The sequence below is a fragment of the Merdimonas faecis genome (genome assembly GCF_001754075.1).
Lineage (GTDB): Bacteria > Bacillota > Clostridia > Lachnospirales > Lachnospiraceae > Merdimonas > Merdimonas faecis.
Window position 1 is genome coordinate 1 of sequence record NZ_MIEH01000003.1, and the last position, 55,969, is coordinate 55,969.

General features: G+C 51.7%; 59 protein-coding genes and 3 pseudogenes. 34 read left to right on the top strand and 28 right to left on the bottom strand.

The annotated features are described in order from the left end of the window. Positions 1-191 precede the first annotated feature (191 nt). The 19 genes and pseudogenes from rplM to BKD12_RS01270 form a co-directional block, all read left to right on the top strand. Positions 192-620: a 50S ribosomal protein L13 gene (rplM, locus tag BKD12_RS01180; protein ID WP_070087567.1), complete on the top strand. Its 429-nt coding sequence runs from the start codon at positions 192-194 to the stop codon at positions 618-620. Positions 621-648: 28 nt separating this feature from the next. Beyond that, on the top strand, positions 649-1,041 hold the full coding sequence (rpsI, locus tag BKD12_RS01185) for a 30S ribosomal protein S9 (RefSeq protein WP_070087568.1): 393 nt from the start codon (positions 649-651) through the stop codon (positions 1,039-1,041). Positions 1,042-1,484: 443 nt separating this feature from the next. After that, a complete protein-coding gene (locus tag BKD12_RS01190) occupies positions 1,485-2,306 on the top strand; it encodes a ParA family protein (RefSeq protein WP_002576359.1) in 822 nt (273 codons plus the stop codon). After that, complete coding sequence (locus tag BKD12_RS01195) at positions 2,263-3,189, top strand: ParB/RepB/Spo0J family partition protein (RefSeq protein ID WP_002576358.1); 927 nt, start codon at positions 2,263-2,265, stop codon at positions 3,187-3,189. The genes BKD12_RS01190 and BKD12_RS01195 overlap by 44 nt, the downstream gene beginning before the upstream one ends. A 12-nt stretch (positions 3,190-3,201) precedes the next feature. Then, a complete protein-coding gene (locus BKD12_RS01200) occupies positions 3,202-3,477 on the top strand; it encodes a DUF5720 family protein (RefSeq protein ID WP_002576357.1) in 276 nt (91 codons plus the stop codon). 27 nt (positions 3,478-3,504) lie between these two features. Next, a complete protein-coding gene (locus tag BKD12_RS01205; protein WP_002576356.1) occupies positions 3,505-3,696 on the top strand; it encodes a hypothetical protein in 192 nt (63 codons plus the stop codon). 69 nt (positions 3,697-3,765) lie between these two features. Then, entirely contained in the window at positions 3,766-4,659 is an 894-nt protein-coding gene (locus BKD12_RS01210) for a DUF6017 domain-containing protein (protein ID WP_002576355.1), read from the top strand. Positions 4,660-4,707: 48 nt separating this feature from the next. Continuing rightward, positions 4,708-5,070, top strand: a complete 363-nt coding sequence (locus tag BKD12_RS01215) for a DUF7768 domain-containing protein (protein WP_002578791.1) — start codon at positions 4,708-4,710, stop codon at positions 5,068-5,070. Then, positions 5,063-5,374 (top strand): DUF5720 family protein, encoded by a 312-nt coding sequence (locus BKD12_RS01220; RefSeq protein ID WP_002576353.1) that lies wholly within the window; start codon positions 5,063-5,065, stop codon positions 5,372-5,374. Before BKD12_RS01215 ends, BKD12_RS01220 begins: the two co-directional genes overlap by 8 nt. Positions 5,375-5,475: 101 nt before the next feature. Further along, the gene (locus tag BKD12_RS01225; protein WP_002576352.1) at positions 5,476-5,976 is read left to right on the top strand and encodes a PcfB family protein; all 501 of its coding nucleotides are present in this window, start codon (positions 5,476-5,478) and stop codon (positions 5,974-5,976) included. A 2-nt stretch (positions 5,977-5,978) separates the two neighbouring features. Beyond that, positions 5,979-6,281: pseudogene (locus BKD12_RS01230) on the top strand (VirD4-like conjugal transfer protein, CD1115 family); the annotation flags it as partial. A 56-nt stretch (positions 6,282-6,337) separates the two neighbouring features. After that, on the top strand, positions 6,338-8,188 hold the full coding sequence (locus tag BKD12_RS01235; protein WP_330385512.1) for a DUF4368 domain-containing protein: 1,851 nt from the start codon (positions 6,338-6,340) through the stop codon (positions 8,186-8,188). A gap of 78 nt (positions 8,189-8,266) precedes the next feature. Beyond that, a complete protein-coding gene (locus tag BKD12_RS01240; RefSeq protein ID WP_022030172.1) occupies positions 8,267-8,461 on the top strand; it encodes a transposon-encoded TnpW family protein in 195 nt (64 codons plus the stop codon). Positions 8,462-8,594: 133 nt separating this feature from the next. Beyond that, on the top strand, positions 8,595-8,891 hold the full coding sequence (locus tag BKD12_RS01245) for a P-loop NTPase family protein (protein ID WP_070087571.1): 297 nt from the start codon (positions 8,595-8,597) through the stop codon (positions 8,889-8,891). A 185-nt stretch (positions 8,892-9,076) separates the two neighbouring features. Next, on the top strand, positions 9,077-9,910 hold the full coding sequence (locus BKD12_RS01250; RefSeq protein WP_002584969.1) for a methyltransferase domain-containing protein: 834 nt from the start codon (positions 9,077-9,079) through the stop codon (positions 9,908-9,910). 121 nt (positions 9,911-10,031) lie between these two features. Continuing rightward, on the top strand, positions 10,032-10,337 hold the full coding sequence (locus tag BKD12_RS01255; protein WP_002584968.1) for a DUF3847 domain-containing protein: 306 nt from the start codon (positions 10,032-10,034) through the stop codon (positions 10,335-10,337). A 116-nt stretch (positions 10,338-10,453) separates the two neighbouring features. Beyond that, a complete protein-coding gene (mobQ, locus tag BKD12_RS01260) occupies positions 10,454-12,085 on the top strand; it encodes a MobQ family relaxase (protein ID WP_070087589.1) in 1,632 nt (543 codons plus the stop codon). Positions 12,086-12,100: 15 nt separating this feature from the next. Next, positions 12,101-14,002, top strand: coding sequence for an AAA family ATPase (locus tag BKD12_RS01265; protein ID WP_070087572.1), 1,902 nt, complete (start codon positions 12,101-12,103; stop codon positions 14,000-14,002). An 85-nt stretch (positions 14,003-14,087) separates the two neighbouring features. Beyond that, positions 14,088-15,626, top strand: a pseudogene (locus BKD12_RS01270) (VirD4-like conjugal transfer protein, CD1115 family); the annotation flags it as partial. 146 nt (positions 15,627-15,772) lie between these two features. On the opposite strand, the gene BKD12_RS01275 reads toward BKD12_RS01270, so the two are convergent. Next, entirely contained in the window at positions 15,773-16,981 is a 1,209-nt protein-coding gene (locus BKD12_RS01275; protein ID WP_002382856.1) for an IS110-like element ISEnfa110 family transposase, read from the bottom strand. Between the two features lie 471 nt (positions 16,982-17,452). Between BKD12_RS01275 and BKD12_RS16285 the strand changes: the two genes are divergently transcribed. The 11 genes from BKD12_RS16285 (at position 17,453) to BKD12_RS01325 (ending at position 26,554) form a co-directional block, all read left to right on the top strand. Next, positions 17,453-17,593 (top strand): Maff2 family mobile element protein, encoded by a 141-nt coding sequence (locus BKD12_RS16285; RefSeq protein WP_006771834.1) that lies wholly within the window; start codon positions 17,453-17,455, stop codon positions 17,591-17,593. 640 nt (positions 17,594-18,233) lie between these two features. Beyond that, positions 18,234-20,153, top strand: coding sequence for a tetracycline resistance ribosomal protection protein Tet(W) (gene tet(W) / locus BKD12_RS01280; RefSeq protein ID WP_002586627.1), 1,920 nt, complete (start codon positions 18,234-18,236; stop codon positions 20,151-20,153). Between the two features lie 50 nt (positions 20,154-20,203). Further along, positions 20,204-20,971 carry a class I SAM-dependent methyltransferase gene (locus BKD12_RS01285; RefSeq protein WP_002586626.1) on the top strand — a complete coding sequence of 256 codons (768 nt, stop codon included), beginning with the start codon at positions 20,204-20,206 and terminating at the stop codon, positions 20,969-20,971. 171 nt (positions 20,972-21,142) lie between these two features. Continuing rightward, the gene (locus BKD12_RS01290; RefSeq protein WP_002586616.1) at positions 21,143-21,565 is read left to right on the top strand and encodes a sigma-70 RNA polymerase sigma factor region 4 domain-containing protein; all 423 of its coding nucleotides are present in this window, start codon (positions 21,143-21,145) and stop codon (positions 21,563-21,565) included. Next, positions 21,558-21,770 carry a helix-turn-helix domain-containing protein gene (locus BKD12_RS01295; protein ID WP_002586615.1) on the top strand — a complete coding sequence of 71 codons (213 nt, stop codon included), beginning with the start codon at positions 21,558-21,560 and terminating at the stop codon, positions 21,768-21,770. Before BKD12_RS01290 ends, BKD12_RS01295 begins: the two co-directional genes overlap by 8 nt. 497 nt (positions 21,771-22,267) lie before the next feature. Then, the gene (locus BKD12_RS01300; protein ID WP_002596229.1) at positions 22,268-22,666 is read left to right on the top strand and encodes a plasmid mobilization protein; all 399 of its coding nucleotides are present in this window, start codon (positions 22,268-22,270) and stop codon (positions 22,664-22,666) included. Beyond that, positions 22,638-24,263 (top strand): relaxase/mobilization nuclease domain-containing protein, encoded by a 1,626-nt coding sequence (locus tag BKD12_RS01305; protein WP_002596230.1) that lies wholly within the window; start codon positions 22,638-22,640, stop codon positions 24,261-24,263. Before BKD12_RS01300 ends, BKD12_RS01305 begins: the two co-directional genes overlap by 29 nt. Next, positions 24,253-24,639 (top strand): cysteine-rich VLP domain-containing protein, encoded by a 387-nt coding sequence (locus BKD12_RS01310; protein ID WP_002596231.1) that lies wholly within the window; start codon positions 24,253-24,255, stop codon positions 24,637-24,639. Before BKD12_RS01305 ends, BKD12_RS01310 begins: the two co-directional genes overlap by 11 nt. Positions 24,640-24,771: 132 nt before the next feature. After that, positions 24,772-25,506: a replication initiator protein A gene (locus BKD12_RS01315; protein ID WP_087325174.1), complete on the top strand. Its 735-nt coding sequence runs from the start codon at positions 24,772-24,774 to the stop codon at positions 25,504-25,506. Next, positions 25,503-26,345 carry an ATP-binding protein gene (locus BKD12_RS01320; RefSeq protein WP_002596233.1) on the top strand — a complete coding sequence of 281 codons (843 nt, stop codon included), beginning with the start codon at positions 25,503-25,505 and terminating at the stop codon, positions 26,343-26,345. The genes BKD12_RS01315 and BKD12_RS01320 overlap by 4 nt, the downstream gene beginning before the upstream one ends. 14 nt (positions 26,346-26,359) lie before the next feature. Beyond that, positions 26,360-26,554 carry a transposon-encoded TnpW family protein gene (locus tag BKD12_RS01325; RefSeq protein ID WP_002596234.1) on the top strand — a complete coding sequence of 65 codons (195 nt, stop codon included), beginning with the start codon at positions 26,360-26,362 and terminating at the stop codon, positions 26,552-26,554. A 64-nt stretch (positions 26,555-26,618) separates the two neighbouring features. Here BKD12_RS01325 and BKD12_RS01330 read toward each other — a convergent pair whose 3' ends face one another. Next, positions 26,619-26,819, bottom strand: a complete 201-nt coding sequence (locus tag BKD12_RS01330) for a hypothetical protein (RefSeq protein ID WP_002596235.1) — start codon at positions 26,817-26,819, stop codon at positions 26,619-26,621. Between the two features lie 225 nt (positions 26,820-27,044). Between BKD12_RS01330 and BKD12_RS01335 the strand changes: the two are divergent. Next, positions 27,045-27,230 (top strand): annotated as a pseudogene (locus BKD12_RS01335) (recombinase family protein); the annotation flags it as partial. A 7-nt stretch (positions 27,231-27,237) separates the two neighbouring features. Here the strand turns inward: BKD12_RS01335 and BKD12_RS01340 are convergent. The 6 genes from BKD12_RS01340 to BKD12_RS16315 all read right to left on the bottom strand — a co-directional run bounded on the left by BKD12_RS01340 (position 27,238) and on the right by BKD12_RS16315 (position 31,943). Further along, a complete protein-coding gene (locus BKD12_RS01340; RefSeq protein WP_002604471.1) occupies positions 27,238-28,911 on the bottom strand; it encodes a recombinase family protein in 1,674 nt (557 codons plus the stop codon). Positions 28,912-28,988: 77 nt separating this feature from the next. Beyond that, on the bottom strand, positions 28,989-29,162 hold the full coding sequence (locus BKD12_RS16305; RefSeq protein WP_002604472.1) for a transposon-encoded TnpW family protein: 174 nt from the start codon (positions 29,160-29,162) through the stop codon (positions 28,989-28,991). Between the two features lie 458 nt (positions 29,163-29,620). Beyond that, positions 29,621-29,863 carry a helix-turn-helix domain-containing protein gene (locus BKD12_RS01345; protein ID WP_002604473.1) on the bottom strand — a complete coding sequence of 81 codons (243 nt, stop codon included), beginning with the start codon at positions 29,861-29,863 and terminating at the stop codon, positions 29,621-29,623. After that, entirely contained in the window at positions 29,847-30,284 is a 438-nt protein-coding gene (locus BKD12_RS01350; protein ID WP_002604474.1) for a sigma-70 family RNA polymerase sigma factor, read from the bottom strand. Before BKD12_RS01350 ends, BKD12_RS01345 begins: the two co-directional genes overlap by 17 nt. Before the next feature lie 473 nt (positions 30,285-30,757). Continuing rightward, positions 30,758-31,741: a 23S rRNA (adenine(2503)-C(2))-methyltransferase RlmN gene (rlmN, locus tag BKD12_RS01355; protein ID WP_002584956.1), complete on the bottom strand. Its 984-nt coding sequence runs from the start codon at positions 31,739-31,741 to the stop codon at positions 30,758-30,760. A 16-nt stretch (positions 31,742-31,757) separates the two neighbouring features. Beyond that, positions 31,758-31,943 carry a cysteine-rich KTR domain-containing protein gene (locus BKD12_RS16315; protein ID WP_003431289.1) on the bottom strand — a complete coding sequence of 62 codons (186 nt, stop codon included), beginning with the start codon at positions 31,941-31,943 and terminating at the stop codon, positions 31,758-31,760. A 398-nt stretch (positions 31,944-32,341) separates the two neighbouring features. Between BKD12_RS16315 and BKD12_RS01360 the strand changes: the two genes are divergently transcribed. From BKD12_RS01360 to BKD12_RS01370, 3 genes are all read left to right on the top strand, one after another. After that, positions 32,342-32,698: a helix-turn-helix transcriptional regulator gene (locus BKD12_RS01360; protein ID WP_044942672.1), complete on the top strand. Its 357-nt coding sequence runs from the start codon at positions 32,342-32,344 to the stop codon at positions 32,696-32,698. A gap of 199 nt (positions 32,699-32,897) precedes the next feature. Beyond that, positions 32,898-33,227, top strand: a complete 330-nt coding sequence (locus tag BKD12_RS01365) for a plasmid mobilization protein (RefSeq protein ID WP_002584958.1) — start codon at positions 32,898-32,900, stop codon at positions 33,225-33,227. Then, positions 33,188-34,522 (top strand): relaxase/mobilization nuclease domain-containing protein, encoded by a 1,335-nt coding sequence (locus BKD12_RS01370; RefSeq protein WP_070087573.1) that lies wholly within the window; start codon positions 33,188-33,190, stop codon positions 34,520-34,522. The genes BKD12_RS01365 and BKD12_RS01370 overlap by 40 nt, the downstream gene beginning before the upstream one ends. A gap of 201 nt (positions 34,523-34,723) precedes the next feature. Here the strand turns inward: BKD12_RS01370 and BKD12_RS01375 are convergent, their stop codons facing one another. The 20 genes from BKD12_RS01375 to BKD12_RS01465 form a co-directional block, all read right to left on the bottom strand. Next, the gene (locus BKD12_RS01375) at positions 34,724-34,933 is read right to left on the bottom strand and encodes a transposon-transfer assisting family protein (protein ID WP_002584960.1); all 210 of its coding nucleotides are present in this window, start codon (positions 34,931-34,933) and stop codon (positions 34,724-34,726) included. 4 nt (positions 34,934-34,937) lie between these two features. Then, on the bottom strand, positions 34,938-38,285 hold the full coding sequence (locus BKD12_RS01380; RefSeq protein ID WP_058118381.1) for a YodL domain-containing protein: 3,348 nt from the start codon (positions 38,283-38,285) through the stop codon (positions 34,938-34,940). Positions 38,286-38,410: 125 nt separating this feature from the next. After that, entirely contained in the window at positions 38,411-38,779 is a 369-nt protein-coding gene (locus tag BKD12_RS01385) for a cysteine-rich VLP domain-containing protein (RefSeq protein ID WP_002584962.1), read from the bottom strand. Beyond that, positions 38,776-40,851 carry a type IA DNA topoisomerase gene (locus BKD12_RS01390; RefSeq protein WP_044942468.1) on the bottom strand — a complete coding sequence of 692 codons (2,076 nt, stop codon included), beginning with the start codon at positions 40,849-40,851 and terminating at the stop codon, positions 38,776-38,778. Before BKD12_RS01390 ends, BKD12_RS01385 begins: the two co-directional genes overlap by 4 nt. Next, positions 40,848-41,573, bottom strand: a complete 726-nt coding sequence (locus BKD12_RS01395) for a DUF4366 domain-containing protein (protein WP_070087574.1) — start codon at positions 41,571-41,573, stop codon at positions 40,848-40,850. Before BKD12_RS01395 ends, BKD12_RS01390 begins: the two co-directional genes overlap by 4 nt. Continuing rightward, complete coding sequence (locus BKD12_RS01400; RefSeq protein WP_003508256.1) at positions 41,563-41,829, bottom strand: DUF4315 family protein; 267 nt, start codon at positions 41,827-41,829, stop codon at positions 41,563-41,565. Before BKD12_RS01400 ends, BKD12_RS01395 begins: the two co-directional genes overlap by 11 nt. 21 nt (positions 41,830-41,850) lie before the next feature. Continuing rightward, positions 41,851-43,818: a C40 family peptidase gene (locus tag BKD12_RS01405; RefSeq protein ID WP_044942463.1), complete on the bottom strand. Its 1,968-nt coding sequence runs from the start codon at positions 43,816-43,818 to the stop codon at positions 41,851-41,853. After that, positions 43,815-44,771 (bottom strand): DNA-methyltransferase, encoded by a 957-nt coding sequence (locus tag BKD12_RS01410; protein ID WP_044942460.1) that lies wholly within the window; start codon positions 44,769-44,771, stop codon positions 43,815-43,817. Before BKD12_RS01410 ends, BKD12_RS01405 begins: the two co-directional genes overlap by 4 nt. Continuing rightward, complete coding sequence (locus BKD12_RS01415) at positions 44,768-47,164, bottom strand: VirB4-like conjugal transfer ATPase, CD1110 family (RefSeq protein ID WP_044942455.1); 2,397 nt, start codon at positions 47,162-47,164, stop codon at positions 44,768-44,770. The genes BKD12_RS01410 and BKD12_RS01415 overlap by 4 nt, the downstream gene beginning before the upstream one ends. Next, positions 47,124-47,516, bottom strand: a complete 393-nt coding sequence (locus BKD12_RS01420; RefSeq protein ID WP_044942453.1) for a PrgI family protein — start codon at positions 47,514-47,516, stop codon at positions 47,124-47,126. The genes BKD12_RS01415 and BKD12_RS01420 overlap by 41 nt, the downstream gene beginning before the upstream one ends. Position 47,517: 1 nt before the next feature. Next, positions 47,518-48,414, bottom strand: coding sequence for a radical SAM protein (locus tag BKD12_RS01425; protein ID WP_007860209.1), 897 nt, complete (start codon positions 48,412-48,414; stop codon positions 47,518-47,520). Positions 48,415-48,430: 16 nt separating this feature from the next. Continuing rightward, on the bottom strand, positions 48,431-49,282 hold the full coding sequence (locus tag BKD12_RS01430; protein ID WP_003431220.1) for a VirB6/TrbL-like conjugal transfer protein, CD1112 family: 852 nt from the start codon (positions 49,280-49,282) through the stop codon (positions 48,431-48,433). Between the two features lie 82 nt (positions 49,283-49,364). Further along, positions 49,365-49,526 (bottom strand): Maff2 family mobile element protein, encoded by a 162-nt coding sequence (locus BKD12_RS17605; RefSeq protein ID WP_083262783.1) that lies wholly within the window; start codon positions 49,524-49,526, stop codon positions 49,365-49,367. Between the two features lie 20 nt (positions 49,527-49,546). Then, positions 49,547-51,166 (bottom strand): recombinase family protein, encoded by a 1,620-nt coding sequence (locus BKD12_RS01435; protein WP_070087575.1) that lies wholly within the window; start codon positions 51,164-51,166, stop codon positions 49,547-49,549. Positions 51,167-51,277: 111 nt separating this feature from the next. After that, positions 51,278-51,466 carry a transposon-encoded TnpW family protein gene (locus BKD12_RS01440; RefSeq protein WP_070087576.1) on the bottom strand — a complete coding sequence of 63 codons (189 nt, stop codon included), beginning with the start codon at positions 51,464-51,466 and terminating at the stop codon, positions 51,278-51,280. A 14-nt stretch (positions 51,467-51,480) separates the two neighbouring features. Next, a complete protein-coding gene (locus tag BKD12_RS01445; protein WP_070087577.1) occupies positions 51,481-52,323 on the bottom strand; it encodes an ATP-binding protein in 843 nt (280 codons plus the stop codon). After that, complete coding sequence (locus BKD12_RS01450; protein WP_070087590.1) at positions 52,320-53,054, bottom strand: replication initiator protein A; 735 nt, start codon at positions 53,052-53,054, stop codon at positions 52,320-52,322. The genes BKD12_RS01445 and BKD12_RS01450 overlap by 4 nt, the downstream gene beginning before the upstream one ends. Before the next feature lie 132 nt (positions 53,055-53,186). After that, a complete protein-coding gene (locus tag BKD12_RS01455; RefSeq protein ID WP_070087578.1) occupies positions 53,187-53,573 on the bottom strand; it encodes a cysteine-rich VLP domain-containing protein in 387 nt (128 codons plus the stop codon). Next, entirely contained in the window at positions 53,563-55,173 is a 1,611-nt protein-coding gene (locus BKD12_RS01460) for a relaxase/mobilization nuclease domain-containing protein (protein ID WP_070087579.1), read from the bottom strand. The genes BKD12_RS01455 and BKD12_RS01460 overlap by 11 nt, the downstream gene beginning before the upstream one ends. Further along, positions 55,145-55,543, bottom strand: coding sequence for a plasmid mobilization protein (locus BKD12_RS01465; RefSeq protein ID WP_070087580.1), 399 nt, complete (start codon positions 55,541-55,543; stop codon positions 55,145-55,147). Before BKD12_RS01465 ends, BKD12_RS01460 begins: the two co-directional genes overlap by 29 nt. Positions 55,544-55,969: the final 426 nt, after the last annotated feature.

A 55,969-nucleotide genomic window follows, 5' to 3' on the forward strand; every position in this document is an offset into this window, starting at 1 on the left:
ATAAACTTTTCACTTCAGGTGCAATAAAAAACAGCAGGAAATTCCCTGAAAGTGGTTGACACGCCAGGATGCGTATAATATAATAATGCAGTATGACAAAAGGAGAAACAGTGAGGAACCAAAGCCCCGGAGCCTTACTGATTCTGATAAAATGAGCATGTGGAATGTTGATATTTACAGGAGGGAAACCAATGAAAACTTATATGGCAAATCCAGATAAGATTGAAAGAAAATGGTATGTAGTTGACGCTTCGGGATATACATTAGGACGCCTGGCATCAGAAGTGGCTAAGGTATTAAGAGGAAAGAACAAGCCGGAATTTACACCGCACATCGACACAGGTGATTATGTGATCGTTGTAAATGCAGAGAAGATTGCTGTTACAGGCAAGAAGTTAAATCAGAAGATTTACTACCGTCATTCTGATTATGTAGGCGGTATGAAAGAGACCACTCTGGCAGAGATGATGGACAAGAAGCCGGAAAAAGTTATCGAACTTGCTGTAAAAGGCATGCTTCCGAAGGGACCTTTAGGAAGATCTATGATCAAGAAACTTCATGTATATGCTGGTCCGGATCATGAGCAGCAGGCTCAGAAGCCAGTAGAACTGAAATTTTAAGGAAAGGTTTTGAAAGGAGGAAATTACAGTGGCTAACGCAAGATTTTATGGAACAGGAAGAAGAAAAAAATCAGTAGCAAGAGTATATTTAGTACCAGGAACTGGTAAGATTACAATAAATAAAAGAGATATCGATGAGTATCTTGGACTGGAAACCTTAAAGGTTGTTGTTCGTCAGCCTCTGGTTGCAACAGAGACCGAAGGTAAATTCGATGTAATCGTAAACGTAAAAGGCGGCGGTTACACAGGACAGGCAGGAGCAATCCGTCACGGTATCGCAAGAGCACTTCTGGAAGCAGACAATGATTACAGACCGGTGCTTAAGAAAGCAGGATTCCTGACACGTGATCCGAGAATGAAAGAGCGTAAGAAGTACGGTCTCAAGGCAGCTCGTCGCGCTCCGCAGTTCAGCAAGCGCTAAACTTTATCAAAAGTGGTCAAAAACCCCGGAACTACGCGGTTTCCGGGGTTTTTCCTTTTCAAATGGTTTGACGCAATTTGACAGAACGAAGCCTCTTTTAACCCGTTTTCTATGGGTTAAATGGTGGACAACCACCCCAAAAAGAGGGCTTATGGGTTAAAAAATAGGACAACCGAGACGCGATTTTGGGATGCCAAGGGGATGTTTATTTATACATCTCCAAGAGACCTTTTTCGTGAAAACGGTTTGTCTGAATTTGACCTAATTTGAACAAAAGAGAATAAATCTAATCGCCAAGCGCTCAGTATTTTCTACTGGGCGCTTTTTGCGTTTCCGGGGAATTTCATTCCGGGATAAGAAAAGGCCGTCACTTTCAATTTTTGAAGTGGCGGCTTTTTCTATTTCCAGAAGCCATAGAACAATTCAGAAATGAGGTGAAGTCATTGAACACGCAAATCATCGCCATCGCCAACCAGAAAGGCGGCGTTGGCAAGACAACCACCTGCGCGAACCTGGGGATTGGGCTGGCGCAGGCCGGAAAGAAAGTGCTGCTGATCGACGGGGACCCGCAAGGCAGCCTGACCATCAGCCTGGGCCACCCCCAGCCGGACAAGCTGCCCTTTACCCTGTCCGACGCGATGGGCCGTATCCTGATGGACGAGCCGCTGCGCCCCGGCGAGGGTATCCTGCACCACCCGGAGGGCGTTGACCTGATGCCCGCAGACATCCAGCTCTCCGGCATGGAGGTCTCCCTGGTGAACGCCATGAGCCGAGAGACCATCCTGCGGCAGTATCTGGACACGCTCAAGGGACAGTATTCCCATATCCTGATTGACTGCCAGCCATCCCTGGGTATGCTCACGGTCAACGCCCTGGCCGCCGCCAACAGGGTCATAATCCCCGTTCAGGCGGAGTACCTGCCCGCCAAGGGCCTGGAACAGCTGCTCCAGACCGTAAACAAGGTGAAGCGGCAGATCAACCCCAAGCTCCAGATCGACGGCATATTGCTGACGATGGTGGACAACCGCACCAACTTCGCCAAGGAGATTGCCGCCCTGCTGCGGGAGACCTATGGCAGCAAAATCAAGGTGTTCGGCACCGAGATTCCCCATTCTGTCCGGGCAAAGGAGATCAGCGCCGAGGGCAAAAGCATTTTTGCCCATGACCCTAATGGCAAGGTGGCCGAGGGCTATAAGAATCTGACCAAGGAGGTGATAAAACTTGAAAAGCAGCGCGAAAAAAGTAGAGCTGGCTCCATACGATGATTTGTTTTCCACCGAGGAAAGCCGCCAGGATGCCAAGCTGGAGAAGATACAGGAAATTCCGCTGTCTGAGCTGCACCCATTTAAGGGGCATCCCTTCAAAGTCAAGGATGACGAGGCCATGATGGAGACCGCCGACAGCGTTCGGCAGTATGGTGTTCTGGTTCCGGCGATCGCCCGCCCGGACCCGGAGGGCGGCTATGAGCTGGTTGCCGGTCACAGGCGGCACCGGGCCAGTGAGCTGGCCGAGAAAGAAACCATGCCTGTCATTGTCCGAGACCTGGACGATGATGCTGCCACTATCATCATGGTGGACAGCAACTTACAACGTGAAAGCCTGCTCCCCAGCGAAAGGGCCTTTGCTTACAAGATGAAGCTGGAGGCTATGAAACACCAAGGCGCACGGGGGGACTTAACTTCGTCCCAACTTGGGACGAAGTTGCGTGCAGATGAATTGTTGGCGCAGCAGGCTGGTTCGAGTAGGAACCAGGTGCAGCGCTATATCCGCCTGACGGAGCTGATTCCCGAACTGCTGGATATGGTCGATGAAAAGAAAATCGCCCTCAATCCGGCTTATGAGCTGTCCTTTCTCAAAAAAGAAGAACAGCGGGATTTGCTGGACGCGATGGACAGCGAACAGGCTACCCCCTCTCTCTCCCAGGCTCAGCGACTCAAGAAATACAGCCAGGAGGGACATCTGACCCTCGATATGATGCGCGTCATCATGGGTGAGGAAAAGAAAAGTGATCTCGACAAAGTGACTTTCACCTCCGACACCCTGCGGAAGTATTTCCCCAAAAGCTATACGCCCCAGCGGATGCAGGAAACCATTATCAAACTGCTGGAGGCGTGGCAGAAGAAGCGCCAGAGAGACCAGGAACGATGAAAGGAGCCGCCTATGAGGGATATTTCAGCCCGTGAGCTGAAAGGACACAATATCTTGGCCGTAGAGCGTTTTCAGGACAGCACCCGCTGGATGATCGAGTTTTCCGTTCAGCGCCCTTGTTCCTACGGCTGCCCCGGCGATGATATGCGGCTGTTTCTTACGGAGGACGGGTATCAGGCCGCCCTCGTAAGCCAGAAGCGTCGGGAAATCAAAATCAAGCGGTATGCCCGTGTGATCGAGGGCCATGTGCTCGACTTCAAACCGGACAAGCGCCGCCGCCACCCGTAAACTCATTATCACTACGAAAGGAAAGGAATGAATATGTGTACTGTCCAGAGCATCAAAGATGCCATCCGGGAAAGTTGCCAGTCCCAGTATGATATGGAATCCACCGACATTGACCGGGTTTTGCAGACCCTCCCGTTTTCGGAGCATGAGCCGATGTTCAGTCATCCGCCGAAGTACAAGCGTCCTTACCGGCCCTGGCAGAACAACAAAAACAGCTGAAAGCCACAGTCTTTTTCACGAAGGATTGTGGCTTTTTTCATGCCCTAAAATTAGAAAGGAGTGAAGTCAATGGCCGTTTTTCGCATTGAACGGACCAAAGATTATACCGTGATGAGCAATCATCACCTGCGGAACCACGAACTATCCCTCAAGGCAAAGGGGCTTCTTTCCATGATGTTATCCCTGCCTGATGACTGGAACTATACTACCCGTGGACTTGCGAAAATCTGCAAGGAGGGCGTTGATGCCATCGGCAGTGCGCTGCGGGAGTTGGAAACCGCCGGTTACATCGTGCGGAACCAGCTGCGGGACCAACAAGGCCGGATCAGCGACACCGAGTATGTGATTTATGAGAAACCCCAGCCCAGGCAGCCAGAAACGCCAAGGCCGGATACGGCTGTACCAGATACGGCTTCACCAGATACGGAAAACCCGTATCTGGATAAACCGGATACGGAAAAGCCCGCAGAATTAAATATAGAGAAACCAAATACTCAAAAACAAAATACTCATGGAGCAAGTACCGATTCCATTCCCTTCCGGGAAACAGCGGCAGCACAGCTGCCGGAACGGAAAGGAAGGGATGCGATGTCTGTCTCAGAGATAGAAAATTATCGGGAATTGATTCTGGAGAACATCGAGTATGACTATCTGTGCAGAGAGTTTTCGACCTACCGTGAGGACCTGGACGAGATTGTGGAGCTGATGGTGGAGACCGTTTGTGCCAAACGTAAAACCACTCGGATCGCTGGCAGCGACTTTCCCCATGAAGTCGTGCGCTCCCGGTTCTTGAAGCTGGATAGCGAGCATATCCGATTTGTCATGGACGGTATGCAGAAAAACACCACGGAGGTCCGCAATATGAAACAGTATTTGCTTGCAGTGCTGTTCAACGCGCCCACCACGATCAGCAATCACTACACCGTACAAGTCAATCACGATATGAACACAGGCGGCTGGTAAACAGCCGCTTTTCTGTTGCCCGGCAATACCGGGAGAAAGGATTTTGCCATGAAACGACCTCTTGCCTACATTACGGCTCCCTGGAGCAACAACCAGTATGAGAACGCCGAGAACGCTGCCACCTACTGCCGCCAGGTGTACGACGCCGGGTATTCGCCCATCTGCCCGGTTCTGTTCTTGTCCACCTTCCTCAAGGACGAGATTCCCCAGGAACACAAGGACGGGCTGGATATGGTGCGAGACTATCTGCGCCGGTCCCATGTGCTGGTGGTCTGCGGCCACGGCATCGACGAGACCGTGAAGAATGACATCGCCACCGCTGAGCGCCTGCGGATCACCGCTACCACCCTGGACGGTATCCTGACTGTGAAAGGCCAGGGACGCGGGAAAGGAGGTGCGCGCCATGCCTGAGCGTAAGACCGTGGGCCAGCTGATGGAGGAAATGCGGCTCAAGGCCGGGGCGCAGAACTACCACGGCCATGAGTACATGGATTTGGAGCGGTTTGCCGAGGACACCCGGCACATGATTATCTTCGATGTGCTGACCCACGATTCGCCGGTGGGCTGGAAAGGCGAACGGACCCGCCTGTTTCTGACGGAGGCCGGATACCAGAAAAGCCTGGAGAACCAGGAAAAGGGCCACATCAAGATTCTCAGCCATGCCAAGGTGCGCCAGGGACATCTGTACTATGACCGCTCCGATCAGCTGCGTTGAAAGGAGCCTGCCATGATGAAATACCTGCTGCGGCGGCTGGTGGTCCCGCCTTAGTATCAAGCGCCACCCCTGCAAAATCCGTGGAAAGGAGGCGATGACCTATGCAGGAGGAAGTGGAAAACAGGACTTTGACGCTGGTAGTCAGCGGAACAAAGTTTACCGGGCGGCTGTTTAAGGCCGCCATCACCAAGTACCTTGCCCACCGCAAGGAAAAGAAGCTGCAAAAGCAGAAAAGCCGGGATACCCCCGTGATTCCCCACGGCAAACAGACGGTGAAGCAGCTGATCGGCCAGAATCAGGGCGTTTCCAACATCGAGATCACCGACCCCTCCATCAAGGAGTTTGAAAAGATCGCCCGGAAATACGGCGTTGACTATGCGGTGAAGAAGGACCGCAGCAGCTCCCCGCCCAAGTACCTGATCTTTTTCAAAGGCCGCGATGCGGATGCCCTGACCGCTGCCTTTACCGAGTACACCGGCAAGAAGGTCAGAAAGGCGCAGAAAACAGAGCGTCCGTCCGTGCTGGCAAAGCTGAGCCAGTTCAAAGAGCTGGTGAAACACGCCGTTGTGGACCGGAACAAGCGGAAGGAGCTGGAACGATGAAGATGAAAAAGCAACTTGACATCAAAAAGCTCCTTTTGCTGAATATGCCCTATATCCTGATGGGGCTGTTCGCAACCAACTTCGGTGAAGGATGGCGGATGGCCGTGGGTGCGGACGCTTCGGCAAAAATGCTTTCGTTCTTCTCCACGCTGCCGGTGGCGCTGGCCAGCTGGTGGCCCAGCCTGCACCCTTTGGACCTGCTGGTGGGGCTGTGCTGCGGCGCTGGCCTGCGATTGGCCGTGTATCTCAAAAGCAAGAACGCCAAGAAGTACCGGCACGGTATGGAGTATGGCAGCGCCCGCTGGAGTGCATAATCTTAAGTGTAAAGGAACTCTACATGGACGCACAGGAGGATATGCACATGAATGATTACAACAAAATCACAGCCCTTTACTCCCGTCTTTCCGTAGGGGACGAGGACAGGGACGGCGGCGAGAGCAACAGCATACAGAACCAGAAAATCTTTTTGGAGAACTACGCCAGAGGGCAGCGGCTGACGAATATCCGGCACTACATCGACGACGATGAAAGCGGCAGATTTTTTGACCGTTCTGCCTACTCCCGCATGATGGAGGACGTTGAAAACGGGAAAATCGGCGTTTGCATTATGAAAGACCTTACCCGCTGGGGGCGCGACTATCTCCAAGTCGGCAACGCTATGGAGATATTCAGACGGAACAACGTGCGTTTTATCGCGGTCAACAACGGCATTGACAGCGAGAAGCCCGACACATTGGAGTTTGCGCCCTTTATCAACATCATGTCGGAGTGGTACGCAAAGGACATCAGCAAGAAAGTGAAAACGGGCATTAAGACCAAAGGCATGAGCGGAAAGCCGATTGCCACCGAAGCCCCCTACGGCTATGTCAAAGACCCGGACAACAAGGATTTTTGGATAATCGACGAGGAAGCCGCCGAGGTTGTGCGCCTTATTTTCCGTTTGTTTATCGGCGGGAAGAACCGCAACCAAATCGCCGTATATCTGAAAAACGAGCAAATCCCTACCCCCACTTTCTACATGAAAGACCGGGGACGGGGAACGTGTAAAAACAAGGCGCTCAATGAGGATAACCGCTACAAGTGGAACAAAGCCACCTTGACCCATATCCTTACGCGGCAGGAGTATTGCGGCGATGTAGTCAACTTCAAGACTACAAAGCATTTCCGGGACAAGCGGAACCACTATGTAGACCGGAGCCAATGGCAGATAACCGAAAATGTGCATGAGCCGATTATTGACCGCGCCGACTTTGAAACCGCACAGCGGATTTTGGAAAACGCGCCCGTCAGACGCCCCAACGGGGACGGGGAAATCCACCCTTTGTCGGGCTTGCTTTTCTGTAAGGATTGCGGCGCAAAAATGCACATCCGCATAGATTACAGAAACGGCGGCAAGCGGCACGTTGCCTATTGCAGCGAGTACCACAAGGGGAAAGCCAAAAACCCCAAGTGCCATTCCCCACACATCATTGACGCGGATTTGCTCATGCAGACCGTCGCGGAAGTGCTGAAGAAAATCGAGGACTACTCTATCAGCAACCGGGCGGAGTTTGAAGCCTTAGTGAAAAAGAACCTTGCCATGCAGCAGACCGACAAGACCAAGAAACAGCAGAAGCGTATCCCGCAAATCACGACGCGCCTTGAACAGATTGACAAGGTGCTGAACAAGCTCTATGAGGACAACGCCCTCGGCACGATCCCGCAAGACCGCTATGAGCAAATGTCGCAGAAGTATTCAGAAGAATACTATGCGCTGAAAGCGGAGCTTGCCGAGCTGCAAGAGCAGCTATCCGCTTTTGAGAACGCGGGCGGACGGGCGCAGAAGTTTTTGAAGCTGACGGAACGCTACGCTGCCTTTACCGACCTGACCCCCGCCATTCTCAACGAGTTTATCAGCCGGATTGAAGTGCATGAGCGCGACAAGAAAAGGGCAAAACAAGCCATTCAGCACATCGGGATATATTTCAACTATATCGGCAAATTTGAGAGCGAAGTGACACAGCTTACAGAGCCAACGGAGCAGGAAATCCGGCAAATGCGGGAGAAAATCGAGGAAGCCCAAAAGGAAAAGAGCCGCGCCTACCACCGGCAGTATTCAAGGGAGTACCGGGCGCGTAACCTTGAAAAGCGACGGGAGTATGACCGCATGAAAGCACGGGAATACCGGGCAAAGAAAAAGGCACAGGAAGCCGCCGCAGCACCCGCACAGTAAAACCGAATACTGACAACCAAGAGGGATTTTCCGGGCTACGGGAAATCCCTCTTTTGCACCCAGAGAAAGGAGCCGCCTATGGCAGAACAGAACGGGACACCTCAATCCCCCGACAGTGTTATCACGACACAGAGGGACGGACAGACCATCGTTGCGGAGTTGTTTTTCAACCACAGCGGCACAGAAACATTCCGCGACAAGCTGCTCAAAGTGATACTTGCCGACAGCTTGCAGGACGGTCAAGAGCCGGAAAAAACGAAAATCACGCGATAGGAACCGCCCGGACGAAGAATGGTTCGCCGGGGCGGTTTCTATTTGAAAATCCCCATTTTCCCCAAGTCAAGAGCCGGGAAAATTCCCTCAAAAATGCCCCTCTCTCCAAACGAGGGCGCAGAAAGGAGAGTTTATGCGAACAGGGCTTCCCAAGCAAAAAAAGGTCACAGACATCTGGTTTGATGAGAAAGACCCGTTGATCCATATCCGTACCCACAACACCGACTTGAAGAAGCGGCTTGCCGCCTATGCCGAGCAGCACCCCGATGTGTGCCGCCAGACCGACGCAGACCCGGAAACGGGCTGCATGGAGTTTGACATTGAGAAAGGCCGCTTCTCTTTCCGTCTGACCGCCCCATACAGCGAGGAACGGCGGGAAGCGGCGCGGCGGTATGCCAGAGAGAGCAACGTCGCCGACAGGCTGAAATAGAGTTGAAATGTTCATAGTTTTGTGCTATACTTTTTCTAAAAGCAGAGTAATACTGCGGAATTGATTGGAGGACAACACAATGGTTACATTTATGAGATTAAGATAAAACCGCGAGTTATGTTGCGGTTATCCGTATTGCATAACTCGCTTATTGAAGCAGAGATGTAATTACGGAGGAAAAACAAATGAATAATAATTTATCACGCTTTGCAGACAGCAAGGTTTATTTTCAATGCCCAATTTGCACAAAATCAATGGATATACAAGGCAATAGCCTAATTTGTAGACATGGACATTGCTTTGATATTTCAAGATATGGGTATGTAAATTTGTTGTTAAAATCATCGCCCAAAACCAACTACAGCAAGCGGTCTTTTGACAACCGGCACCAAATTTTGGAGTATGGCATGTATGATGTTGTGTTGGAGAAAATCATACAGTTTATTTCTGATACGCCATCTATAAGAAACATTTTAGATGTTGGTTGCGGCGAGGGTTTCTATGCAAGGCAGATACAGCAAAGAACAGAACGAAACATCTTTGCCTTTGACTTGTCAAGGGAGGCAATACAGATTGCATCAAAAAAAGACAAGCGCAAAGCAGTGAAGTGGTTTGTTACTGACTTATCAAAAATCCCTTTGAAAGACGGAAGTATGGATTGTATTTTAGACATATTTTCGCCTGCACACTACAAAGAATTTCAGCGATTGCTATCTCCTAACGGATATGTTGTGAAAGTAATTCCTACGAAAAATCATTTGAGGGAAATCAGGACTAAAGTGCAAGCACACTTGAAAAATCCAGATTATTCAAATGAGTCTGTCGTTGAATATTTTGAGAAATATCTTAAAACCATTTCAAGAGAAACGGTTTCAGCCACCGTACAGTTGTCATCAGAACAAAGAATGTCGTTTATTGAAATGACGCCGCTTCTCTTTTGCGTTGAAAAAGATTGCGTTGATTGGCGTACTCTCACACATTTGACAATCGAAGCTGATGTTTTAATAGGAATGTATTAAAGGGCGTATTGATATTTAATATTCCCATTTATTGAGCAGAACGGAGTAAACCAAACACCCTAATCAAAAGGACAGCCGAGGAAATCGACTGTCCTTTTTCTGTGCCGACAGGTAGAAAGGAGTGACCACCCATGACGAAACCGAGAGAAAAAAACGCGAGGAATTGCAAGCCGAGATTGAGGACGGGAAGAAGAAAATCCGGCAGCTTGAAAATCGGGAAAAGGTGTTGCGGCAAAAGTTATCCCAAGAGGAACGCAGGACGCGCAGCCATCGGCTGATCGTCCGGGGTGCGGTCTTTGAGAGCATTGTGCCAGAAGCAAAGACCATGACCGACGAAGAAGCCGCCGCCTTTCTCCGGCTTGCCCTGACGAGCGAGGAAGCGCGGGGCTATCTGAAAAAACGCACCGAGGGCGGGAAAAGCGAATAATCCCTTTGGTACAAAGGGCGCACTTATACACCCTTACGGGTGCGTGCGCTCTGCCGAGGGCTTGTCGGCACAGAGAGAAAGCCGCTTGCTTCCCTCTCTGACCGACATTGGCGGCTTTGCCGCAACAAGGGGCTGCACCCCTTGCGCCGCTTACGCGGCTATCCCTGCACACCCACAAAAACAGTATACCCGCCTTTGGCGTCTGTACCATTTTTGCGGGTTTTCATTTTATCCGGGAGGTGATACCCATAGCCATCTATCATTGTAATATCAGCATTGTCAGCCGGGGCAAGGGCAAATCAGCCGTTGCCGCAGCCGCCTACCGAAGCGGCGAAAAGCTGACAAATGAGTGGGACGGAATGACACACGACTACACCCGCAAAGGCGGTGTTGTCCATACGGAAATTATGCTGCCACCCCACGCCCCGCCCTCTTTCTCTGACCGTTCAACCTTGTGGAACAGCGTGGAGCTTTACGAGAAAGCCGGGAACGCCCAGCTTGCCAGAGAGATTGACGCGGCGCTCCCCATAGAGTTATCCAGAGAGGAACAGATCCGGCTTGTCCGGGAATACTGTTCCTCTCAATTTGTTTCCAGAGGAATGTGCGTTGATTATGCCATTCACGACACCGGCAAGGGCAATCCCCATTGTCACATCATGCTTACCATGCGCCCCCTTGACGAGCGCGGCGCATGGGCGGCAAAGTCCCAAAAGGAATATGACCTTGATGAAAACGGCGAGCGTATCCGCTTGCCAAGCGGCAGATACAAGACGCACAAAGTTGACCTGACCGGCTGGAACGACAAGGGCAACGCCCTCTTGTGGCGTAAGGCATGGGCGGATATTTCAAACGCCTACCTTGAACGAGCCGGAAGCCCGGAGCGTATCGACCACCGCAGCAACGCCGAGCGCGGCATTGGCGAGATACCCACCGTCCACATGGGCGTGGCGGCTTGCCAGATGGAGAAGAAAGGTATTGCCACCGAGAAAGGCGAACTGAACCGGAATATCCAAAAGGCAAACCGCCTTATACGGGAAATCCGAGCGCAGATTGGAAAGCTCAAAGAATGGATTGCCGACCTGTTCAAAGCGTGGGAAACCGCCCCGGAACAGCCGCAACAATCCCCCGGCCTTGCAAATCTGCTGATGAAGTATTTGAGCGTTCAGAGAGAAAAGAGCCGGAAGTATTCGCAAAGTTGGCAAAGGCAGCACGCCGCCGATGAACTGAAAACCGTTGCAAAGGCAGTAGGCTATCTTTCCGAGCATGGCATTTCCACCCTTGCGGAGCTGGACGCTACCCTTTCCTCTGTCAGCGACCAAGCCGACGCTATCCGGGCGGGCATGAAAACCGCCGAGAAGCGCATGAAAGAATTACAAAAGCTGATTGAATACGGGAAGAACTACACCGAGTACAAGCCCATTCACGACGAGCTGAAAAAGCTGAAAAATGGCTGGACGAGCAAGCGCGACAAGTACGAGGAAGCCCACCGCGCCGAGCTTACGCTATGGAACGCAGCGAGCCGCTATCTCCATGCAAATCTGCCGAAAGGGACAAAGAGCTTGCCTATCGCTGAATGGGAAAAAGAGTACGCCACCCTCAGCGGGCAGAGAACAGCGGAATATACCAAGCTGAAAGAAACCCGCGCCGAGGTTGCCGAGCTGCACAATATCCGCAAGTGCGTTGATATTGCGCTGAAAGCCGACCAGCCGGAGCAGACCCGCACCAAGCAGCACGACTTAGAACGATGAAAGGAGTTGAGATTTTTGTACTACACCCAAGAACAGATAAACCGGGCGAACCAAGCCGACCTTGTTTCTTTCCTGCAATCACAGGGCGAGCAGCTTACCCGCGCCGGGAATGAATACCGCTGGAAACGGCACGACAGCTTGACCGTCCGGGGCAACAAGTGGTATCGCCACAGCCAGAGCAAGGGCGGCGGCCCCATTGATTTTGTCATGGAGTTTTTCGGCAAGAGCTTCACCGAAGCCGTGGAACTTCTCACAGGAGAAAAGGGAGCCGCACCGCCGCCGGACAGACCTTGCCCCACGTCCCTTTCCGACTTTCGGCTACCACCCCCAAACAGCGACAACCGAACAGCGAGGAACTACCTTACAGCAGCCCGCCGCATTGATGAAGATGTGACGGGCTTTTTCTTTGCCCGCGGCGATATTTATGAGGACGCAGCCCACCACAACGCCGTATTTGTGGGGCGGGACGAGGACGAAATACCGCGCTACGCCCACAGCAAGGGAACGGCGGGAAACTTCCGGCTTGATGTGAAAGGCAGCGACAAAGCCTTTAACTTCTGTTACCGGGGCGAGGGCGAAAGATTGTTTGTCTTTGAAGCCCCCGTTGACTTGCTCTCTTTCCTCTGCCTGTTCAAAAAGGATTGGCAGAAGCAAAGCTACCTGTCATTGGGCGGCGTGGGAGAAAAAGCCCTGCTCCGCTTTCTCTCTGACCGTCCGAACATCAAGACCGTTTATCTCTGCCTTGACAGCGACGAAGCCGGAAACGACGCTTGCAGCCGCCTTGTGAAGCTCATGCCGGAGGGCTACACCGTCCACCGGCTTATCCCTCTTTTCAAGGATTGGAACGAGGTATTGCAGCACCGGGCAGAAATCACAGACGGGAAGTATTTGCGAGAAGCGGTCTACGGCTTGAAAGAGCCGCCGCAGGAAGAAACCGTTGAGATTATCCGCATGAGCGAGGTGGACACGCAGACCGTCGAATGGTTATGGGAGCCGTATATCCCCTTTGGGAAAGTAACCATTGTGCAGGGCAACCCCGGCGAGGGCAAGACCACCTTTGCCCTACGCCTTGCCGCCGCTTGTACCAACCGCAAGCCGTTCCCCCACATGGCAGTGCATGAGCCGTTCAATGTGATTTACCAGACTGCCGAGGACGGTTTGGGCGACACCATCAAGCCCCGCCTTATGGAAGCCGAAGCAGACCTTGACCGCATTCTTGTCATTGACGAGAGCAAGCAGGGGCTTTCCCTGTCCGATGAGCGCATAGAGAGAGCTATCCGACAGACCGGGGCGCGGCTGATTATCCTTGACCCCATACAGGCGTATGTGGGCGAGAAAACCGACATGAACAAGGCCAACGAGATACGCCCCATGTTCCGCCGCCTTGCCGAGATTGCCGAGCGTACCGGGTGCGCCGTTATCCTAATCGGACACCTCAACAAAGCCGCCGGAGGACAGAGCGCCTACCGGGGTTTAGGCTCCATCGACTTCCGCGCCGCAGCAAGGAGCGTCCTGCTGATCGGGCGCGTGAAACGGGAACCGAATGTGCGCGTTATCGTCCATGACAAATCTTCTCTTGCACCGGAGGGTAAGCCCATAGCCTTTTGCCTTGACCCGGAAACGGGCTTTTCGTGGATAGGCGAGTATGACATTACCGCCGACGAGCTGCTGTCCGGCGCGGGCGGCAACACCGCCACCAAGACCGAACAGGCGGAACGGCTGATACTTGACCTGCTTGCAGACGGGAAAGAGCTTGCCAGCGAGGACCTTGTAAAGGCCGCAGCCGAAGCCGGAATATCCGAGAGGACGGTACAGAACGCCAAGCGCAACATGGGCGGTGTTTTGGGCGCAAGGCGTGTCGGCGGTCAATGGTATAACTTCATCAAGAAGAAGCAGCCACCCGAACCCGCAAGCTGAAAGTGCAAAACGCAGACCCTTTGCACTTTGCACTTTCGCACTTTCACAAGAATTTGCGTCAATAACTCAAAAAAGCACTTGACAAAACGCTTCATGGGGCACCCATGAGGACATCGCACCCTACATCGACCCGGTGTTCCAGAACAATGTGATTCTGACTAAAACCGAGAGCCTGACCATGAACAGCCGCCCCAAGGACCCCAAGACCGCCAGAAACAAAAATGTGCTGGTGATCGGTGGCTCCGGTTCCGGCAAGACCCGCTTCTGGCTGAAACCGAACCTGATGCAGATGCACAGCTCCTATGTGGTGACAGACCCAAAAGGCACCATCCTGGTGGAGTGCGGCAAAATGCTTCAGCGCGGCACACCCAAGCTGGGCAAGGACGGCAAGCCCATGAAGGATAAGCACGGCAAGGACATCTATGAGCCTTATCGGATCAAAGTCCTCAATACCATCAACTTCAAGAAGTCCATGCACTATAATCCCTTTGCCTACATCCACTCCGAAAAGGACATCTTGAAACTGGTCACGACGCTGATCGCCAACACCAAGGGCGAGGGCAAGGCCGGGGACGATTTTTGGGTTAAGGCCGAGACGCTTTTGTACTGCGCCCTCATTGGGTATATCCACTACGAGGCCCCGGTGGAGGAACAGAATTTCTCCACCCTCATCGAGTTCATCAACGCGATGGAGGTCCGGGAGGATGACGAGGAGTTCAAGAACCCCGTGGACCTGATGTTTGACGCGCTGGAGGCAGAGAAGCCCAACCACTTCGCCGTCCGTCAGTACAAAAAGTACAAGCTGGCTGCGGGCAAAACCGCAAAATCCATCCTGATTTCCTGCGGTGCGCGCCTTGCCGTGTTCGACATCGCGGAGCTGCGGGAGGTCACGGCCTACGACGAGCTGGAGCTGGATACCCTGGGAGACCGGAAAACCGCCTTGTTCTTGATTATGAGCGACACGGACGATAGCTTTAACTTCCTGATCTCCATGTGCTACACCCAGCTGTTCAATCTGCTCTGCGAAAAAGCGGACGATGTGTACGGCGGGCGGCTGCCGGTCCATGTGCGGTGCCTCATTGACGAGGCCGCCAATATTGGACAGATCCCTCGGCTGGAAAAGCTGGTTGCCACCATCCGAAGCCGTGAGATTTCCGCCTGCCTGGTGCTGCAAGCACAGTCCCAGCTCAAAGCTATCTACAAGGACAACGCCGATACCATCATCGGCAACATGGATACCTCCATCTTCCTGGGCGGCAAAGAGCCGACAACCCTCAAGGAGCTGGCCGCCGTGCTGGGCAAGGAGACCATCGACACCTACAACACCGGCGAGAGCCGGGGCCGCGAGACATCCCATTCTCTTAACTACCAAAAGCTCGGCAAAGAGCTTATGAGCCAGGATGAACTGGCCGTCATGGACGGCGGCAAGTGTATCCTCCAGCTGCGCGGTGTGCGGCCTTTCCTCTCGGACAAGTACGACATCACCAAGCACCCCAATTACCCGTACACCGCCGACGCGGACCCCAAGAACGCCTTTGACATCGAGGCGTTCCTGTCCACCCGGCTCAAGCTCAAGCCCAACGAGGTCTACGATGTGTATGAAGTAGACGCAGAGGGCGTGTAAATCTGTTCCGCTGTGAAAGACCTGCTAATAAAAGTCAAGTAGAAATTTCAGATTTTTAGGGAGGCGAAAAAATGCAATACAAAATCAAGCCGCTGAGCATCTCAAAATTAAAACGGCGGCCAGCCAGATGGTATAGAGTGTAAAAATCAGTCGTGCTCCAGGGATTCCAAGTAGGCTTTCACAGAAGCGTAGTAGATGCGCAGGAACTTGTTGGCAGAGGCCATCATGTAGACACGATATGGCTTGCCTTCAGAGCGTTTCTTGTCCATGAACTGGTACACCGGCTCGTCTATTGGAGCACATTGCAGGATGACGCTCATCACCAGAAAGAGCGTCCTGCGCAGTGAGGCAGATCCTCGCTTGGAAATGCTACGGCTACGGACATCTATTTGACCGGATTGGTAGGGCGGGGCGTCAATACCCGCAAAGGCAACCAACGCTTTTTTGGAATGAAAACGGCGTACATCGCCAATTTCAGCCAGGAGTTGAGGGCCGAGGGTTGGGCCAACACCAAACATCCCCATCACTACAGGATACTCCGGCAGAGAAGCTGCCAGGGATTGCATCTCCTGTTTGAGAGCAGCTAACGCGGAAGAAGTTGTCTGGAGTTGAGAAATGGCCTGTTCTACCAAAAGTTTTGCCGTATCCGTTTTCGGTATGACACCGAAGTGTCTGCAAGCAGAGGCATAAATATCCAGCGCCTTATCCTCGCTGAAATTGTAGCCGTGCTTTCTGCACCACTTCTGGTATTGGGTAGTAAAGGCCTTCTCAGACCGGCCACAAACGCACTCGCAATGCCAAAAAGTAGCGACAAAGTCCACCCACTTCTCGCTGCCATCGGCGCGGGGCGGACTGGTAAACAAGCGATTTGCGTCTGGGAAGGTGGTGTCCAGCAGGGAGATCAGGTTATTCTTCAGCATGGTCTGAACTTTGGAATACTGTTGGTACTGCCGGTAGCAGATTTTCAGCATGAGTCGGGTATCCTCCTCCGGGATATATCTCGGCAATGTGAGCCAGTGGTCAAGACCGTAGTTGGCCAGCTTTACGGCATCCTTTTTGTCGGTTTTGGCCCGTCTTAAACTGTTGTTTCCGTAGTCATGCACCAGCATTGCATTGACTACCGAGACATAAAGGCCCGCGTCGTGGAGCAGCCAGGCCACCGGAGCATGGTAATTACCCGTGGATTCCATCACCACACGGGTCTCGCCGTCCAGGCTTTTGAGCAGTCCTGCCAGCTCGCTCAGTTCATTGGCGGTGTGACGTACTTCAAAGGGTGAAACCACTACCTCTCCGAAGGGCCGCATGACTGCAATCATGCTCTTACCCTTGGAAACATCGATGCCAACGCAGTTCATTCACATTCCTCCAATACAAAGAATCTGCAACCGGAATCCATCTTTTCTCGCTGCCGATTCAATCTATTGTGTGACACGAACTCTCCGACATCCGGTGGTTCAACCTGCTTAAATCGAACGCTGCAACGAGAGGATGGCTAACAGTCTTTCACACGGACATACAAGCCCAAGGAGTGATTGGTCAGCCAGTTGCTCCTCTCATTGTAGCTTAGGCACGAGATGGAGGGAAAGCCGGACTGGCTGTCCGGCTTTCCTGTCCAAATTTATTGTAATAGGAGTGATCTTATCTACCCGCCTCAACCGCCCCGGATGGGGCCATCGGCGTACAAAGCGGACAATCACCAAAAAATAATGAAAAAAGGAGGACAGCCGGAATCAGGCCCCGGAAACCGGGTGCCGATTGTTCCGGCTTTTGTATGCCTATGAATGACTAAATCAAACTTTTCAAATGATTCCGGCTAACTATAATTTATGGCATTTTTCAATCAGGCTATCACCGTTCTTCAGACCCTCGTTATCGCTCTGGGCGCTGGTCTCGGCATCTGGGGTGTCATCAACCTGCTGGAAGGTTACGGCAACGACAACCCCGGTGCGAATGCTCATGTACGGTAAGGAAGCAAGCAACCGAAAACAAGAGATAGACCGCCAGCACTACACTATTCCGAACCAAAGACCAAAAGATAAGCATTGTGGGAAAATCTAAACTTTTGGATTTTCCTACAATGCCAACTACGGCGGAATCCCTCCCACTCCTTATATCTTTCTGTATACATTGAATTTGTATTTAGTAAAATGCAGACAACACCACGGATCGGCTTTTGGTTGGACAATTCCAACCAAACACCACAGCAGACAGCAGAAAACATTCTGAACGCTAGGAAGCCGGTATGATTGTTACATATAAGGGGAAGAAAAATTTCTTTTAGGTACTTGCTTTCCTAAAACTGATGTGATACAATGATTTAAACCAGAAAAGGAGTAAAAAATATGCGGCAAGGTATTCTTAAATAAAACTATAATCAAATAGTGGGAACAAAGGATTATGATAGCTCCTTTTGTAGGGGCTTAGTTTTTTGTACCCAATTTAAGAATACTTTTGCCTTATCAATTTTGACATATCCCCAAAAACAGCAATCACAAACAGGTGTATGCTGTATATGTGTATGTCCGCAACTTATAATCCCCAGTGGTAAAAGTATTTTACTGCTGGGGATTTTTATGCCCTTTGGGGCTGTAAAGGGAGGACAATCACATGAAAATAATCAATATTGGAATTCTTGCCCATGTAGACGCTGGAAAGACGACCTTGACGGAGAGCCTGCTATATGCCAGCGGAGCCATTTCAGAACCGGGGAGCGTCGAAAAAGGGACAACGAGGACGGACACCATGTTTTTGGAGCGGCAGCGTGGGATTACCATTCAAGCGGCAGTCACTTCCTTCCAGTGGCACAGATGTAAAGTTAACATTGTGGATACGCCCGGCCACATGGATTTTTTGGCGGAGGTGTACCGCTCTTTGGCTGTTTTAGATGGGGCCATCTTGGTGATCTCCGCTAAAGATGGCGTGCAGGCCCAGACCCGTATTCTGTTCCATGCCCTGCGGAAAATGAACATTCCCACCGTTATCTTTATCAACAAGATCGACCAGGCTGGCGTTGATTTGCAGAGCGTGGTTCAGTCTGTTCGGGATAAGCTCTCCGCCGATATTATCATCAAGCAGACGGTGTCGCTGTCCCCGGAAATAGTCCTGGAGGAAAATACCGACATAGAAGCATGGGATGCGGTCATCGAAAATAACGATGAATTATTGGAAAAGTATATCGCAGGAGAACCAATCAGCCGGGAAAAACTTGCGCGGGAGGAACAGCAGCGGGTTCAAGACGCCTCCCTGTTCCCAGTCTATCATGGCAGCGCCAAAAATGGCCTTGGCATTCAACCGTTGATGGATGCGGTGACAGGGCTGTTCCAACCGATTGGGGAACAGGGGGGCGCCGCCCTATGCGGCAGCGTTTTCAAGGTTGAGTACACCGATTGCGGCCAGCGGCGTGTCTATCTACGGTTATACAGCGGAACGCTGCGCCTGCGGGATACGGTGGCCCTGGCCGGGAGAGAAAAGCTGAAAATCACAGAGATGCGTATTCCATCCAAAGGGGAAATTGTTCGGACAGACACCGCTTATCAGGGTGAAATTGTTATCCTTCCCAGCGACAGCGTGAGGTTAAACGATGTATTAGGGGACCAAACCCGGCTCCCTCGTAAAAGGTGGCGCGAGGACCCCCTCCCCATGCTGCGGACGACGATTGCGCCGAAAACGGCAGCGCAAAGAGAACGGCTGCTGGACGCTCTTACGCAACTTGCGGATACTGACCCGCTTTTGCGTTGCGAAGTGGATTCCATCACCCATGAGATCATTCTTTCTTTTTTGGGCCGGGTGCAGTTGGAGGTTGTTTCCGCTTTGCTGTCGGAAAAATACAAGCTTGAAACAGTGGTAAAGGAACCCTCCGTCATTTATATGGAGCGGCCGCTCAAAGCAGCCAGCCACACCATCCATATCGAGGTGCCGCCCAACCCGTTTTGGGCATCCATAGGACTGTCTGTTACACCACTCTCGCTTGGCTCCGGTGTACAATACGAGAGCCGGGTTTCGCTGGGATACTTGAACCAGAGTTTTCAAAACGCTGTCAGGGATGGTATCCGTTACGGGCTGGAGCAGGGCTTGTTCGGCTGGAACGTAACGGACTGTAAGATTTGCTTTGAATACGGGCTTTATTACAGTCCGGTCAGCACGCCGGCGGACTTCCGCTCATTGGCCCCGATTGTATTGGAACAGGCATTGAAGGAATCGGGGACGCAGCTGCTGGAACCTTATCTCTCCTTCATCCTCTATGCGCCCCAGGAATACCTTTCCAGGGCTTATCATGATGCACCGAAATACTGTGCCACCATCGAAACGGCCCAGGTAAAAAAGGATGAAGTTGTCTTTACTGGCGAGATTCCCGCCCGCTGTATACAGGCATACCGTACTGATCTGGCCTTTTACACCAACGGGCGGAGCGTATGCCTTACAGAGCTGAAAGGATATCAGGCCGCTGTCGGTCAGCCGGTCATCCAGCCCCGCCGTCCAAACAGCCGCCTGGACAAGGTGCGCCATATGTTTCAGAAGGTAATGTAAAGATACATAATCGTCAAGACGGCAACAATCAGAAGTTATGGAGGGTAACAATGGAATATAGTAAGGAAGATTTAATGGAAGCAAAAAAGCAAATTTGGGGAGTGGGAGAGAACATGGGAACAGAGGAAAGTAAAAAAATCTGGGAGGAGAACGCACAATTTTGGGATAATGCAATGGGTGACGAATCTAATGAATTTCACAGAGAGGTAGTGCGTCCCAAAGTAACGGAACTTCTATCTCCTAATCCTGCGGATTACATTTTGGATATTGCGTGTGGCAATGGAAATTATTCTTCGTATCTTGCACAAAGAGGCGCTTCGGTTGTCGCTTTTGATTACAGCAAAAAAATGATAGAATTGGCTAAAAGACGGCAATCACAATATGCAAAACAAATTGAATTTTGTGTGGCGGATGCGACCGATAGAAAAAGTATATTAGAATTAAAAAGAAATCGAGCCTTTACGAAAGCAGTTTCTAATATGGCAATTATGGATATTACGGATATTGAACCACTTCTTATGGCTGTTTATGAACTGTTGCAGGAAAGCGGAATTTTTGTCTTTGCAACGCAACACCCTTGTTTTGTCACGTTGACTGAAAAATATATGACACCGCACAGTTACTATGATATAGCGATTGAAGGGCAACCGAAAGAGCAGATTTATTATCATCGTTCCATACAAGATATTTTTAACCTTTGTTTTAGAGCTGGATTTGTCATTGATGGATTTTATGAAGAATGTTTTAAAACCAACAAAGAAATTCCTATGGTAATGATAGTAAGGCTTAAGAAGGTAAAACGTGATAGCTTAAAATAAATTCAAGTTTGTCGGGTAAATAGCAAACCCAGCCGAGCCAGTCAACGGTCAAGATGAACGGCGCATATGCGCAGCCGTTGACAGCCCCGCCCGCCTTTGCTGGTAGGCAATCAAGGGGCGACAGCAAGAAGTGCCACCGCCCCGCACTATTATTCAGAAAGGGGAATTTCCATGACCGACCAGATAGCCTATCAAGAATATATCCAGCGCAGGTACAACGCCTTTTGCAAGACTGTTATCCGCTGTGCCGCCTTGGACAAGATTTTGAAGCTTAAACGGCAATGGGAACGGCAAGTTTCCCTTGACTATCTGATGAACGAGAAGTTTGTCCAGTTTGCCGCGTCGGAGCCGGACGAGGAATACCCATTTACCGTCTGCGGTCAGACCGTCCTGCTCTGCAACGCCGCCCTTGCCGACGCGATCTCTGTTTTGCCGGAGCAGACGCGGGAAGAAATCCTGCGCTATTACTTTCTGCGCCAGCCGCAGCGCGTGATCGGCGCGTGTATTGGCCGGTCACGCAGCACAGCGGGGCGGCATATCCAGCTTGCCTTGCAGCGGCTACGCGAAGAAATGGGGGTGAGCCGGTATGAGTAGACTTCTCCCCTATGAAACAATCCTCAAAGCCCGTGAGGGCGACCCAGAAGCCGTGAACGCTGTCCTGCTCCACTACGCCGGATATATCCGCTATTTCTCAAAAGTGAACGGGCAGGTCAACGCCGAGGTGGAGGACTATGTAAAGCAGCGGTTAATTGACTGTCAATTCAAGTTCCGGCTTGACGAACCACCGGACAAGTCATAAAAACTGAATACCAGCCGCCACCGACGCGGCCAGCGAAAGCAGTAAGTCTTGAAAAAGATTTACTGCTTTTTTTGTTGTCCGGCTCCGCTCCCGGCCATTTTGCCCCCTGCCGGTTGTAGTAGTAAGCGAGGAGGGAATTTTTCTGCCCTGGTGTTTGGCATTTGGAGCATTTACCCGTAGTAGAGGGCAAAGAGAAAGGATTTCTCCAACACCGGGTAGAAACCACTGCGTCCGGTGTCATTTTAGCGAAAGCGGGCAGGAATGCCCTTTACAGGATTAGTAGTAGCAGAAAAAGAGAAACAAACTTTTGTGGTTGCAGTTTTCCAAAAAAGTGGCGGACGGAAGTGAGAGAAAGTTTGCAGTCACGGAGAGCAAGTTTCTACCACGGTGCCAAAATCCGCAATTCTGCAGTTTTGCCCCTCGCGGGAAACTTGTTGGGGAGTGCCTTCCCCAAACCCTGCTCATGCGCCCTTACGGGCGAGAAAGGAGGTCACACCATGCGAAAGAAATACAACACGCCCCACCGCAGCCGCGTTGTGAAAACCCGGCTGTCCGAAGATGAGTATGCCGACTTCACAGCGCGGCTTGCGCCCTATGGTATCAGCCAGTCCGAATTTCTCCGGCAGGCGATACGGCGGGCGACCATACGCCCGGTTGTCCATGTGTCGTCGGTCAATGACGAGTTGCTTTCCGCTGTCGGGAAGCTGACAGCCGAGTACGGCAGGATCGGCGGCAACCTCAATCAGATTGCCCGGTATCTGAACGAATACGGCGTACCCTACAACACCCTTTCCGGCGAGGTACGCGCCGCCATATCCGACCTTGCCGTCCTCAAGTATGAAGTCCTCAAGAAAGTAGGTGACGCGGTTGGCAACACTCAAGCATATCAACTCTAAAAACGCCGACTACGGAGCCGCCGAGCAATATCTTCTCTTTGAGCATGACGAGTTTACCATGAAGCCCGTCCTTGATGAAACCGGCAGGCTTATCCCCCGCGAGGACTACCGGCTGTCCACGCTGAACTGCGACGGGGAGGATTTTGCCGTTGCGTGTATGCGGGCCAATCTCCGCTATCAGAAAAACCAGCGGCGGGAAGATGTGAAAAGCCACCACTACATCATCAGCTTTGACCCGCGGGACGGGCCGGACAACGGCCTGACCGTAGACCGGGCGCAGGCGTTGGGGGAACAATTCTGTAAAGAGCATTTTCCCGGCCACCAGGCCCTTGTCTGCACCCACCCGGACGGGCATAACCACAGCGGCAACATTCATGTGCATATCGTCATAAACAGCCTGCGGATTGAGGAAGTGCCGTTCCTGCCCTACATGGACAGGCCGGCCGATACGAAAGTCGGCTGCAAGCACCGATGTACCGACGCTGCCCTGCGCTACTTCAAATCCGAAGTCATGGAGATGTGCCACCGGGAGGGGCTTTATCAAATCGACCTCTTGAACGGCAGCAAGAACCGCGTCACCGACCGGGAGTATTGGGCGCAGAAAAAGGGACAGGCCGCGCTGGACAAGCAGAACGCCCCCATGATTGCCGATAGTATCACGCCCCGGCAGACCAAGTTTGAAACGAACAAGGAGAAGCTGCGGCAGACCCTACGGAAAGCCCTTGCCACCGCCGCCAGCTTTGACGAGTTTTCCTCTCTGTTGCTGCAGGAGGGTGTGACCGTCAAGGAGAGCCGGGGGCGGCTTTCCTACCTCACGCCGGACAGGACAAAGCCAATTACCGCCCGGAAGCTGGGCGACGATTTTGACCGCGCCGCTGTCTTTGCCGTTTTAGAGCAAAACGCCGCCAGAGCAGCCGAAGCGCCAGCCAGATCCCCCGATCCCCCACGCACCATAAAAGACCGCTTGCAGGTTGCCAGAGCCGAGATAGCCGCCCCGAAACAGGACGGAGTGCAGCGGCTTGTGGACATTGAGCAGAAAATGGCCGAGGGCAAAGGCCGGGGCTATGAACGCTGGGCGAAGATACACAATCTGAAGCAGGCCGCCAAAACGCTGTCCGTCTACCAGCAATACGGCTTTACTTCCCCGGAGCAGTTAGAAGCCGCCGTTGACACCGCCTATCAGAAAATGCGCCAGACCAGCGGCGAACTGAAAGCACTGGAAACGAAGCTGCAAGGGAAAAAGAAGTTGCAGCGGCAGGTGTTGGCCTACGCCCAGACCAAGGCCGCCCGCGACGGGCTGCGGGCACAGAAATCCGAGAAAGCCCGCGCCGCATACCGGCAGGCCCATGAGAGCGATTTTATCATAGCCGACGCAGCAGCCCGGTATTTCAAGGCGCATGGCATTACCAAGCTGCCCGCCCGGAAAGCGTTGCAGGCCGAGATCGAGCAGCTTATCTCCGAGAAAGACGGCCTGTATAACACCTATCACGAACAGAAACAGCGGTTCAAGGAGTTGCAGACCGTCAAGCGGAACATCGACCAGATTTTGCGCCGGGACGAGCCGCACCGCAGAAAGGAGCAGAGCCATGAGCGATAACCTGCCCCACATGGACTACCGCCAGCACCGGCGGGCGCGGCGGCTGGTACATGAGTGCTGTAACTACGATGAGGGGAACTGCCTGCTATTGGACGACGGGGAGCCTTGCGTGTGCGTCCAGAGCATTTCCTTTTCCCTCATGTGCCACTGGTTCCGTGTGGCTGTCCTGCCCCTTGACGGGGAGCTGGCCGCAGCCCTCTTGTGCCGGGGAAGCCGGAAACGGTGTGCCGTCTGCGGGGCGGCCTTTGTCCCCAAATCCAACCGGGGAAAATACTGCCCCGACTGCGCCGGGCGCATGAAGAAAATCAAAGCCGCCGAGAGAAAGCGGAAACAAAGGCAGAGATGTCACGCTTTAGAGCCTTTCAAACCCGCATAAATCAAGGCTTTTTTCGTGGGTGTCAAAGGGTACGCGATACATTTATCCTTTTCCCCCGGAAACGGCGTTTTAATGCGTGACAATACGCCAAAATCAACCCGAACACAGGGAGGTGATCCTATCGCTGATTATATCAGGGCAGACACGCGGCTGCCCGCCTATCTGCCGTATCCCCGTTTCCTGCTGAAAATGGAGATTTCACAGACCGCCAAGCTGCTGTATTCGCTGCTGTTAGACCGTTCCACCCTCTCCCAGAAAAACAAGTGGCTGGACGACGAGGGCAGGATTTATATTATCTATCCCATCGCGGAGATAGCAGAAATACTGGATAAAGGCAGCACCACCATCAAGGGGGCGCTTAATGAACTGGACACGGCGGGGCTGTTGGAACGGGAACGGGGCGGCTTCTCCGCACCGAACCGGCTTTATGTCAAAGTACCGCCAGTGCCACAGGTACAGTTTTCAGACCAACTGATGGCCGGAAGTCCGCCCCTCATAGAGCCGGAAAACCGTCCTACTGATGGTCAGAAAACCGACCTTATGATGGTCGGAAAACCGTCCCCTAACCAAACTACTATAAACAACCTTACAGAGAGCCAAACAAAGGGAGTGAGTGGGGGGCCGTCCGCGCCCTATGGCCGATATGGAAATATTTTTCTGTCACAGACCGAATACGACGAGTTGCAGGCAGAGTACCCTGACAGGCTGGAACGGTTCATCGAGGAAATGAGCCGCTACCTTGCCGCCAACGGGAAAAGCTACCAGAACTATGCCGCCGCCCTGCGGATATGGGCGGGGAACGACAAAAAGGAAGCCCCTAAAAAGGGCATACCAGACTACTCATGCAAGGAGGGCGAGAGTTTATGAAGAATGAAATCAACGCGGTTTTGGAGAATATGACGACCACCATCCCGGAGCCGGAGGACTACACCGGCGAGGACGGTTTACTGTACTGCGGCAAGTGCCGCAAGCCGAAAGAAGCCTATTTTGCGCCGGATAAGGCCGCTATCTTCGGGCGCGACCGCCACCCGGCAGAGTGCGACTGCCAGAGAACCGCCCGCGAGGAACGGGAAGCCGCCGAAAAGCGGCGCAGACACCTTGACACCGTGGAAGAACTGAAACGCCGGGGCTTTACCGACCCCACCATGCGGGACTGGACTTTCGAGAACGACAACGGCAGGAACCCGCAGACCGGGCTTGCCCGCCGGTATGTGGAGCATTGGGAAGATATGCGGACAGACAATATCGGCTGCCTGTTCTGGGGCGGCGTAGGCACCGGCAAAAGCTACCTTGCAGGCTGTATCGCAAACGCCCTCATGGAGAAAGAAATCCCCGTCCGCATGACGAACTTTGCTCTTATCCTCAATGACCTTGCCGCCAGCTTTGAGGGGCGCAACGAGTACATTTCCCGCCTTTGTCGTTATCCGCTGCTGATCCTTGACGACTTCGGCATGGAACGCGGGACGGAATACGGGCTGGAACAGGTGTTCAATGTGATTGACAGCCGTTACCGCAGCGGCAAGCCGCTGATCGTCACGACCAACCTTACGCTGGACGACCTGCACAACCCGGAGGACACCGCCCATTCCCGGATTTATGACCGCCTGCTTTCCATGTGCGTCCCGGTACGCTTTACCGGCGACAACTTCCGGCAGGAAACCGCCAAGCGGAAAATGGAGAGCATGAAGAAACTGATTACCGACTGAAAGGAGTATTGCCTATGGCAGATAACAAGCAGCACGACACCCGCACCACCCGCCGCCCTGACTGTGTGACGGAAATCCGCATGGGCAATTCCGTCCTTGTCGTGTCCGGCTATTTCAAGAAAGACACCACAACCACAGCCGCCGACAAAATGGCGCGGGTACTGGAAGCGGAAGCCGCTGCTACACAGGAGCCGACTTATCCGGCGTGAACCGGGGCATGGAAAAGCGGCCATGCCAGGGAGCATGACCGCTGGAACGAAAATCGGAAGTGCTTTAGCAATTCTTAATCTCATTCTCTATAAAATAATTTGCAATTTCAAAGGCTTTTATTCTTCTCTTTGCCAATGTGATTTGTGATTTATAACGCTCGGAATTATCCTTTGATTCAAATGTTTTTACTGTTTCTCTTAGCTTGTGCAGAGTTGAATCAATTTGCCTTTTGGCCGCGGTTAATTCATCTATTGTATACTTCATGTTTTCTCCTTTAACTTCTGATTTTTTTGTTAAATCAGAGTATACCACGGAGTTATGAACTTTTCTACTGCAAATATGGGACGACAACCCATACCATAAAAATCGGAAAATTGAAAAGCTGTAAAGAAGCAAATTTAACGCTTTTGCCGCTGTACAGCCCCCGCCGTTCCGTGGTACAATGAAACCACGGAATAGTGGGGCTGGCTGTCGGAAACGGAGGATTTTATGTTAAGACAAGCCACCCAAAACCTCATTACCGCCCTTTATCCGAGATTGTCCCACGAGGATGAATTGCAAGGCGAGAGTAATTCCATATCGAACCAAAAAAGGATACTCGAAACCTACGCAAAACAGAACGGCTTTACCAATCTGCGCTGGTACACCGACGACGGTTTTTCCGGCGCGAACTTTGCTGGGGTTAGATAGCGATACTTTTTACATCTACCATGTTGCGGCGGTCATGGTTGACAACTTGCGTCGGCTCCTGCTCGGTATCAACCTGTCCGACAAAGCTATAATGGATTTCGATTTTCCGGGTGTTGGTTTCCCGGTCTAATTCATGTATCAAAATACGGTCGATAAACTCATGGACGTTTTCATAGGTCAATTCCTGTATGTCGCTGTATTTCCCGACAATCTGAATAAACCTTGATATATCCCTTTTTCGCTCGGTAACGGTTGCGATCTGCTGTTGTAACTCGTCTATCCTTGCGGCAAGGGATTTCTTTTCGTCCTCATAGCCGGAAGTTAGAAACACAAACCGTTCATCTGTCAGTCTGCCTAATGCGTTGTCCTCATACAGCTTGCGGAAAAGCGTGTCAAGTTCGGTCATACGCGCCTGTGCTTTGAAAAGTTCCTTTTGCTGCTGCGCTAATGCCTTTCTCGCTTCCATGTCGCCGTACTCGGTAGCTTTACAGATAAAGTCCTGTTCGTGTTCCTTAACATACCGCAAAACCCGCCGCATATCTTCCAGCACTAAATCAAGAAGTACGTTTTTGCGGATATAATGAGAGGTACACTCGCTGCCTGTCCTTGCCCTGTTGCGCCATGCGCCGCAAGAATAGGAAAACTTGCGCGGCTCGATATTTACGCCCTGTTGGTAATACATCTTATGTCTGCAACCAGCGCAAAACAGCAAGCCGGAAAAAATATCAATCTCCGCTGCTTTTGTCGGGCGGTGGCGGGTAGCAATCCGCTTTTGCGCAAGTTCAAAGGTTTCCTCGTCAACAAGCGGCTCATGGGTGTTTGGGAAGAAATAGCGTTGTTCTTCTTCGTTCTTCCGGGTCTTTTTCGACTTGTAGGATACCTTGTGAGTTTTCGCGGTTATGGTATGCCCTAAATATTCCTGCCTTGCTAATATGTCATAGAGCGTTTTGTCCGGCCAAGTATAGGGGGCGATCATTGCCCGCTGATACCGCGCCTGTCCTGTACGCTGATAGCGCAACGCTCCAATCGTCAAGACTTTGTTTTCCGCAAGCCATTTTTGGATTTCGCACATACGCACGCCGCTAACAAACATAGCGAAAACCTGTTTGACAATCGGCGCGGTTTCCGGGTCGGGTATAAGGTGGTGGCGGTTGTTCGGGTCTGGGATATAGCCGTATGGATATTCCCCGTTGACGCGCTCGCCTTTTTGCGCCTGTGCCTGTTTAACTGCGCGGATTTTCTTGCTTGTGTCGCGGGCGTAAAACTCGTTAAACCAGTTCCGCAAGGGGGTAAACTCGTTATCCTCCCGCGCTGTGTCAACTCCGTCGTTGATCGCGATATAGCGTACTCCGTTTTCGGGAAATACAATCTCTATGAGTTCGCCCGTTTTCAGATAGTTTCTGCCAAGACGGGAAAGGTCTTTGGTAATGACCGTCGCCACTCGTCCGGCTTCCACTTCCTGCAACATCGCTTGCAGCCCCTCGCGCTCAAAACTCACGCCGGAAAATCCGTCGTCCACAAAAAACTTTGTGTTCAAAAAATGGTGTTCGTCCGCATAGCGTTGAAGTATCATTTTTTGGTGCTGTATGCTTCCGCTTTCTCCGGCTTGCATATCCTCTTGACTTAAACGGCAGTAAAGGGCGGTGATTTTATTCGACTGTAACATTAGTCCTCCTTTCCGACAGCCGAATAAACAGGTATAATGTGTTGCTATCATTATACCATATCCCGCCGCCTAATGCACTACTCGGACGCTAAAAATCCCGGATTTCCGGGCTTTTTCTGCAAATCCTTTACAATGAGTTTCTCAATCTTTTTATGGATTGTATCGGTTGCCTTTTCACTCGGCAACGCTTGAACAAGATAGGTGATTTTCCCTATTTTGCGTTCGGTTGTAATTGTCTGTTTTTTATCCATTAGAAAAACCTCCTTTTCCTGTATGGATAAACTATATTCGTCAAAAGGCAAAAACGGGCGGTTGTTAGCTGCAACCTCACGGGAGTTTCACCCCGGCCCATGCTTATGGGTGCGCCGCGCAATACTTTGAGGGTGTTCAACGCGGGAGTATCATTGTGCCGCCTTGTATGTCGTCGCCCACAAGCTGCTAAACCTGTTTTACGGCGCGGTAGTTCTCGCTCGGCTTTTCCCCTATGGGGAAAAGCTGTCATGGCGTACCCGCCGACTGGCTCGGTACAGACGGAATGTACCCGTTTGCCTGTTATGCTGCGCACCAAAGGCCGCTTTCTTTGTCAAAGAACAATAGGCTTTGTCGGCCTGCAAAAGCACATCAACAGCGGATATGCTTTTGCGGAACGACAAATAGCCCATAACGGGAAGCGTGGAAAGGGGACACGCTCCCCGCATGGGCTAAAAGATTATCCTACATGAAAAGCAAGGGTGCGGGTAATAAGGCGCACTTGCAGCCTGTTACGCATTTCCTCGTCCACATAGGAATAGGTATTGCCCGCGTCGTCTTTCAGCGTGCGGGTACAAAGTTTCGCTATGTAACCCTCGTAGTGCTTCAAGATCGCGCACATGGCGGTTGTGTCGCCGTTTGCCGCTGCGGAAATGACAGGGAACGGCAACAGATTTTCAGACTTCCTAACGGTATTCATCATCTGCTTTTCCCTCCAAATACTGTTTGATTTTCGCAAGCGCGGATTTCCTGTGCCGGAAAACCGTCGTGCGTACAACATTCAGCAGTTCGCCAATTTCCGCGTCGCTCATATCCAAGAAGTAGGACAAAAGGATAATGTCGCGTTTCCTTTCGGGCAAAGCGTTAAGGGCTTCGGCAAGCAGTTCATTTTTGACGAGTACATCAAAGCCGGACACTTGAAAACGGAAATAATCGCTTTCGTATTCGTCCGTTGTGAAAAGCTGCGCGAGTTCGCTTTCGCTCAAATCCGAAAAAGTAACTTCGCGTGCTGCGCGTTTCGCAAGAGTGCGGCGGTGGCTTTTCGCTTCGCCGACCAAAGTTTTCTTTGCTAATGCGTCGTACTGATGTTGTATTCTTTCCTTGTCGGAAGAAGATAGCTCCATAGAGTTCACCTCCTTCCCGCGTGGAGTAGAGGACGGGAGTTAAGGGCTTGTCCTCTCTGCCCCTTTCGCTCCGTACCCGTTCGGGAGATGGCTCTTGAGTGCGCTTTTCAGAAAAAAGTTGAAAAAAGCAAAATGCGCCCGTCCGCAAGACGCGGACGGGCGCAAAGGAAATGTAAGCAGTAGCTAAATGTATTGACAGTTCACATTCATAGCCGGAATATCCCGCTTGCGGAGCATAGCTTTTTTTGACCGCAAAGCATTAGGCGGGTTACAGTAAATAAAAATGGACACGGCGATACCTCCCCGATACCGCCGTATCCTTAAAAAAGGGCGACTTTAATACACTACCCGCAATCCATTCTATAATAGGGAACAGCGGCTTTTGCGCAATATTAAATAAAAAAGCCGATAACACATAGGTTTTTTGACCTAATGCGTTATCGGCTCTGCGTCTATGCGTCTGGCACTTTTAATCATTTTTTTTTGAATTTATTATATGTGTTAGCTAACTGTCCACAAGCCGCGTTAATCTCTCTGCCATGAGAAACTCTCATAGTAACTTCAAGTCCTGCTTGCTCTAATTGATGTTTGAATGCAACTATTTCCCGTTTCTGTGGTGCTTTAATTCTTGAATTGCTTGTTGGGTTGTATTGTAACACGTTAATCATAACTTTTTTGCCCCGAAACCATTTTGCAAGTTGTCTTACATCTGAGGGCCGGTCATTTATACCCGGTAAAAGCAAATACGCAAAGACAATTTTGCGATTATGCCTTTCAGAATAGGATAAGGCTTGCTTAACAACATCTTCAATAGCATATATGCGCATGTGAGGAATAATACGATTTCTTGCAGATTGTGTTGCTGCGTGTAAAGATATTGTCAACTGAATTTTAAGATGTTCCTCGCGCAATTTTTTTAATTGATCGACCGGACCAACTGTTGATATGGTAATGCCGTCGGTTGGAAAGTTGAGCCCATATCTATCTCGGAGAATATGGATTGCTTTTATCAAGTTGTCATAATTGAATAAAGGCTCTCCCATACCCATAAAAACGATACGGTTTACTTTTCGACGCAACAATATAATCTGTTGTACGATTTCTGACGATGTTAGATTACGAACAAAGCCATTTCGCCCGGACTCACAAAAAATACAACCAACAGGACAACCGACTTGTGTGCTCACGCAAACAGTTCCACCATCTCGCCGCTTGATAAAAACCGTTTCAATGTATTTGTTGTCTTTCAGTTCGTAAACATACTTTTCAGTATCACTGCTTTTGCAAATATTTTTTACCAACATTGATAGATTTTTTTTGCGTGGTAATTGCTTATATAATTCTTCATATAAGGCTTTTGCTTCATTCTCGCCAATAACTTCCGACATTTCTTTGTAAGTAAATCCGTATGGATCATTCCGTACTTCCGCAGGCGTATATTTAGGTAAACGTTTCATTTTTATATCCTTTCTTCTAAATAATAAAAGTTTGTTTTTCTGTATTTTTGATTACAATCTCTAATTTTTCTACATCAATGATATGCGTCAATTTGCATTTAGGGCAGAAAAGAGGAAAATCTTTTAATACAGTATTATGAAATACTTGAACTCTCGTCTTTCCGTTACAAATCGGACATTTTATCCAATATTTTTTAAGCATTATATTTCACTCGTCCTTTTTACACAAAAAAATGCAGGTCAATCCTCAACATGAGCATTGACCTGCATTTATAATGCACAGAGCAGTACAACAAAACTAAGGCATAGCTTGCACTATGTCTATACTATATCTATACGTCGTTAGTTTTTTGTATAGCATCCGCAAAATAAGCATGACAAAAAAGCCCATGTTGAAAATGGGAAAATCCTTTTTTTCAATGCTTATCTAATACGCATGCTATGCAACATAAACGCCGCCTCCTTTTACATAAATTTTATTTTATCAGAAAATCAGTCTACTGTCAATACACAACAGGAAGTATTTAACCTAATGATATGAATTGTGTGGACATATCCAAAAAGAAAGGTGAACTGTAAAATGTAACAGGGTGAATGAAAATGGCAAAAAGACCCGTACCATTGTACGACTTTAAGGCTTTCGGGGCAGCTATAAAAGCCGCGAGAAATGAATACGGCGAGAGCCGCAAAAAGGTAAGCGACGAGTTATATATTTCCCCGCGCTACCTTGCGAATATCGAGAACAAGGGACAACAGCCGAGTTTACAGGTATTCTATGACCTTGTAACCCGGTATCATATTTCGGTAGATCAATTTTTCTTCCCGAACAGCAATGCGGAGAAATCCACCGGGCGGCGGCAGCTTGACGCGCTGCTGGACGGTATGAGCGATAAAGGCATACGGATTGTAACCGCAACGGCAAGGGAGATAACAGAAGTCGAACAAGCAGAGGACTAACCTCACAATATGGGAAGCAGGAGATTGCAGCGCATAGGGGCTGCAATCTTTTTTTGCGCCAAATTAGAAAGAGAGTGCAACAAACGCTGCCTTTGAAACGGGATAAGGAGTAGATAGCAAGCACAGCAAACGAGTACCCGTTTGCGAAAAGTGCTTGTTGGGATAATCCCAAACCCTTATACCGAAAGGCGGTGCGGAAATGGAAAACCGAAAGAGAAATATACAGATGAAGTTTTACGTTACGGAAGAAGAAAAGCGGCTGATCGACGAGAAGATGAAGCAGCTTCCCATAAAGCAGTATGGGGCATACTTCCGTAAAATGGCGATAGACGGGTATATTCTTGTCGTTGACCGAAGCGACACAAAAGCATATATCCGGGAACTGCAAGCGGTGAGCCGGAACATCAACCAGATTGCAAAACGCGCCAATGCGACGGGGACGGTTTACAGGCAGGATATAGAGGACATTAAAAAGGCGGTGGACGAGATATGGCGGTTACAAAGACGCACCCTATTAAATCAACCTTAAAGGCTGCGATAGACTATATCTTAAATCCCGAAAAGACAGACGGGAAGCTGCTTGCGTCCTCTTTCGGCTGCGGGCTGGAAACCGCCGATATTGAGTTTGCATGGACGCGGGAAGCTGCCGGAGATCGCGGCACACATTTAGGGCGGCACTTGATACAATCCTTTGCGGTGGGAGAAACCACACCGGAAGAAGCGCACAAAATCGGCATGGAACTTGCCGGGGCGGTATTAGGCGGCAAGTATGAGTTTGTTTTGACAACTCACGTCGATAAAGACCATCTGCATAATCACTTGATTTTCAACGCGGTTAGCTTCGTTGACTACAAAAAGTACCATTCCAACAAGCAAAGCTATCACTTTATCCGGCGCACCAGCGACAGGATATGTAAAGAGCATGGGCTATCCGTCGTCGTACCGGGACAGGACAAGGGAAAAAGCTATGCAGAATACACCGCCGAAAAGCAAGGGACAAGCTACAAAGCAAAGCTGAAAACGGCGATAGATACTCTCATTCCCCAAGTGAAAGATTTTGACGAACTGCTGCGCCGCTTGCAGGAAATGGGGTATGAAATCAAACAGGGCAAATACATTTCCTTTCGCGCTGCCGGACAGGAACGGTTTACCCGCACAAAGACGCTCGGCGCGGCCTATACGGAAGAAGCGATAAAGGAGCGTATCAAGGGCGTGTATGTTGCCAAAACAAAAACGCTGCGGGAAGATAAGAAAATCCGGCTTATCGTCGATCTTGAAAACAGTATCAAAGCCCAACAGTCGGCGGGCTATGAACGGTGGGCAAAAATCCATAATCTGAAACAGGCTGCTAAAAGCATGAACTTCCTAACCGAAAACAAGATTGAGTATTATAGCGAACTTGAAAGCAAGATAGCCGATATTATGACCGCTCATGACGCGGCGGCAAAGGCGGTTAAGGAAGTGGAACAGCGTATGTCTGATTTGTCGCTGCTTATCAAGCACACCACCACATACCGACAGTTAAAACCGATTTACGATGAATACCGAAAATCGCCGGACAAGGAAAAGTATCTGCGGGGGCATGAAAGCGAAATTATCCTGTTTGAAGCTGCGGCAAGGGCATTAAAGGAAATGCAGATAAAGAAGCTGCCCGATCTCGCCGCGCTGCGCAAGGAGTATAGCAGCTTAAACGACAGAAAAAGCAAATTGTATGAAGATTATCGGCAAGCCAAGAAGCAAATGCAGGAATACGGCGTTGTCAAAAAGAACGTCGATAGTATTCTTTACCCGTCCCAAAGCAGGGCGCGGGAGCAGGAGCGATAAGGCGCAAAACATGGGGTGGCAAGTGGAATGTTAAGGGCTGAAAACGCCTGTGTTTCTGCGGCTTCCAGCGCATGAAAACGACATAGACGATAAAGTATATTCAAACCCGCAAAAACGGCTTTCTAATTGTCCACGCAAGGACAAAAAAAGAACAGGGGCGCGGTGCCGGAAATCGGCAACCGCGCCCCTGTTCTCTATGGGCTATTCCTCGTCGGTCAAGATAAACTCCCTTTCGGAAAACTCGCTGTCCGTCATGGCTTGCAGCTTGTTCACCGCTGCGGCGGCAAGCTGGCGCATATCCTCGTCCATGTAGGGCATGGCGGCAAGGATATTTTCAAGCGTTGTTTCCCGGCTGTCCTCGGCGTAGATCGCAACAATGTTTTCTTCCTCAATGGTAAAGCGGGTATTCATGCTATCAAACCTCCAAATCCTTTTTATGCTCTTTCTGTTTATCTTTCGGCTGCTGCGCCGCCTGTTTCTTGTATTCGTCCAGCTTCTTCAAAATGGACGGTTTTTTCTGCGGCTGTTCCCGTTTCTCGGCTTTTACCGCTTTTGCAAGGTCGGTAACGGAAATCGCTTCCCCCGCCTTTGCCCGCTGCTCAAAATCTGCAACGGTGGGCGTTTGCGGCGTATTGTTGATAAGCCCGTCAAAATTGTTGTCGTTCTGCTCTATGGTGTCCTCGACGTGCTTTAAGGGATTATCCCGCTGCGGCTGCTCGGCGGCTATGGCATAAGCCTGTGTGCCATTCCCCATAATGAGATACTTCCCGTCCTCCGACGCATGGTGAAAACCAAATCCCGCCGCTTCGATCTGTTCACGGCTCATATCGGTAATATGAAAATTGCCCCTCGGCGTTCTAACGGTTTCACCCGTCAAAAGGCTGTCGGGGGTCGCTTCCGGCTGCTGCTTTTCAAGCTGCCCGTCCTTGTAGGAATATCCTTGCGCCGCGATTGCTTCAAGGGTCTTGCCCGTAACGTCGCCATAAATCCGCTTGTCTGCGTCAACCAGCATTTGCAAAGTGTCTTGTACGGTGTCGGACAAGGCTTGCTGCTGTTCGGGCGGCAGCTTGTCAAATACGGGGGTCTGCTGCTCCTGCAAAAACTCCGGCACTTGCTGAAAACCGATACTGTCTACATAGTGGGCGGTGTCCTCGTCGTTCTGATGAAGCACAACAATGTCGGAAACGGAAAGGCTATGCCCCTTAAAGTCGGCGGGGTGGTCGATATTAAACCTTTCCCAAATGTCGCCCAGCGTCATATCCTTTGTAAGCGGTGCAGTATAGACGAGTTCATAATTTACCCGGTCAATGGTAAGTCCAGCCGCTTGCAGACGGTCATAAGGCTCAAAGCGCAAGTCCCTTGTTTCGTCCCCGCGCTTTAACTGATAAATGGAAAAGGTATCGCCCTGCTCCTGCTCGGCTTGCCGCTGCTGCTGCAACTCGGTAAAATGCCCCTCAATCTCGGTAATGAGTTCCTTTGCGGTGGTCTGTATTGTTTCAAGGGACGCTTTTAACTCGGTCATTTCCTTGCCGCTGCTCCAACCAGCCACATAGCCGAAAGAGTAATCGGAAGTATCAAGGCCGAAATGCTGGCAAACCGTATAAGCGACGCTTTCCGCTTCTACCTCGCAGGTATGGCGGTCAACGCGGTTTTGCTGCTCCGGCGGGGCGTTTAAGTCTACGTCGTGCAGCTTCGCATGGGCGATTTCGTGAATGGCGGTCTTTACCGCCTGTAATTCACTCACGCCCTCTTTGATTGCAATACGCTTGTCGGTCAAACTGAAATACCCATTTGCGCCGTTTGTGATCTGCTCAAATGCAATCGGGACGGGGGACGCTTTTTCAAGGGCGGCGAAAAAATCCTCGTACTGCTCCACATCGGCAAGCAGCGGTTTAACGGAAAGGTCGGGAAACTCCTTGCCCTCGGTCTGCGAAATATCAAAGACGGTTATAACCTTAAAGGCGGGGACGGTGATTTCCTTTTCTTCCTTTACCACTTTTCCCTCGCGGTCAAGCATGGGCTTTCTCGTTTCGGGGTCGATTTTATCAACCAGCTTTTTCACCTTGTAGGGCGCGGGGGCAAAGATTTTAATGCCTTTCTCGCCTTTCTTTACATGGCGGTCAAACTCTTTCTGCCATTGTGAATAGCCCTTTACCAAATTGCCGCCCTGCATGGCAATTAGGATAGTGTTATTCAAGCTGTAATCGTGAAACTTCGACATGGCAGTAAGAAACTCTTTGTAGCGGTCGCTGTCAAAAATCGCCTGTACGCCCTGTTCCAAACGCGCGGTGATCTCCTTTACCTTTTCGGCGGGCTTTTCGGAAGTAAGGATAATGGGGACGACGGGGCGGGGCTGCTGCGGCTCTGCGGCCTGTGCGTCTGCTTGCTGCGTTTCGGCTGCGTCCATATAGGCTTTGTCCTGTTCGCCGCGCTCCGGCTGCGGGTAACTCATAATGCGGTATTCTTCCGGCACTTCGCGCCCCTCAAACTGCCGTTCCCACTCGTCGCCGCTTTCCACGATATAGCCGTACTCGGTAAACGCGCCTTTTTCCTGCGCGGCAGCGTTCCTGCCAAAAGTAGAAAGGTCAATGCCGCCTTTCCATTCTTCGGGCATTTGTACCATGCCGGATTGATTTAAGTAATAGTCGCCCAAATCGTGGTAGTTATGTACTTCGGGGATATGGACGTAGAAATCCACGTTGTAGGTGAAGTCAATTACCTGTCCAATATTTGCAAGCCCGTTTTTCTGCTGCAAGGCTGCGTTCAGCTTGCCAACCTCGGCGGGGTCAAGCTGTTCGAGCCGCGCCGCAAGAAAATTGAGTTCGTCCACGTCGGCGGCGCATACCATTTCATAAGGCAAGGCAATATGTTTCTCCGGGTCGTCGGAATAGCCGCGAATGGAAAAATCCTGCGGGTTGTCGGCGGTAATGCCGACGTTCCGCATAGCTTCGTGCAACTGCTCCTTTGTGGCGGGCATATCCAGCCAATAGCCGCCGGGGTCGCCCGCGTCAAAGCGGCTGCGGTTGCCTATCATAATAGAAAACTGTTCGCTCATGTGTTCACGCTCCTTTTCCTGCCCGGTATTTTCGGGGATAGCTGCCGCCTGTTGCTGCTGCGGGGGTTCTTCGCCCTCTATGGTGTAGTCCGGCATGAGCATACCGTTTACTTTGAAATAGTCGGCGTACTCCTGCGGGATAGGCGGGGAGATTTCCGTAAACAGACGGTCATACGCTTTGATACGCCCATTCAGATACTTTTCCATAGCTGCCTTGTCGGTGAAAACCTTTCTATCTTGTCCGGCAATCTTCGCTTGGGTTCTGCTTGGGCTGTTGGTGCGCACGCTCCATGTAAGCGTCCATGAATACGGGATAGATTTCTGCGCTTCTTTGTCGTAGCGGGTATTCTCGTAAATGTAGTAATTCATCTGATATACCCGGTTGCTGCGAATATGGCGGTTATGCTCGGTGGTCTGCCACTCGTTAGCGGTGTGCTGGACGTGCGGCGTTCTCACATATTCAAGTGTTTTATCCAGCAAAAGCGTTCTTCCCGCCTGTTCTTCCCATGCGGCGGCGCGTTCTTTAAGGTCGTCAAAAATCGCCTGTTCTGCCGCCGCGCTTTCGCTGCGCATGGAAAGTAGCTGCGCAATCGGCAAGGAAGCATAAGGGGCAATCTCCCTGTCCTTTGCTTCAAAATATATCCGGCGTTCTATCCGCATGGTTTCGGCGGTTTCCAATTTGTCATGGTCGTATGAGGAATACGGCATATTCTTTCATCACGTCCTTTCTCGGTCATATAAGGGTTTGGGACTATCCCAACAAGCAAAATGCCCGCGCTCTCTATGGGAAGCGCGGGCATTTCTCGCAAACGGGTACTCGTTTGCTGTGCTTGCTATGTAGTTGTTTTTATCCGTAAACGCCTGTTTCTCTCGCTTTGGGCTTTCTGTCTGCGGCGTATCTTTGCCGCGCAATCGGGGCAGTATTTCGCCCGGTTGCTGCCCGCCGCAAACGTGCTGCCGCATACCGCGCAACGCTTCAAATCGGTTTCCCCGCTGCGGGTGATCTGTTCGCAAAGCTGCCTGTCGGCGGGTAATACCGCTTCGCGGAAATAGCGGCATAGCAGCGAATAGCTGATACTCTGCACACAAACGCAAGTTTCCCCGTCGTCCAGCAGCAGACAATTCCCGCAATCGTTGTTTGCACAAGCGGCGCGGGTCATTTTCTTTACGGCGCGGTATTGCTTTTCATCAAGCCTTATCATTTTCGGTTCTGCTCGACGCGGAAGTTTACATACTTGCCGCCTGTGTCGGCAAGCAGCACAACTCCGTCAAAGGTCTTTCCCGTCTTGGTCGAGTACATACCTTTGATTTTTACCTTTCCGTCTTTCAAAAGGGCGGCGGCAATCGCCTTTGTGAAAGCCTTTTTGCGCTGCTCAAAAAAGCGGTCATTCTTCCACATCACAAAGCTGCAAGCCCTGTCGGAGCAGTAAAAGTTTTTCTTGCCCTCGTAAACCGCCGCGCCGCAACGGGGGCAAGTGCCGATTGCTTCCCGCTGCGGGGTAAACAGCTTCGCTTTATCCTCGGAAATCGCGGAATAGGTCTTGACAAGCCCCGCTGTCATTTCCTCAATGCTGCGCATGAAATCGTCCGGGCTGTCGCTGCCTTTGGCAATCCCGGTAAGGCGGGTTTCCCATTCTGCCGTAAGCTGCGGGGACGTAAGGACTTCGGGCAGGATAGCGGCAAGGTTATACCCGTCCTTTGTGGGGATTAGCTTTTTGCCCTTGCGCTCGGCAAAGCCCGCGCTAATGAGTTTTTCAATGATACCCGCCCGCGTTGCGGTAGTGCCTAACCCTTTGCGCTCTGCGTCCTCCGGCGTTTCTTCCTTGCCCGCGTTCTCCATAGCGGACAGAAGCGTATCTTCGGTAAATGCCTTTGGGGGCTGCGTGTAACGCTCGGAGATCTCCGCTGCCGGATTGTCAAAGGTCTGCCCCTCGGCAAGCGGCGGCAAAACGGTTTCCGGCTCTGCGTCCTCGTCCTGTTCCTCGGACGCGGCGCGGGACAGCTTTTCAATCTCACGCCACCCCTCGCAAAGCGTCGTCTTTCCCTTTGCGGTAAAGGTATAACCGCCGCAAGAGATAACCGCCGTAACCGCTTCATATTCATAGGGCGCGGCTGCGGCGCAAAGCAGCTTCGCGCATACAAGGGTCATAAGTTTTGTTTCGCTGTCGGTAAGGGAAGAAAAGCCCGTTTTCAAAAACTCGGCTGTCGGCAAAATAGCGTGGTGGTCGGTTACTTTGCTGTTGTCGCAAACCCTTGTAAGGTCTGCTTGCAGCTTCACGTCCCGCATAAAGGGAAGCAGCGAACAAAGCCCGGTAATGAGTTCCTTTGTGCTGCGCTGCATATCGGAAGTGATATATTTGCTGTCGGTGCGGGGATAGGTCAAAAGCCGCTTTTCGTAGAGGGCTTGCGCATAATCAAGGGTCTGTTTCGCCGTAAACCCGTACAGGCGGTTGGCTTCGCGCTGCAACGCGGTAAGGTCAAACAGCTTCGGCGGTGCAACGGTCTTTTTCTCTTTTTTGAGGGAAGTACAAACGGCTTGCGATTTCTCGCAAGCCGCTTTCATCTGCTGCGCCGCCGCTTCTTCGTTCAGCCTTTCGGACAAAGCCGAAACACCGCCCGCGTCCAGACGGACAACATGATATTTTTCTTTCTTAAAGCTGCTGATCGCATAGTCGCGGTTTACCAGCATGGTAAGGGTGGGCGTCTGCACTCTGCCGACATTCAGCGTTTTGTGATAGAGGATAGAGAAAAGGCGGGTCGCGTTAATCCCGACAAGCCAATCTGCCTTTGCTCTGCAAAGCGCGGATTGATAGAGGTTGTCATAGCTGCGCCCGTCTTTGAGGTTTGAAAAGCCCTCGCGGATTGCGCTTTCTTCCATGCTGCTAATCCAAAGGCGGGAAAAGGGCTTTTGGCAATTTACCTGTTCGTAGACAAATCGAAAAATGAGTTCTCCCTCGCGCCCGCTGTCGCACGCATTGACAATCTCGGAAACGTCGCTGCGCTGCATAAGGTCTTTGAGTACGGAAAACTGCTGCTCCTTGCCGCTGGCAACGGTAAACTGCCAATCCTGCGGGACAATGGGGAGATCGTCATACTTCCATTTTCGGTACTGCTCGTTGTAGGTTGCCGCGTCTGCAAGGCTAATCAAATGCCCGATACACCACGACACAAGGTAGCCGCTGCCCTCAAAATATCCGCTGCGCTTTTCATTCGCGCCAATAACGGCGGCAATCGCCGCCCCGACGCTCGGTTTCTCTGCAATTACAAGTTTCATACTTCCTCGTCCTCCTGCTCGGTTTCTAATTCTTCCTCGTCGTCCTCGTCAAAATCGAGATCGTCAAGGTTGCTGCTGCCTTTTGCCGCGTCCTTTTTGGGCTTCATAATCTTAAAGTAATAGAACGCGCCGCCGCTTACTGCGGCAAGAAGCAGCACGACAAGCAGAATAGCACCGCCCATGCCGCCGCCTTTATCTTCCTCCGGCTCCGGCTGCTCGGTTTCTTCCGGCTCCGGCTCGGCTTCCTTGCCCGCGCACTCGCTCATATTGACGCTGCAAACGGGGCAATCGGTGTTGACGCTTCCGGCAACGCATTTTTCAGTACAGCTACAAGCGGGGGCTTCGGTCTGTTCGTCCTCCATAAGCTGCAAAAGGTCTTTTTCATCAACTTGATTGAGGAAATGGACGGTGTTTTCTCCGTCCTCGGCGCGGTCAATGATGAAGTAAAAATAGTTTCCGTTTTTCGTAACGACGGTAATAAACTGCTTATCGCCGGACGCTTCGCCCGTTATGTCGTCCACAAGGCTCATGTTGCCCTCCGGCGTTAAAGGCTGCGGCTCATAGCCGCCCGTCGTTTCTTCCGGCTCGGTTTCGGTTACGGGGGTAGGCGGCTCGTCGCTCACGTCACCGCCGCCCGCAAAAGCGGTAACAGAAAAGCCGCCCATGAGTACAAGGGCGGCAAGCAAAGCGGTAACGCTGCGGAACAGTTTTTTATGCTTCATCTTCGGTTTCCTCCTGTTCGTCGGTATAGTCTGCGTCCGGCTGCGGCAAAGCAATTTCGCCGCTGGCGTAAGCGGAGAGGAACGCGGCAAGCTGCGCCCCGTCAAGGTGTACCGCTTTCACCATTTGAACGATCTGCGCATTTTCTTCCTCGATTTTCTGCGCTTCAAGGTCTTTCAGTCTTTTTTGGTATTCAAGGATTTTCGCCCTCGTTTTCTCAATATCCCGTTCGATACGGTCAAGTTTCGTGTTTGCCATAGAAATAAACTCCTTTCAAAGTCAGTTGTAATGTAGCCGCCCATAGGCGTAAAAATGGGATTGCCAATAGCTTGTATCAAGTTTTGCGTATTGTATCGGGTCGCCACAATGCAGCATGACGGGGCTTCCGTCCCCGTCCTCGCCAACGTAGATACCCACATGAGATACGCCCGGTGTGTCGTATGTACCCGTAAAGAAAACCAAATCCCCCGGCTGCGGGTTGGAAACGCGGGTTGAAATGTTGTAAAGCCCCTGTGCCCCAAGTCTGCCCGTATTGTATAGGCCGCTGTTCGTCAGCACATAGCTAACAAAACCGCTGCAATCAAAAGAGGTTTCCGGGCTGCTGCCGCCCCACACATAAGGAAAACCGACATACTTTTCCGCTTCCTCAATGAGCCGCGCAAACTGTTCATCTTCCAGATAGGCGGGCGGGATTTCATAATCCGCTGGCGGGTTTTCATAGTATTTTGAAATATAGCCGGATTGCGGGAAAAGGTCGGGTCTGTTCCCAAGCGACGACATATACATAGCGTACATGGATAGCTGTTCCTCGCCCATAATGTAAACGGGAACATGGGAGAGGTTGAAGTTTTCCAAATCCACATTGAGAATGTAATAGTTATAGGCTACTTCAACGTCGTATTCGTTGCCCTCGCTGTCCGTCCGCGTTTCGGTGCGGTAGCGTACCTCGACTTCCTCCGTAACCGTCAAGATATACTGTTTATCAAAGAGCATTTCAAGGGTGCTTTGCGCTTCATCGAGAGTAAACACGCCCTCATGCCAAGCGGAGAGGATAGAGATTAGCACATACGGGTCATGCTCGATCTCGTCAGCCGTTACCCGGTATTCGTCATAGCCGGGGTATTCGCTTTCGATGTTATCCAGCATATCCTGTAACTCGGCTTCCATAGCGACATACGCGCTTTCTGCGCCTGTAATATCCGCGTCCTCGGAGAGATAGGACGACGCAATCAAGCCGCTTCCGCTGTTGCCGCCGAACAGGGAACAAGAGGACAAACCGCCGAAAAACAGAAGCACGATAAAGGCAATCCCGCCCACGATCAAACAGCCTTTCCAATGCCGGACGACAAAGAACGTCGCCCGTTTGGTTTCCTGCGCCGTTTTCTTTGCTGCCTTTGCGGTGGCTTCGGCGGTCTTTTTCACCTTGCCGCCCGTTTTCAACGCCTTTGCATACTGCTTTTTAATGCGCTGCTTTTGCCAAAAACGGGAAATCGGGTTAGAGTGCGCAAGGGCGGGGTTATCATGCAGCGCCTTTTGATAGAGAAAATCGGCGTTTGCCTTTGCTGCCTTTTTCTCGGCTGCTGCCGCCGCCCGGTAAGGTTTCAGCTTATGGCTGCGTATGCCGCGTTTTACTGCCCGCGTCGTCATGCCGCCCGCTTTCTCGCCCACAAGTTCTATCCTGTGTCCGCTTTCCACACCGACGTTTTCTTTCTCCACCTCATAGATTTTTCCATGTACGGCGGCGTCCAATTCCTGCGCCGGACGGGATAACGGGTTATGACGCAACTTGCCGTTTGGGGGCTTATCCGTTTTTTCAAAAGCAAGGCGCGTCTTTGCTTTGCCTTTGGCTTCGTCAAAAACGCGCTCTTTCTTGATTTTGGTCTGTTTGGGGATAGCTGCCCGCGCTTTGTCTAAACGGTCAGCCGCCGTATCGGATTTTTTGATTGCCTTTTGCAGGTCCGGCGTTGCCCGTTCCGCTTCGGAAAACTGCAAGCGGGAAGAATGGGTTTTAGGCTGCGCCGCGTCAAGGGCTTTTTTCTCCGCGCCTTTTGCTGCGTGTCGCTCAATCTCTGCGCCGATATGCTGCACAACCTTTTCCGCTGCCGCGCCTGCGGGGGCTGAATAGTTTTCCTCCTGCGGCCTTTCGCTGATACTGGACGTTTCGCCCGTCGTGAGGTTTTCCGCAACCGCACCGTCGCGGGTCATTTTCTGCGTTACCTTGTCCGGGGCTTTCCATTCCTTGCTCATGGGCTTTCACCTCCAATCCGCTGTTTCGCAAGGTTACAGTATTCGGGGTTGATCTCAATACCAATATAGCGGCGGTCAAGGCTTTTTGCCGCCGCTGCGGTGGTTCCGCTGCCTAAAAACGGGTCAAGGACAATCCCGCCGACGGGACAGCCCGCCAAAATGCACGTTTCCGCAAGTTTCGGCGGGAAAGCTGCGAAATGCCCGCCGCGATAGGAAGCTGTGTTGATCTGCCAAACGTTGCGGCGGCTGCGGACGGGGCATATCAACTCATCGGCGTATGCGCCCTTTTCGCGGGGGCGGTTGATTTTCTGCGGTTGGTTTTGCCCCGGAACAGTAACGTTATACTTGTTTCCTTTGCTAACTCCGCTTTTCAGCCGACCCGCCGTTGTGAGGGCTATCGGCTCGGCTACCGCTTGCCAATCGTAAAAATACTTCTTTGACTTGGTAAGCAGAAACACATATTCATAGCAGCGGGTCGGCCTGTCCCGCGTGCTTTCCGGCATGGGGTTCCCCTTATGCCAAATGATAGAACTGCGCAAATACCAACCGTCGCCCCGCAAGGCAAGGGCTACAAGCCACGGAATACCGATTAGGTCTTTCGGCTTGCAGCCGGGGGCGCGGTGGTTTACCGCCACTTGCTGCCCGTTCCTGCCTTTGGGGTATTTCGGGTCTTGGTGGTCGGCTTTGCTGCCTGTGCCGCAATAAGTGTCCGCGATATTCAGCCAACAAGTACCCTCCGGCGTAAGCACCCGCTTTACCTCATGGAAAACCGCCGTAATGCGGGAAACATATTCCTCCGGCGTTGCTTCCCGCCCGATCTGCCCGTCTGTGCCGTAATCGCGCAAAGCATAGTAGGGCGGGGACGTTACGCAACAATCCATACAGTTATCCGGCAAGGTTTGAAGTACCTGCAAGCTGTCGCCGCAATAGATTTTGTCCGTTTCTATCCTCATGCCGACACCTCGCCGGGTTTGGTCGTCATGACGCGATAGAGTTCTGTATTTTGCGGGAAACGGTCAATAAAGGGCAAAATCACGTTGCCGTAGAAAATAAGCCCCTCGCCCGCTTCGGAATGGGTTACATAGGTCATTTGCTGCTGCGAAATGTTAAGCTGCTTTGCAAGGATTTCCCGGTCGCCCTGGGCTTGGTTGAGCATATAGACAAAATCGCTGTTTTCAAAAACATTTGAAACTTCTCTGCTCGTCAAAAGGTCTTTGACGTTCTGCGTGATACCTGTCGGAATACCGCCCCACTTCCTAAAACGCTTCCAAATCTCGACGCTGTATGCTGCGGTCTGTTCCTCTTTCAAGAGTAAATGAAATTCGTCGATGTAATACCGCGTCGCCTTGCCCTCGCTGCGGTTTACCGTTACTCTGTTCCATACTTGGTCTTGGACGATAAGCATACCGACTTTTTTAAGCTGCGTACCGAGTTCCTTAATATCAAAGCAGACAAGGCGATTATGAATGTCAACGTTTGTCCTGTGGTTAAAAATGTTCAAGCTGCCGTTTACATAGAGTTCCAATGCCGCCGCGATACGCTGCGCTTCCTTTTCCGGCTGCTTCTTGATCTCGTCGTAGAGGTCGCCCAAAATCGGCATATTCTCCGGCTTCGGGTCGGCAAGGTAGTTGCGGTACACGCTGATAACAGCGCGGTCAATCAAGGTCTTTTCGACAGCTTCCAGCCCGTTTTTGCCGCCCATAATGAGTTCGCAAAAGGAAAGGATAAAGTCGCTCTTTAAGGCTATGGGCGTGTCGCCCTCGCTGTAATTGAGGTTAATATCCATAGGGTTAATGTACTGCGTGCTGTTCTGCGAAACCTTGATAACCTGTCCTTTCAAACGTCCGACAAGGGGGTAATATTCGGCTTCGGGGTCGCAAATGATAATGTCGTCGGACGTGATAAGAAAAGCGTTTGTGATTTCGCGTTTTGCAGAAAAACTTTTGCCACTGCCCGGTGTGCCGAGTATCAAGCCGTTGGGATTTTTCAGCTTCTTTCGGTCGCACAAAATCATGTTGTTGGAAAGGGCGTTTAAGCCGTAATACAATGCTTCGCCGCTTTGGAACAGCTCTTGCACCGTAAAGGGAACGAAAACGGCGGTGCTGCTGGTCGTCAAGCCGCGCTGGATATGGATAAGGTTTTCCCCCAACGGGATAGAGGACATAAGCCCCTGTTCCTGCCGGTAGTCAAGGCGGGTCAAAATGCAGTTGTATTTCTGCGCGATTGCCGCCGCTCCAAATACTTCGTTATCCAATTTCTGCTTGGTATCTGCAAGGTTTAAGACAAGCAGCGTAAGCAGAAACATTCTTTCGTTGCGGCTCTGCAAATCGCGGAGTAGGTTTTTTGCTTCCCCGCCGTAGGTGGCAAGGTCGGACGGAATAATATCCATGTCGTAGCCGCTGCGGATTGCTTTTTTCTGTTCCTCGATTTTCATACGGTCAAGGTCGGTAATCTTGCGCTTAATCGTCTTGATTGCTTCGTTGTGGTCGATACTCTGAATGTGCAGATTGACGATAATCCCGTTTTCCGCGTCCATGAAGTCGGCAAGCATACGGTCGGAGAGTTCCGGCGCGACGATCTGCAAAAAGGAAACTGCGCCAAACTTGCCGCCCATTTGAAACATTCGCCCGTCGCCAAATCGGAAAGAGGACGGCGCGATAAAGTCTTTGACAGAAAGACCGCTTGCGGGTAGCCATTCCCACGCAAAGTTAAAGCGTTCCCCGTCCGGGTGGAAAATCCCATGCAGCACTTCAAGACGCTGTTTCCCGTCCAATACCCGCGCCGCCGCGCCGATCACCTTAAAATGGTTGAGGGTGTCCGTTTCAATGCGGGCAAGACGCGCCCGCGCCGATCTAATGTCCTTTGCTTCAACGGTAAAGGTGAGAAACTTGGTCTTGATAAGCCCGTTGTTTCCGCGTTCAAGCTGCGTTCTAAGCATTTCGGTGTATTCTGCTCTGATACTGTCGAAGTCATCATTCTGCGGCGCAATCGTGATACTGTTCTTGAAATCGTCCTTGTTCGCATGGCGGCTGATTAGGGAAAGCTGCACGCTGATAGAAGCGTCGAACGAGTTATACATATCGCAAAGGGCTTCAAAAATGGCGGTTTTGTCGTCCGGCTGCGCAAGCTGATAGTTGATGTCCTCAAACTCAATGCACTTGGAATACCGCCCGTTTGCAAGGCGGCAAATCCCGTCCTTATACATTCGCTCAAACGGTATGCTGTCCTGCGCCGTATGGGGCTTCCCGTCGCCCTTTGCCTGCCGGATAAGCGCGTCGATCTGTTTCTTTTCCTGCCGCGTAAGTTTACGCTTTTCGTTTTGGGTCTTTCCCTTTTCCTTTGACAATCGCCCGTACCTCCTTATCTAATCGCTCTTGCCGCGCAAGGGCGGCATAAAAATTGTTGGTCTGATAAGGTCGCTCTTTGGGGCGAAGAAACTTCACTTCCACAAATTGCCGAATAATCACTTCCAGCGGTTGCCCGTTTTTCTCGTACATGGCAAGCAAAAACATAGGCAGCATGGCAAGCACCATGCACAATGCCGCTGTGGTTGTTCCAACGCTGTCTTTTACCAAAAAGAACAGCGGCAGTCCGATTGCTACCGCCGCGCTGAAACAAATTAGCTGTCGTTTCGTAAGGTTGAACATTACCTTGCTTTTGATTTTTGTTAAGTCCTTTGGGACGGTTACATACGCCATTTCAAACCTCCTTTCTGCCCGGAATGTAATCTTCAAAACGGGGGACAGCATAGAAAAGCCGTTTGTTATTTACCCACCGTTGCAAATGGCGGGTAACAGGCGGGGCGGTTGGACGCTCGTAAATCATCACATACGGGTCAAAGCCCATAGCCCGCAAGGTGTTCACGCGGTATAAATCCTGTTCGTGAGTGCTGCCGTAGTTGGTAAGAACATACACGCGCCGCTGGCGGCTGCTCTTAATGGCGGTCAAATCCAAAAAACGTTGGAAATACCCGGTTAAGTCCTCGTCGGGATTATCCCATGCAAAATGTACCGCTTTTATCCGTACCCGATTTAACAGGCTGACATTATCCCTGTTCACAAGGCGAATATCCAGCCCTTGCGAAAAATCCACCCATGCGCGGCTTCGTATAAGCTGCTCAATGAGATTTTCATGGTCGGGACAGGCAAGCAGATTAGCGTCCATGATTTTTATTTCCGGCTGCCATTTCCAAAACTCGGACAAATCCGCAACCTTAACACTTTTGCGTCCCTCTTTACTGCTGACAATGCAAAACCCGCAATTTCTTGGACAACCCCGGCTTAAAAAGCCGTAGGCAATCCCGAAAAACTGCGGGTAGATAGAATAATCCGGGTAACTGTGTTCCACTTCCGGCGGCAAGCGGTTTTTCGTGTCGTAGCCCGTACCGCCGAAAATAACTTGTTCCGCGTTGGTAACGGTTATCGTGTCTTTGGAATAGGTGTCCGTAAAGACGCGGCTTTTATATACAAGGTCGTACCGCCCCTTTGCGTTCCACCATTCCACCGTATGCCCCTTTGCTTTATGATACGCGGATAGCTTCATCAAGCAGAGGTTGGGGAAATTATGGCTGTCAACGTCGATTAAACCGATTTTCAAATCATAACTCACCCCCTTAATGTGCCGAAAAGACGCTCTTTGCAAGGCTTCCCGTTTTGAAAAGCGTAAAGCACAAGAGGACGGTATAGCCCATGCAAGCCCAGATCGCGCCGGAAATGTCGTCGGTCGCTGCGATTGTTTGTATCAACACCGCATAAATGCCGACACACACCAAGATCAGAAACGCCTGAAAACCAAGCGCAAGCAAAGATTTTAAGTAATTCTGTCCCATGCTGCCCCATTCGTGATTTACCATTGTTGCCATCGGGATAGGGGCAACGCTCGTTACAAGATATATTTCAATCATGCGCCCATACACCACAAGCATAATGCAGATTGACAGGGCTTTCATGGTAAGCCCTACAAAGAGGGATTGAAACCATAACCCCAAAAGACCGCCCACGCTCATAGCGTCGAGTTTTGCTTCAATGTCGGTAATGACGGTGGTAACGTCTATGCTTGTATCGGATATGATAACCCCCGCGCTCTGATTGACGACGCTCTGCGTAACGTCGAAAACTCCCATGACGATGTTCCAAGTGTTTGTTACCAGCAGCACCGCAACAAAGGTTTTGAAAATCCATTTGAAAAAAATCCAAGTGTCGAGATCGTGCAGATTGTTTTTTTCAATTACAAGCTGGATTAGTTCATAACACATGACAAAGGTAATGATAACGCCCGCAATCGGTACAATGACGTTTTCCGAAAGGCTGCGTATCATGTTGAATATGCCCGCGTTCCACCCGGCGGGGGTCGTGCCGACTTGCGTTGCAATTTCTCCAACCTCTGTATTTACGCTGTCAAACAAGCCGGAGAGGTTCGATAAAATCCCGTCTGTCAAAATGCCGCGAAACCAATCTTCAATCATCTGCCATATCAAAAGTTAATCCCTCCTTTCCCGCGCCCTCCCGTTTCCGAGAGGGCGCGGCGGGTGGTATTTGTTTTAGGCATTATCCAAAAAGTTTGGAAAGAAGCGGAACAAGGGTGCCGCCGATCAACGCGACGCCACCGCCCGCCATAAGCTGCTTCATGCCCTGGCTCTTTACTGATGTGCGATAAAGAAGTAATAGAAATGTAAAAAATTTTGCCGTTCCTATCCGGCACTTGGCCATTGTGTCGGATAGGTCGGGCGTTAGGCTTCGGGCAAGTCAATCTTGCCGACAAAGCTGTAATAAATCTCAATGTCCTGCCTGCGGGTGCCGTTCTCGTCATAGCTACACTCATGCACGACGATTTTTTCAATCATTTCCCGCAAGAGGGTGGGGGTCAATTCCTCAAAGGCAAGGTGCTTTCGGACGATACCCATAAACTTTTCCGCGTTGACGGTGGCGGCCTGCGACTTGTCCAGTTCGGCCTGCAAAGCGGCGGCGCGGTCTTTCAGTTCCCGCTGTTCCTGCTCATAGTCTGCTGACAGTTCCATGAAACGCTCGTCACTGATTTTGCCGTTCACATTGTCCTCATACAGCCGCTTAATAATGCGGCTCACTTCGGCAATGCGCTCCTGCGCCTGTTCAAGCTGCCTGGTGGTTGCGGCGGTCTTTCTCTTGCCGCCGATCTCGTTCTGCTGGATAAGCAGCTTCACAAAGCGGCTCTCATGCTTGGCGGCATACTCCGTCACTTGCCGGAGATTGGAGAGGACACCGGCGGTCAACAGGTCGGTGCGGATAAAGTGCGCCGTACAGTCGCGGGTGCGCTTCTTGTAGCTGCCGCAGATGTAACAGTCCTGCTTGCGGTTCTTGTTCTGATACCGCTGCTGGTACATCACATGGCCGCAGTCGGCGCAGAACAGCATACCGGAGAACAGCCCCACTTCATCATAGCGGTTCGGGCGTTTGCGCTGCTTGCGTAACTCCTGCACGCGCTCCCATGTTTCCCGGTCTATGATAGGCTCATGGTGGTTCTCAAAAATGGCCTGCTTCTCCACGGGGTTCTCTACACTGTGTTTGACCTTGTAAGAGGGCTTTTCCGTCTTGAAGTTTACCAGACAGCCGGTGTACTCCCGGTTTTCGAGGATATGAACGACGGTGTTTGTCGCCCATTTACACTCATAGCCGGGGTGGTAGCGGCGTGTGCTGCCTGTCCTGCGGTATTCCAGCGTCCCCGGCGTGGGGATTTGCTGCTCCGTAAGCATACGGGCAATCTTGGTCGGGCCATTCCCGGCAAGGCAAAGCTGGTATATCTGCTGGACAACCGGCGCGGTTTCCTCGTCAACGATATAGTTCTCGTCCTCGTCCATGAGGTAGCCATAGACCGGCTTGCTGGTAACAGGCTTGCCGCTCATGCCTTTTGCTCGTTTTACTGCCTTGATTTTCTTGCTCGTATCTCTCACCAGCCATTCGTTGAACAGATTTCGCAGAGGGGTAAAATCGTTGTCCATGCTGCCGTTTGCGCTGTCCACATTGTCGTTGACAGCGATAAAACGCACTCCCTTTTGAGGGAACAGCATTTCCGTGTAAAACCCTACCTGCAAGTAGTTTCGCCCTAACCGGCTCATGTCCTTGACTATGACGGTTCCGACTTTCCCGGCTTCAATGTCTGCAAGCATGGCTTGAAAACCGGGTCTTTGAAAGTTCGCGCCGGAGAAGCCGTCGTCGGTGTACCAGCGCAGATTAGTAAAGCCGTTCTGCTTGGCGTAGGTTTCCAAAATCCTTTTCTGGTTCGATATGGAATTACTCTCGCCTTGCAACTCGTCCTCATGGGACAATCTCGGATAAAGGGCGGTAATGAGGTTTTGGGTGGCTTGTCTTAACATAAAATCCTCCGTTTCCGACAGCCAGCCCCACTATTCCGTGGTTTCATTGTACCACGGAATAGGGCGGGCTGTATAGCGGCAAAAGTGTAAAATCTGCTTCTTTATGATTTGTCAAATTGCCGGTTTTTGTGTAGCAGCGGCTTCCGCTTCCAGTACCCGCGCCATTTTGTCGGCGGCGGTGGTGGTAGTGTCTTTCTTGAAATAGCCGGACACGACAAGGACGGAATTGCCCATGCGGATTTCCGTCACGCAGTCGGGGCGGCGGGTGGTGCGGGTGTCGGGCTGCTTGTTATCTGCCATAGGCAATACTCCTTTCAGTCGGTAATCAGTTTCTTCATGCTCTCCATTTTCCGCTGCGCGGCTTCCTGCCGGAAGTTGTCGCCGGTAAAGCGTACCGGGACGCACATGGAAAGCAGGCGGTCATAAATCCGGGAATGGGCGGTGTCCTCCGGGTTCCGCAGGTCGTCCAGCGTGAGGTTGGTCGTGACGATCAGCGGCTTGCTGCTGCGGTAACGGCTGTCAATCACATTGAAAACCTGTTCCAGCCCGTATTCCGTCCCGCGCTCCATGCCGAAGTCGTCAATGATAAGCAGCGGATAGCGGCAAAGGCGGGAAATGTACTCGTTGCGGTTCTCAAAGCTGGCGGCAAGGTCGTTGAGGATAAGGGCAAAGTTCGTCATGTGGACGGGGATTTCTTTCTCCATGAGGGCGTTTGCGATACAGCCCGCAAGATAGCTTTTCCCGGTTCCCACGCCGCCCCAGAACAGGCAGCCGATATTGTCGGCTCGCATATCCGCCCAATGCTCCACATACCGGCGGGCAATCCCGGCCTGCGGGTTCCTGCCGTTGTCGTTCTCAAAAGTCCAGTCCCGCATGGTGGGGTCGGTAAAGCCCCGGCGTTTCAGTTCTTCCACGGTGTCAAGGTGCCTGCGCCGCTTCTCGGCGGCCTCCCGTTCCTCGCGGGCGGTTCTCTGGCAGTCGCACTCTGCCGGGTGACGGTCACGGCCAAAGATAGCGGCCTTATCCGGCGCAAAATAGGCTTCTTTCGGCTTGCGGCACTTGCCGCAGTACAGTAAACCGTCCTCGCCGGTGTAGTCCTCCGGCTCCGGGGCGGTGGTCGTCATATTCTCCAAAACAGCGTTGATTTCGTTCTTCATAAACTCTCGCCCTCCTTGCATGAGTAGTCTGGTATGCCCTTTTTCGGGGCTTTCTTTTTGTCGTTCCCCGCCCATATCCGCAGGGCGGCGGCATAGTTCTGGTAGCTTTTCCCGTTGGCGGCAAGGTAGCGGCTCATTTCCTCGATGAACCGTTCCAGCCTGTCGGGGTACTCTGCCTGCAACTCGTCGTATTCGGTCTGCGACAGAAAAATATTCTGGTATCGGCCATAGGGCGCGGGCGGCTCCCCACTCACTCCCTTTGTTTGGCTCTCTGTAAGGTTGTTTATAGTAGTTTGGTTAGGGGACGGTTTTCCGACCATCATAAGGTCGGTTTTCTGACCATCAGTAGGACGGTTTTCCGGCTCTATGAGGGTCGGATTTCCGGCCATCAGTTGGTCGGAAAACTGTACCTGTGGCACTCGCGGCACTTTGACATAAAGCCGGTTCGGTGCGGAGAAGCCGCCCCGTTCCCGTTCCAGCAGCCCCGCCATGTCCAGTTCATTAAGCGCCCCCTTTATGGTGGTGCTGCCCTTATCCAGTATTTCGGCTATCTCCGCGATTGGATAGATAATATATATCCTGCCCTCGTCGTCCTGCCACTTGTTCTTCTGGGAGAGTGTGGAACGGTCTAACAGCAGCGAATACAGCAGCTTGGCGGTCTGGGAAATCTCCATTTTCAGCAGGAAACGGGGGTAGGGCAGATAGATAGGCAGCGGCGTGTCTGCCATGATATAATCAGCGATAGTATCACCTCCCTGTGTTCGGGTTGATTGTGGTGTTTTGTCACGCCTTAGAACGGCGTTTCCGGGGGAAAAGGATAAATGTATCGCGTACCCTTTGACACTCACGAAAAAAACCTTGATTCATGCGGGTTTGAAAGGCTCTAAAGCGTGACATTTCTGCCTTTGTTTCCGCTTTCTCTCGGCGGCTTTGAGTTTCTTCATGCGTCCGGCGCAGTCGGGGCAGTATTTTCCCCGGTTGGATTTGGGGACAAATGCCGCCCCGCAGACCTCACACCGTTTCCGGCTCCCCCGGTACAAGAGGGCTGCGGCCAGTTCCCCGTCAAGGGGCAGGACAGCCACACGGAACCAGCGGCACATGAGGGAAAGGGAAATGCTTTGGACGCACACGCAAGGCTCCCCGTCGTCTAACAGCAGGCAGTTTCCCTCGTCGTAGTTACAGCACTCATGTACCAGCCGCCGCGCCCGCCGGTGCTGGCGGTAGTCCATGCGGGGCAGGTTATCGCTCATGGCTCTGCTCCTTTCTGCGGTGGGGTTCCTCCCGGCGCAAAATCTGGTCGATGTTCCGCTTGACGGTCTGCAACTCCTTGAACCGCTGTTTCTGTTCGTGGTAGGTGTTATACAGGCCGTCTTTCTCGGAGATAAGCTGCTCGATCTCGGCCTGCAACGCTTTCCGGGCGGGCAGCTTGGTGATGCCATGCGCCTTGAAATACCGGGCGGCGGCTTCGGCTATGATAAAATCGCTCTCGTTTGCCTGCCGGTAGGCGGCGCGGGCTTTCTCGGATTTCTGCGCTTTCAGCCCGTCGCGGGTGGGCTTGGTCTTGGCATAGGCAAGTACCTGTTGCTGCAACTCCTTTTTCCCTTGTAGCTTCGTTTCCAGTGCTTTCAGTTCGCCGCTGGTCTGGCGCATTTCCTGATAGGCGGTATCAACGGCGGCTTCTAACTGCTCCGGGGAAGTAAAGCCGTATTCCTGATACACATTCAGCGTCGCGGCCATTTGTTTGAGGTTGTGCATGGTCGCCCAGCGTTCATAGCCCCGGCCTTTGCCCTCGGCCATTTTCTGCTCAATGTCCACAAGCCGCTGCACACCGTCCTGCTTCGGGGCGGTTTGTGGGGCTTTTGTGTTCCCATGCCGGGGGTATTCGAGTATGGCTGCGGCCTTTTCTGTGGCTCTGGCGGCGTTCTGCTCCAAAACGGAAAGGACAGCGGTGCGGTCAAAGTCGTCGCCCAGCTTCCGGGCGGTAATTGGCTTTGTCCTGTCCGGCGTGAGGTAGGAAAGCCGCCCCCGGCTCTCCTTGACGGTCACGCCCTCCCGCAGCAGCAGAGAGGAAAATTCGTCAAAGCTGGCGGCGGTGGCAAGGGCTTTCCGTATGGTCTGCCGCAGCTTCTCCTTGTTCGTTTCAAACTTGGTCTGCCGGGGCGTGATACCGCCTGCAATCATGGGGGCGTTCTGCTTGTCCAGCGCAGCCTGTCCCTTTTTCTGCGCCCAATACTCCCGGTCGGTCACGCGGTTCTTGCTGCCGTTCAAGAGGTCGATTTGGTAAAGCCCCTCCCGGTGGCACATCTCCATGACTTCGGATTTGAAGTAGCGCAAGGCAGCGTCGGTACAGCGGTGCTTGCAGCCGGCTTTCGTGTCGGCTGGCCTGTCCATGTAGGGCAGGAACGGTACTTCCTCTATCCGCAGGCTGTTAATGACGATATGCACATGGATATTGCCGCTGTGGTTGTGGCCGTCCGGGTGGGTGCATACAAGGGCTTGGTGGCCGGGGAAATGCTCGGCGCAAAACTTCTCGCCCAATGCCTGCGCCCGGTCTACGGTCAAGCCGTTGTCCGGCCCGTCCCGTGGGTCAAAGCTGATGATATAGTGGTGGCTTTTCACATCTTCCCGCCGCTGGTTCTTCCCATAGCGGAGATTTGCCCGCATACAGGCAACGGCAAAATCCTCCCCGCCGCAGTTCAGCGTTGACAGCCGGTAGTCCTCGCGGGGGATAAGCCTGCCGGTTTCATCAAGGACGGGCTTCATGGTAAACTCGTCATGCTCAAAGAGAAGATATTGTTCGGCGGCTCCGTAGTCGGCGTTTTTAGAGTTGATATGCTTGAGTGTTGCCAACTGCGTCACCTACTTTCTTGAGGACTTCATACTTGAGGGCGGCAAGGTCGGCTATGGCGGCGCGTACCTCGCCGGACAGCGCATTGTAGGGTGAGCCGTACTCGTTCAGATACCGGGCAATCTGATTGAGGTTGCCGCCGATCCTGCCGTACTCGGCGGCCAGCTTCCCGACAGCGGAGAGCAGTTCATCATTGACCGCCGATACATGGACAACGGGGCGTATGGTCGTGCGCCGTATCGCCTGCCGGAGAAATTCCGACTGGCTGATACCATAGGGCGCAAGCCGCGCTGTGAAGTCGGCGTATTCATCTTCGGACAGCCGGGTTTTCACAACGCGGCTGCGGTGGGGCGTGTTGTATTTCTTTCGCATAGGCTGAAAACCTCCTCTCACTATTCTTATTGCTGACTTTTTTCGGATTTTGGGCGGAGAAAATTTCCTCTCACTCCTCCCATTGCTTAACTTTTCGGGAAATTACAAAAACTTTTTTTTGCATTTCGGCAGAAAAATCCCTCTATACCTCCCATTGGGCAACTTTTTGGAAAATAACAAAAACTGTTTTCAGCTTTTTCGCCCGTAAGGGCGTATAGCAGGGTTTGGGGAAGGCACTCCCCAACAAGTTTCCCGCGAGGGGCAAAACCGCAGAATTGCGGATTTTGGCACCGTGGTAGAAACTTGCTCTTAGTAAGCCGCAGACTGCCCCTGTCCGGGCTTTTCCGTACATAGAGCGAACGGGGCGGGGCTTTCAGCCCGCTGTGCGCGGTCTTTTTTTTCTTTCGCCAAAGATACATTCAAAAG

Excerpts from the sequence above, each read along its gene's own strand:
- rplM (WP_070087567.1), top strand. The coding sequence starts at position 192 with ATGAAAACTTATATGGCAAATCCAGATAAGATTGAAAGAAAATGGTAT.
- BKD12_RS01200 (WP_002576357.1), top strand. The coding sequence starts at position 3,202 with ATGAGGGATATTTCAGCCCGTGAGCTGAAAGGACACAATATCTTGGCC.
- BKD12_RS01205 (WP_002576356.1), top strand. The coding sequence starts at position 3,505 with ATGAATATGTGTACTGTCCAGAGCATCAAAGATGCCATCCGGGAAAGT.
- BKD12_RS01210 (WP_002576355.1), top strand. The coding sequence starts at position 3,766 with ATGGCCGTTTTTCGCATTGAACGGACCAAAGATTATACCGTGATGAGC.
- BKD12_RS01215 (WP_002578791.1), top strand. The coding sequence starts at position 4,708 with ATGAAACGACCTCTTGCCTACATTACGGCTCCCTGGAGCAACAACCAG.
- BKD12_RS01220 (WP_002576353.1), top strand. The coding sequence starts at position 5,063 with ATGCCTGAGCGTAAGACCGTGGGCCAGCTGATGGAGGAAATGCGGCTC.
- BKD12_RS01225 (WP_002576352.1), top strand. The coding sequence starts at position 5,476 with ATGCAGGAGGAAGTGGAAAACAGGACTTTGACGCTGGTAGTCAGCGGA.
- BKD12_RS01235 (WP_330385512.1), top strand. The coding sequence starts at position 6,338 with ATGAATGATTACAACAAAATCACAGCCCTTTACTCCCGTCTTTCCGTA.
- BKD12_RS01240 (WP_022030172.1), top strand. The coding sequence starts at position 8,267 with ATGGCAGAACAGAACGGGACACCTCAATCCCCCGACAGTGTTATCACG.
- BKD12_RS01245 (WP_070087571.1), top strand. The coding sequence starts at position 8,595 with ATGCGAACAGGGCTTCCCAAGCAAAAAAAGGTCACAGACATCTGGTTT.
- BKD12_RS01250 (WP_002584969.1), top strand. The coding sequence starts at position 9,077 with ATGAATAATAATTTATCACGCTTTGCAGACAGCAAGGTTTATTTTCAA.
- BKD12_RS01275 (WP_002382856.1), bottom strand. The coding sequence starts at position 16,981 with ATGAACTGCGTTGGCATCGATGTTTCCAAGGGTAAGAGCATGATTGCA.
- BKD12_RS16285 (WP_006771834.1), top strand. The coding sequence starts at position 17,453 with ATGGCATTTTTCAATCAGGCTATCACCGTTCTTCAGACCCTCGTTATC.
- BKD12_RS01285 (WP_002586626.1), top strand. The coding sequence starts at position 20,204 with ATGGAATATAGTAAGGAAGATTTAATGGAAGCAAAAAAGCAAATTTGG.
- BKD12_RS01290 (WP_002586616.1), top strand. The coding sequence starts at position 21,143 with ATGACCGACCAGATAGCCTATCAAGAATATATCCAGCGCAGGTACAAC.
- BKD12_RS01295 (WP_002586615.1), top strand. The coding sequence starts at position 21,558 with ATGAGTAGACTTCTCCCCTATGAAACAATCCTCAAAGCCCGTGAGGGC.
- BKD12_RS01300 (WP_002596229.1), top strand. The coding sequence starts at position 22,268 with ATGCGAAAGAAATACAACACGCCCCACCGCAGCCGCGTTGTGAAAACC.
- BKD12_RS01310 (WP_002596231.1), top strand. The coding sequence starts at position 24,253 with ATGAGCGATAACCTGCCCCACATGGACTACCGCCAGCACCGGCGGGCG.
- BKD12_RS01320 (WP_002596233.1), top strand. The coding sequence starts at position 25,503 with ATGAAGAATGAAATCAACGCGGTTTTGGAGAATATGACGACCACCATC.
- BKD12_RS01325 (WP_002596234.1), top strand. The coding sequence starts at position 26,360 with ATGGCAGATAACAAGCAGCACGACACCCGCACCACCCGCCGCCCTGAC.
- BKD12_RS01330 (WP_002596235.1), bottom strand. The coding sequence starts at position 26,819 with ATGAAGTATACAATAGATGAATTAACCGCGGCCAAAAGGCAAATTGAT.
- BKD12_RS01340 (WP_002604471.1), bottom strand. The coding sequence starts at position 28,911 with ATGTTACAGTCGAATAAAATCACCGCCCTTTACTGCCGTTTAAGTCAA.
- BKD12_RS16305 (WP_002604472.1), bottom strand. The coding sequence starts at position 29,162 with ATGGATAAAAAACAGACAATTACAACCGAACGCAAAATAGGGAAAATC.
- BKD12_RS01345 (WP_002604473.1), bottom strand. The coding sequence starts at position 29,863 with ATGATGAATACCGTTAGGAAGTCTGAAAATCTGTTGCCGTTCCCTGTC.
- BKD12_RS01350 (WP_002604474.1), bottom strand. The coding sequence starts at position 30,284 with ATGGAGCTATCTTCTTCCGACAAGGAAAGAATACAACATCAGTACGAC.
- rlmN (WP_002584956.1), bottom strand. The coding sequence starts at position 31,741 with ATGAAACGTTTACCTAAATATACGCCTGCGGAAGTACGGAATGATCCA.
- BKD12_RS16315 (WP_003431289.1), bottom strand. The coding sequence starts at position 31,943 with ATGCTTAAAAAATATTGGATAAAATGTCCGATTTGTAACGGAAAGACG.
- BKD12_RS01360 (WP_044942672.1), top strand. The coding sequence starts at position 32,342 with ATGGCAAAAAGACCCGTACCATTGTACGACTTTAAGGCTTTCGGGGCA.
- BKD12_RS01365 (WP_002584958.1), top strand. The coding sequence starts at position 32,898 with ATGGAAAACCGAAAGAGAAATATACAGATGAAGTTTTACGTTACGGAA.
- BKD12_RS01370 (WP_070087573.1), top strand. The coding sequence starts at position 33,188 with ATGGCGGTTACAAAGACGCACCCTATTAAATCAACCTTAAAGGCTGCG.
- BKD12_RS01375 (WP_002584960.1), bottom strand. The coding sequence starts at position 34,933 with ATGAATACCCGCTTTACCATTGAGGAAGAAAACATTGTTGCGATCTAC.
- BKD12_RS01380 (WP_058118381.1), bottom strand. The coding sequence starts at position 38,285 with ATGCCGTATTCCTCATACGACCATGACAAATTGGAAACCGCCGAAACC.
- BKD12_RS01385 (WP_002584962.1), bottom strand. The coding sequence starts at position 38,779 with ATGATAAGGCTTGATGAAAAGCAATACCGCGCCGTAAAGAAAATGACC.
- BKD12_RS01390 (WP_044942468.1), bottom strand. The coding sequence starts at position 40,851 with ATGAAACTTGTAATTGCAGAGAAACCGAGCGTCGGGGCGGCGATTGCC.
- BKD12_RS01395 (WP_070087574.1), bottom strand. The coding sequence starts at position 41,573 with ATGAAGCATAAAAAACTGTTCCGCAGCGTTACCGCTTTGCTTGCCGCC.
- BKD12_RS01400 (WP_003508256.1), bottom strand. The coding sequence starts at position 41,829 with ATGGCAAACACGAAACTTGACCGTATCGAACGGGATATTGAGAAAACG.
- BKD12_RS01405 (WP_044942463.1), bottom strand. The coding sequence starts at position 43,818 with ATGAGCAAGGAATGGAAAGCCCCGGACAAGGTAACGCAGAAAATGACC.
- BKD12_RS01410 (WP_044942460.1), bottom strand. The coding sequence starts at position 44,771 with ATGAGGATAGAAACGGACAAAATCTATTGCGGCGACAGCTTGCAGGTA.
- BKD12_RS01420 (WP_044942453.1), bottom strand. The coding sequence starts at position 47,516 with ATGGCGTATGTAACCGTCCCAAAGGACTTAACAAAAATCAAAAGCAAG.
- BKD12_RS01430 (WP_003431220.1), bottom strand. The coding sequence starts at position 49,282 with ATGATTGAAGATTGGTTTCGCGGCATTTTGACAGACGGGATTTTATCG.
- BKD12_RS17605 (WP_083262783.1), bottom strand. The coding sequence starts at position 49,526 with ATGGCCAAGTGCCGGATAGGAACGGCAAAATTTTTTACATTTCTATTA.
- BKD12_RS01435 (WP_070087575.1), bottom strand. The coding sequence starts at position 51,166 with ATGTTAAGACAAGCCACCCAAAACCTCATTACCGCCCTTTATCCGAGA.
- BKD12_RS01440 (WP_070087576.1), bottom strand. The coding sequence starts at position 51,466 with ATGGCAGATAACAAGCAGCCCGACACCCGCACCACCCGCCGCCCCGAC.
- BKD12_RS01445 (WP_070087577.1), bottom strand. The coding sequence starts at position 52,323 with ATGAAGAACGAAATCAACGCTGTTTTGGAGAATATGACGACCACCGCC.
- BKD12_RS01455 (WP_070087578.1), bottom strand. The coding sequence starts at position 53,573 with ATGAGCGATAACCTGCCCCGCATGGACTACCGCCAGCACCGGCGGGCG.
- BKD12_RS01465 (WP_070087580.1), bottom strand. The coding sequence starts at position 55,543 with ATGCGAAAGAAATACAACACGCCCCACCGCAGCCGCGTTGTGAAAACC.